Source organism: Burkholderia sp. Ax-1720, from assembly GCF_011753035.1.
GTDB lineage: Bacteria > Pseudomonadota > Gammaproteobacteria > Burkholderiales > Burkholderiaceae > Burkholderia > Burkholderia gladioli.
Genome location: NZ_VWWK01000016.1, coordinates 1 through 57,232, shown reverse-complemented (window position 1 = coordinate 57,232; position 57,232 = coordinate 1). Strand labels below are relative to the sequence as shown.

At 67.1% G+C, this 57,232-nt stretch carries 52 protein-coding genes (1 of these 52 cut by a window edge); 25 read left to right on the top strand and 27 right to left on the bottom strand.

The window, feature by feature from the left end; translation table 11 throughout:
- Positions 1-76, top strand: partial view of a hypothetical protein gene (locus F3J18_RS07930; protein WP_166912400.1) — the 3' portion only. 128 nt of this gene lie to the left of the window's left edge; 76 of the gene's 204 nt are visible here — the last part of the coding sequence; the start codon falls outside the window, past its left edge; the stop codon is at positions 74-76.
- A 43-nt stretch (positions 77-119) separates the two neighbouring features.
- Positions 120-695 (top strand): XRE family transcriptional regulator, encoded by a 576-nt coding sequence (locus F3J18_RS07925; RefSeq protein WP_166912398.1) that lies wholly within the window; start codon positions 120-122, stop codon positions 693-695.
- A gap of 348 nt (positions 696-1,043) precedes the next feature.
- Here F3J18_RS07925 and ribA read toward each other — a convergent pair whose 3' ends face one another.
- A complete protein-coding gene (ribA, locus tag F3J18_RS07920) occupies positions 1,044-1,703 on the bottom strand; it encodes a GTP cyclohydrolase II (protein WP_029949767.1) in 660 nt (219 codons plus the stop codon).
- On the opposite strand from ribA, the gene F3J18_RS07915 reads away from it, so the two are divergent.
- On the top strand, positions 1,693-1,857 hold the full coding sequence (locus F3J18_RS07915; RefSeq protein WP_161500264.1) for a hypothetical protein: 165 nt from the start codon (positions 1,693-1,695) through the stop codon (positions 1,855-1,857). The two genes, ribA and F3J18_RS07915, sit on opposite strands and share 11 nt — an antisense overlap.
- On the top strand, positions 1,854-2,315 hold the full coding sequence (locus F3J18_RS07910; RefSeq protein WP_013689875.1) for a CBS domain-containing protein: 462 nt from the start codon (positions 1,854-1,856) through the stop codon (positions 2,313-2,315). Before F3J18_RS07915 ends, F3J18_RS07910 begins: the two co-directional genes overlap by 4 nt.
- Before the next feature lie 213 nt (positions 2,316-2,528).
- Here F3J18_RS07910 and F3J18_RS07905 read toward each other — a convergent pair whose 3' ends face one another.
- Complete coding sequence (locus F3J18_RS07905) at positions 2,529-2,855, bottom strand: DUF4148 domain-containing protein (protein ID WP_013689874.1); 327 nt, start codon at positions 2,853-2,855, stop codon at positions 2,529-2,531.
- Between the two features lie 515 nt (positions 2,856-3,370).
- On the opposite strand from F3J18_RS07905, the gene F3J18_RS07900 reads away from it, so the two are divergent.
- Entirely contained in the window at positions 3,371-3,769 is a 399-nt protein-coding gene (locus F3J18_RS07900; RefSeq protein WP_013689873.1) for a GreA/GreB family elongation factor, read from the top strand.
- A 135-nt stretch (positions 3,770-3,904) separates the two neighbouring features.
- Here the strand turns inward: F3J18_RS07900 and F3J18_RS07895 are convergent, their stop codons facing one another.
- Positions 3,905-4,990 (bottom strand): porin, encoded by a 1,086-nt coding sequence (locus F3J18_RS07895; RefSeq protein WP_013689872.1) that lies wholly within the window; start codon positions 4,988-4,990, stop codon positions 3,905-3,907.
- 586 nt (positions 4,991-5,576) lie between these two features.
- On the opposite strand from F3J18_RS07895, the gene F3J18_RS07890 reads away from it, so the two are divergent.
- The 4 genes from F3J18_RS07890 to F3J18_RS07875 all read left to right on the top strand — a co-directional run bounded on the left by F3J18_RS07890 (position 5,577) and on the right by F3J18_RS07875 (position 11,770).
- On the top strand, positions 5,577-5,954 hold the full coding sequence (locus F3J18_RS07890; protein WP_166912396.1) for a YXWGXW repeat-containing protein: 378 nt from the start codon (positions 5,577-5,579) through the stop codon (positions 5,952-5,954).
- Positions 5,955-6,437: 483 nt separating this feature from the next.
- A complete protein-coding gene (locus F3J18_RS07885; protein ID WP_166912394.1) occupies positions 6,438-7,871 on the top strand; it encodes an MFS transporter in 1,434 nt (477 codons plus the stop codon).
- A gap of 512 nt (positions 7,872-8,383) precedes the next feature.
- Positions 8,384-10,777, top strand: a complete 2,394-nt coding sequence (locus F3J18_RS07880) for a tetratricopeptide repeat protein (RefSeq protein WP_166912392.1) — start codon at positions 8,384-8,386, stop codon at positions 10,775-10,777.
- A gap of 111 nt (positions 10,778-10,888) precedes the next feature.
- Positions 10,889-11,770 (top strand): LysR substrate-binding domain-containing protein, encoded by an 882-nt coding sequence (locus F3J18_RS07875; RefSeq protein WP_166912390.1) that lies wholly within the window; start codon positions 10,889-10,891, stop codon positions 11,768-11,770.
- 55 nt (positions 11,771-11,825) lie between these two features.
- Here F3J18_RS07875 and F3J18_RS07870 read toward each other — a convergent pair whose 3' ends face one another.
- The 5 genes from F3J18_RS07870 to F3J18_RS07850 form a co-directional block, all read right to left on the bottom strand.
- Entirely contained in the window at positions 11,826-12,107 is a 282-nt protein-coding gene (locus F3J18_RS07870) for an H-NS histone family protein (RefSeq protein ID WP_060005156.1), read from the bottom strand.
- A 21-nt stretch (positions 12,108-12,128) separates the two neighbouring features.
- A complete protein-coding gene (locus tag F3J18_RS07865; RefSeq protein WP_166912388.1) occupies positions 12,129-13,286 on the bottom strand; it encodes a DUF2827 domain-containing protein in 1,158 nt (385 codons plus the stop codon).
- Between the two features lie 2 nt (positions 13,287-13,288).
- Complete coding sequence (locus F3J18_RS07860; protein WP_166912386.1) at positions 13,289-14,446, bottom strand: DUF2827 domain-containing protein; 1,158 nt, start codon at positions 14,444-14,446, stop codon at positions 13,289-13,291.
- 318 nt (positions 14,447-14,764) lie between these two features.
- Positions 14,765-15,673 carry a LysR family transcriptional regulator gene (locus tag F3J18_RS07855; RefSeq protein WP_166912384.1) on the bottom strand — a complete coding sequence of 303 codons (909 nt, stop codon included), beginning with the start codon at positions 15,671-15,673 and terminating at the stop codon, positions 14,765-14,767.
- A 269-nt stretch (positions 15,674-15,942) separates the two neighbouring features.
- Complete coding sequence (locus F3J18_RS07850; RefSeq protein WP_166912382.1) at positions 15,943-17,079, bottom strand: DUF2827 domain-containing protein; 1,137 nt, start codon at positions 17,077-17,079, stop codon at positions 15,943-15,945.
- A gap of 466 nt (positions 17,080-17,545) precedes the next feature.
- Here F3J18_RS07850 and F3J18_RS07845 point away from each other — a divergent pair, with 466 nt between their 5' ends.
- The 4 genes from F3J18_RS07845 (at position 17,546) to F3J18_RS07830 (ending at position 25,752) form a co-directional block, all read left to right on the top strand.
- A complete protein-coding gene (locus tag F3J18_RS07845) occupies positions 17,546-23,596 on the top strand; it encodes a YadA-like family protein (protein WP_166912380.1) in 6,051 nt (2,016 codons plus the stop codon).
- A 105-nt stretch (positions 23,597-23,701) separates the two neighbouring features.
- Complete coding sequence (locus F3J18_RS07840; protein WP_166912378.1) at positions 23,702-24,397, top strand: OmpA family protein; 696 nt, start codon at positions 23,702-23,704, stop codon at positions 24,395-24,397.
- The gene (locus tag F3J18_RS07835; protein ID WP_166912376.1) at positions 24,397-25,539 is read left to right on the top strand and encodes a LysR family transcriptional regulator; all 1,143 of its coding nucleotides are present in this window, start codon (positions 24,397-24,399) and stop codon (positions 25,537-25,539) included. The genes F3J18_RS07840 and F3J18_RS07835 overlap by 1 nt, the downstream gene beginning before the upstream one ends.
- A 33-nt stretch (positions 25,540-25,572) precedes the next feature.
- Positions 25,573-25,752: a hypothetical protein gene (locus tag F3J18_RS07830; RefSeq protein WP_166912374.1), complete on the top strand. Its 180-nt coding sequence runs from the start codon at positions 25,573-25,575 to the stop codon at positions 25,750-25,752.
- Positions 25,753-25,985: 233 nt separating this feature from the next.
- Here the strand turns inward: F3J18_RS07830 and F3J18_RS07825 are convergent, their stop codons facing one another.
- Both F3J18_RS07825 and F3J18_RS07820 read right to left on the bottom strand, forming a co-directional pair.
- Positions 25,986-26,627 carry a FlhC family transcriptional regulator gene (locus F3J18_RS07825; RefSeq protein WP_060001978.1) on the bottom strand — a complete coding sequence of 214 codons (642 nt, stop codon included), beginning with the start codon at positions 26,625-26,627 and terminating at the stop codon, positions 25,986-25,988.
- Positions 26,624-27,004, bottom strand: a complete 381-nt coding sequence (locus tag F3J18_RS07820) for a flagellar transcriptional regulator FlhD (RefSeq protein WP_240154592.1) — start codon at positions 27,002-27,004, stop codon at positions 26,624-26,626. Before F3J18_RS07820 ends, F3J18_RS07825 begins: the two co-directional genes overlap by 4 nt.
- A 249-nt stretch (positions 27,005-27,253) precedes the next feature.
- Between F3J18_RS07820 and F3J18_RS07815 the strand changes: the two genes are divergently transcribed.
- Positions 27,254-27,895, top strand: a complete 642-nt coding sequence (locus F3J18_RS07815; protein WP_166912373.1) for a response regulator transcription factor — start codon at positions 27,254-27,256, stop codon at positions 27,893-27,895.
- A 50-nt stretch (positions 27,896-27,945) separates the two neighbouring features.
- Here F3J18_RS07815 and F3J18_RS07810 read toward each other — a convergent pair whose 3' ends face one another.
- Complete coding sequence (locus tag F3J18_RS07810) at positions 27,946-28,875, bottom strand: LysR family transcriptional regulator (protein ID WP_166912371.1); 930 nt, start codon at positions 28,873-28,875, stop codon at positions 27,946-27,948.
- 70 nt (positions 28,876-28,945) lie between these two features.
- Positions 28,946-29,956, bottom strand: a complete 1,011-nt coding sequence (locus F3J18_RS07805; protein ID WP_166912369.1) for an SDR family oxidoreductase — start codon at positions 29,954-29,956, stop codon at positions 28,946-28,948.
- A 354-nt stretch (positions 29,957-30,310) separates the two neighbouring features.
- Here F3J18_RS07805 and F3J18_RS07800 point away from each other — a divergent pair, with 354 nt between their 5' ends.
- A complete protein-coding gene (locus F3J18_RS07800) occupies positions 30,311-30,922 on the top strand; it encodes a hypothetical protein (protein WP_233632015.1) in 612 nt (203 codons plus the stop codon).
- A 51-nt stretch (positions 30,923-30,973) separates the two neighbouring features.
- Here the strand turns inward: F3J18_RS07800 and F3J18_RS07795 are convergent, their stop codons facing one another.
- From F3J18_RS07795 to gspG, 14 genes are all read right to left on the bottom strand, one after another.
- Positions 30,974-33,301, bottom strand: coding sequence for an ATP-binding protein (locus F3J18_RS07795; protein ID WP_166912367.1), 2,328 nt, complete (start codon positions 33,299-33,301; stop codon positions 30,974-30,976).
- Between the two features lie 143 nt (positions 33,302-33,444).
- Positions 33,445-34,128 (bottom strand): response regulator transcription factor, encoded by a 684-nt coding sequence (locus F3J18_RS07790; protein ID WP_046517889.1) that lies wholly within the window; start codon positions 34,126-34,128, stop codon positions 33,445-33,447.
- Entirely contained in the window at positions 34,125-34,646 is a 522-nt protein-coding gene (locus F3J18_RS07785) for a type II secretion system protein (RefSeq protein ID WP_166912365.1), read from the bottom strand. The genes F3J18_RS07790 and F3J18_RS07785 overlap by 4 nt, the downstream gene beginning before the upstream one ends.
- Positions 34,633-35,028: a prepilin-type N-terminal cleavage/methylation domain-containing protein gene (locus tag F3J18_RS07780; protein ID WP_025100103.1), complete on the bottom strand. Its 396-nt coding sequence runs from the start codon at positions 35,026-35,028 to the stop codon at positions 34,633-34,635. The genes F3J18_RS07785 and F3J18_RS07780 overlap by 14 nt, the downstream gene beginning before the upstream one ends.
- Positions 35,003-35,503, bottom strand: a complete 501-nt coding sequence (locus tag F3J18_RS07775) for a type II secretion system protein (protein ID WP_244121452.1) — start codon at positions 35,501-35,503, stop codon at positions 35,003-35,005. Before F3J18_RS07775 ends, F3J18_RS07780 begins: the two co-directional genes overlap by 26 nt.
- A complete protein-coding gene (locus tag F3J18_RS07770; protein WP_166912363.1) occupies positions 35,500-37,602 on the bottom strand; it encodes a secretin N-terminal domain-containing protein in 2,103 nt (700 codons plus the stop codon). The genes F3J18_RS07775 and F3J18_RS07770 overlap by 4 nt, the downstream gene beginning before the upstream one ends.
- An 18-nt stretch (positions 37,603-37,620) precedes the next feature.
- Positions 37,621-38,103, bottom strand: coding sequence for a hypothetical protein (locus F3J18_RS07765; protein ID WP_166912335.1), 483 nt, complete (start codon positions 38,101-38,103; stop codon positions 37,621-37,623).
- On the bottom strand, positions 38,100-38,648 hold the full coding sequence (locus F3J18_RS07760; protein WP_166912361.1) for a hypothetical protein: 549 nt from the start codon (positions 38,646-38,648) through the stop codon (positions 38,100-38,102). Before F3J18_RS07760 ends, F3J18_RS07765 begins: the two co-directional genes overlap by 4 nt.
- Positions 38,645-39,175, bottom strand: a complete 531-nt coding sequence (locus F3J18_RS07755; RefSeq protein WP_166912359.1) for a hypothetical protein — start codon at positions 39,173-39,175, stop codon at positions 38,645-38,647. The genes F3J18_RS07760 and F3J18_RS07755 overlap by 4 nt, the downstream gene beginning before the upstream one ends.
- The gene (locus F3J18_RS07750) at positions 39,172-39,924 is read right to left on the bottom strand and encodes a hypothetical protein (protein ID WP_166912357.1); all 753 of its coding nucleotides are present in this window, start codon (positions 39,922-39,924) and stop codon (positions 39,172-39,174) included. Before F3J18_RS07750 ends, F3J18_RS07755 begins: the two co-directional genes overlap by 4 nt.
- The gene (locus F3J18_RS07745; RefSeq protein WP_166912355.1) at positions 39,905-41,551 is read right to left on the bottom strand and encodes a GspE/PulE family protein; all 1,647 of its coding nucleotides are present in this window, start codon (positions 41,549-41,551) and stop codon (positions 39,905-39,907) included. Before F3J18_RS07745 ends, F3J18_RS07750 begins: the two co-directional genes overlap by 20 nt.
- A 34-nt stretch (positions 41,552-41,585) precedes the next feature.
- Complete coding sequence (locus F3J18_RS07740; RefSeq protein ID WP_166912353.1) at positions 41,586-42,776, bottom strand: type II secretion system F family protein; 1,191 nt, start codon at positions 42,774-42,776, stop codon at positions 41,586-41,588.
- A 2-nt stretch (positions 42,777-42,778) separates the two neighbouring features.
- Positions 42,779-43,318 carry a lytic transglycosylase domain-containing protein gene (locus F3J18_RS07735; RefSeq protein WP_240154660.1) on the bottom strand — a complete coding sequence of 180 codons (540 nt, stop codon included), beginning with the start codon at positions 43,316-43,318 and terminating at the stop codon, positions 42,779-42,781.
- Complete coding sequence (gene gspG, locus F3J18_RS07730) at positions 43,293-43,724, bottom strand: type II secretion system major pseudopilin GspG (RefSeq protein WP_166912424.1); 432 nt, start codon at positions 43,722-43,724, stop codon at positions 43,293-43,295. Before gspG ends, F3J18_RS07735 begins: the two co-directional genes overlap by 26 nt.
- A 233-nt stretch (positions 43,725-43,957) precedes the next feature.
- Between gspG and F3J18_RS38530 the strand changes: the two genes are divergently transcribed.
- From F3J18_RS38530 to F3J18_RS07685, 9 genes are all read left to right on the top strand, one after another.
- The gene (locus tag F3J18_RS38530; protein WP_166912351.1) at positions 43,958-47,116 is read left to right on the top strand and encodes a glycosyl hydrolase family 18 protein; all 3,159 of its coding nucleotides are present in this window, start codon (positions 43,958-43,960) and stop codon (positions 47,114-47,116) included.
- A 244-nt stretch (positions 47,117-47,360) separates the two neighbouring features.
- Positions 47,361-48,104 carry a response regulator transcription factor gene (locus F3J18_RS07720; RefSeq protein ID WP_275691138.1) on the top strand — a complete coding sequence of 248 codons (744 nt, stop codon included), beginning with the start codon at positions 47,361-47,363 and terminating at the stop codon, positions 48,102-48,104.
- On the top strand, positions 48,086-48,862 hold the full coding sequence (locus F3J18_RS07715; protein ID WP_166912347.1) for a DUF1120 domain-containing protein: 777 nt from the start codon (positions 48,086-48,088) through the stop codon (positions 48,860-48,862). The genes F3J18_RS07720 and F3J18_RS07715 overlap by 19 nt, the downstream gene beginning before the upstream one ends.
- An 11-nt stretch (positions 48,863-48,873) precedes the next feature.
- Positions 48,874-49,641, top strand: coding sequence for a DUF1120 domain-containing protein (locus F3J18_RS07710; protein ID WP_166912345.1), 768 nt, complete (start codon positions 48,874-48,876; stop codon positions 49,639-49,641).
- A gap of 155 nt (positions 49,642-49,796) precedes the next feature.
- Positions 49,797-50,510 carry a fimbria/pilus chaperone family protein gene (locus F3J18_RS07705; protein ID WP_345891828.1) on the top strand — a complete coding sequence of 238 codons (714 nt, stop codon included), beginning with the start codon at positions 49,797-49,799 and terminating at the stop codon, positions 50,508-50,510.
- Between the two features lie 171 nt (positions 50,511-50,681).
- Positions 50,682-53,132, top strand: a complete 2,451-nt coding sequence (locus F3J18_RS07700; protein ID WP_166912343.1) for a fimbria/pilus outer membrane usher protein — start codon at positions 50,682-50,684, stop codon at positions 53,130-53,132.
- Between the two features lie 4 nt (positions 53,133-53,136).
- On the top strand, positions 53,137-53,733 hold the full coding sequence (locus tag F3J18_RS07695; protein WP_036056730.1) for a hypothetical protein: 597 nt from the start codon (positions 53,137-53,139) through the stop codon (positions 53,731-53,733).
- Positions 53,734-53,787: 54 nt separating this feature from the next.
- Positions 53,788-54,441 (top strand): response regulator transcription factor, encoded by a 654-nt coding sequence (locus F3J18_RS07690; RefSeq protein ID WP_166912341.1) that lies wholly within the window; start codon positions 53,788-53,790, stop codon positions 54,439-54,441.
- A gap of 115 nt (positions 54,442-54,556) precedes the next feature.
- Positions 54,557-55,078, top strand: a complete 522-nt coding sequence (locus F3J18_RS07685; protein WP_036056732.1) for a nuclear transport factor 2 family protein — start codon at positions 54,557-54,559, stop codon at positions 55,076-55,078.
- A gap of 124 nt (positions 55,079-55,202) precedes the next feature.
- Here F3J18_RS07685 and F3J18_RS07680 read toward each other — a convergent pair whose 3' ends face one another.
- Positions 55,203-55,781 carry a DUF308 domain-containing protein gene (locus tag F3J18_RS07680; RefSeq protein ID WP_166912339.1) on the bottom strand — a complete coding sequence of 193 codons (579 nt, stop codon included), beginning with the start codon at positions 55,779-55,781 and terminating at the stop codon, positions 55,203-55,205.
- Positions 55,782-56,002: 221 nt separating this feature from the next.
- Between F3J18_RS07680 and F3J18_RS07675 the strand changes: the two genes are divergently transcribed.
- A partial coding sequence (locus tag F3J18_RS07675; RefSeq protein WP_166912337.1) for an HD domain-containing phosphohydrolase occupies positions 56,003-57,232 on the top strand: 1,230 nt, incomplete at its 3' end.

Sequence of the window (57,232 nt, the reverse complement as noted above, 5' to 3'; positions counted from 1 at the left end):
CGTCCCGGCCGCCGGCGAGCAATTCGAACCCGACGATCGCATCTGGCGCCAGGTCCGACATCTTTGGCATGCCTGAGGATTTGCGCTTGCGGGCCGGCACGGCCTTGGCGCCCCCGATCATGAACGTCTCATCCGACCCGCTCACGCCGGCCATCCGGCTCGGCACGAAAATCCGCGCCTTGCGGCAACGGCTCAACTACACGCTGGACCGACTGGCGGCCTGCGCCCATCTGTCCAAGCCGTTTCTCTCGCAGGTCGAGCGCGGCCTGGCGGGCGTCTCGGCGGCCTCGCTGAACAGCATCGCCGGCGCGCTAGGCGTGGAGGTCAGCTATCTGCTGGACGCGCCCGAGGAACAGCACCAGATCCATCGTCGCGAGCAGCTGAGCTTCCAGCCCGTGCCCGATTCGGCGACCCGCTTCGCGGCCCTCACACGCGGCTCGCCCCACCAGGAGCTCGAGGCACGGCTGCTCAGGCTGCCGCCCGGCCAGCCGGGGCCGGGCGACACGCCCGGTCGCGCCGGGGAGGAGTTCCTGCACGTCCTGTCCGGCGAATTGAGTCTCGCGCTGGCTTCCGGCACCGTGCTGCTGCAAGCCGGTGACAGCGCCCACTACAAATCCGCCTGGTCGCGCGGCTGGACCAATCCGCATCGGCAGGAAGCCGTGGTGCTGTGGGTCGGCACGCCCCGGCTGCCTTGAGCGCAAGGGGCAAACGACACGCGGGACGCGCCACCCTGTTCGAGGCTGGCGGAGAAAGAACGCTAACGCCCTTGTCTATCTCGCGTACCTGATCGCGACGCGCGCGGACGCAGCAGCAAGGCATGACGCGCAGCGGTTCGCCGGCATTCCCTGCCTTGATCGATACAGATTCCTGCACATTCAATCGATCGTCCACCGACGCGACAGCGCGCCCATCGTGTTCATGACGACTCGGATCAGGCATCGCCACCGCGCGACATATATGCTGCAGCGCACATCGAACCCGGGCGGTAAACGAAAAAACGGCCGGGCTGCTTCAGCACCGGCCGTTCTTGCGGGTTCGGCGATTTACTCGTTCTCGTCGAAAACATAATGACCGAACTTGACCTGCTTGGTCCGGATGTAGCGTTCGTTCTCGTCGCGCACGGGCACCGCCAGCGCGACGCGTTCGCACACGGGAATGCCGTGCGCGACGAGCGTGTCGAACTTCTTCGGATTGTTGCTCATCAGCCGCACCGAGTTGACCTGCAGGATGCGCAGGATCGCGGCCGCCGAATCGTACTCGCGTGCGTCGTCGGGCAGGCCGAGGTCACGATTCGCCTCGACCGTGTCGCGCCCCTGTTCCTGCAGCGCGTAGGCGCGGATCTTGTTGCTCAGGCCGATGCCGCGCCCCTCGTGACCACGCAGATACAGCAGGACGCCGCGACCCTCTGCAGCGATATACCGCAGAGCGAGGTCCAGTTGCTCGCCGCAGTCGCAGCGGTAGGATCCGAACACATCGCCCGTCAGACACTCCGAATGCAGGCGCGTGAGCACCGATTGCTGCCCTGCGACATCGCCGACCACGAGCGCCAGGTGTTCGGCCTCGCTGCCGGCCACGCGAAACGCATGGGACATGAAGGTGCCGTAGCGGGTCGGGAGCGAGGCCGACGCGACGAGGGTCACGCATTCGTCGGCTTGAGGCTCGTCCGCGGACGGCGAGGAAGGTTGCGAAGACATGGAAAGCATCGAAAAATCGGAGTTAAGGAATGTTCTGAGTGGCGCGCAGCCGGAGTTTACCGCTAATCTACGCAATGCGTTCTTCACCGTGTCCGCCCGCGCGGGCACTTTCACGCCGCTTCCCCCGGGCATGGCTTGCGCCCGGTTTCCGGAGATCGTATGAGCACAACCGTCGCGAATATTCTCAAATCAAAGCCCGATGCCGGCCAAACGGTGCACACGATCGGCAAGAATGATTCCGTCTACGACGCCTTGAAGCTGATGGCCATCAAGGGCATCGGCGCCCTGGTGGTGAAGGAAGGCGAGGACATCGTCGGCATCGTCACCGAGCGCGACTACGCGCGCAAGGTCGTGCTGCTCGAGCGCTCGTCCAAGGACACGCGCATCGAGGAAATCATGACCGTCAAGGTGCGTTACGTCGAACCGTCGGAAACCAGCGACCAGTGCATGGCGCTGATGACCGAGCATCGCATGCGCCACCTGCCGGTACTCGACAAGAACCGCAAGCTGATCGGCGTGATCTCGATCGGCGATTTGGTCAAGAGCGTGATCGCCGAGCAGCAGGACACCATCAAGCAGCTCGAGCACTACATCCACGGCACCCCGATCGACTCGGAATAAGCCCCGGCCCGACAGGCGCAAAAAATGCCCAAACGCTCCAGCGTCTGGGCAAAGCCGCCGGGTTGCGGCGACGGAGGTCCTGTTCGGTCGAACCCTGCCCCGCGGATCTCGCGCGGGCATCAGACCTGATCTGTTCAATGCGTGACGAGGCGCCGCCTCGTCACGTCTCAATCGCGCGGCCGCGCCTGGCGCGGCCCGCCGTCACCCTGCCGCTCAATGACCGAAGTAGACGCTGTCGACCGGGTTCGGCGCGGTGTCGTTACGACGGCCCGATTGCGCGCCGGCCACCGGCTGCACGCCGTAGCCGCTGGTGTCGGCATGCGTCAGCGTCTGCTGCGATTGCTGGACACGCGCTTCGGCGGCCTGGATGTCACGCGGATATTGGGCGTCGCTGGCGACCGGGTTGTAGCCGGCCTGTTCGAGCTGGACCAGTTGCGCACGGACTTCGGCGCGCGTCACGGGCTGGTTCGACTGGGCGAACGATGCGACCGGAGCGGCAAGGACCGAAGCGACGACTGCTGCATAGACGAGCGATTTCATGATGTTACCTCCGAGATGTTTGTGGTTTTGCGTCGCTCCCGGCGTTGATTCCTGTCTGAAGCGAACGATTCAAGTCTAGGCTTCGGATCACCCAGGGAAAACCCCTAGTTTAGACATAGACCGTTGCACGGATAGCAAATATCAAGGCCCGAACCGACCCCGGAAATCGGCCAGTTTGCACATTCTCACAACAATTACTGACAATTGGCTAACCACCGCCACCGTGCCTCCCTGTCGCCGCGCTTATAATGGCAAGCGTTTCGTCATACTTTCCCGCCCATCCGTGATGCGCCGCCCTCCCGCTCGCCCCCATGCCCTTCGACGCCGCCAGATCGGCGTCGGCGCGCGCCTGGCCGGCTCGCGAGGCGCTCACGTCACCGTTCCGCAGGCTGCCGCCCGGCGCCCACGCTGACCCGCTCCACCGGAGCGCCAGCCGGGCTCCGGGCGATTCCCCGATTCAGGCTCATCGCGCCGCCGGCCGCGGCGCCTCACGCCCATACACAAGGACAACACCGATGAAGAATCGACTGCTGCAACTCACCGAACTCGATGTCGCGCGCCTCGAGAAACATGCCGAACGCGACACGCGCCTGCAGGCCATGCTCGACACCCTGCTCGAACGCGCCGATATCGTGAATGCCGATGCCATGAAGGCTAACGTGGTGACCATGAATTCGCAGTTCACGCTGACCGACGAGGCGACGCACGAAGCCATCACCTGGACCCTCGTCTATCCCGACCAGGCACGCTCCGATGCCGGCCGGCTCAACGTGTTCTCGCCGGTCGGCATGGCCCTGCTCGGTGCCCGCCAGGGCGAGCATGTGAACATCACCCTGCCCAACGGCGTGGCGGGCCGCATGACGGTCTCGGCGATCGTCTACCAGCCCGAGGCCAGCGGCGACTACACGCGCTGAGCCTTGCCGAATGGGGACCCGACCCGGCAGCGGGCCGGCTCCCCGATTCGCGCAGTACGATATTGCGTGCCGTAAACGAAAAAAAGGCGCCCGAAGGCGCCTTTTTGCCGTAGACCGCCGAAGCGGTCGTCGAGCTTAGAAGCGGTGACGCAGGCCAACCGTAGCGGCGGTCTGGTTGATGCCCGACGAGGTGTTCGTCGCAGCGATGTCGCCGTTGTAGATCGAAGCAGCCACGCCGTTGCTTGCGCGCTGGTACACGGCTTGAGCGTACACGTCGGTGCGCTTCGACAGCGAGTAGTCGGCTTGCAGGCCAACTTGGTTCCAGTGGGCGTTGTTCGTGCCCAGGCGGCCGTTCGAGTACGTGTAGGCGATGCCCAGACCCAGTGCCGGCGTCAGGTTGTACTTGCCGTTGACTTCGTAGTTGTCGATGCGAACGTTCGCGCCTGCAACCGTGTTGTCCAGACGAGCTTGCGTCCATGCGGCGCCGACTTGTGCCGGGCCGAATGCGTAGCCAGCTGCTGCGCCGTACGTACGGACGCGGCCTTGTGCGCCGAATGCGTTCTGGTCAACCGCGCCGCTCGTGCCAGCTGCGTTCGGGTTGTTCAGTTGCGAGTACGCGCCAGCCAGCTTCAGGCCTTGGAACTGGTACGACACGCCGCCGCTGTATGCACGGTTGTTGCCGAAGTTCGTGTTGTTCGAGAAAGCGTACGTGCCGCCGAATTGCAGGCCGGCGTAGTTCGCGCTCGTGAACTTGATCGAGTTGTTGGTTGCGTAGCCGCCGTTCGTGCTCAGGTTGTCGAAGTTGCCGACGTGAGCGAAGTACGTGCCGCCCCACGAGCCGGTCGCCGTCAGCGGAGCCAGGTAGTCCTGGACTGCGTCGTACTGGCGGCCCAGCGTGACCGTGCCGTACTGGCTCGACAGGCCGACGAAGGCTTGACGGTTGAACATGCCGCCGTCGTTCGAGAAGCGGCCGTTACCGAGGTTGAAACCGCTTTCCAACGTGAAGATTGCCTTCAGGCCGCCACCCAGGTCTTCCGAACCACGGAGACCGAACAGGCTTTGGTCGATGCCCGTGCCTTCCGACCAGCGCGACTTGCCGGCGACATTGCTTTGGTACGTGATGCCCGCGTCGAGCACGCCGTACAGCGTGACGCTGCTTTGCGCGTGGGCGACGGTTGCGAACGATGCTGCAGCGGCTGCAACGATCAGAGTCTTCTTCATTCGTGGAGCTCCCTTCATCTAAAAAAGGCAGGTCTGTCGACCTTGTTTCATAACGGTCTGCAACCGCCCGGAAGCGCCACGTCGACTTCACATGGCCGCGCCCGGATGGTTGGCCGCTCTGGGAACCGTGAGTTTAGGGGTGGACCCTAGGGCCGCCACGCGCGAATAAAGAAATAACTTTTTCCGAAACCAGAAATAATAGAAATGGTAGTCTTTGATAACTCGTTGTTTTGACTTGTTTTTTTGACCACTTGACGGCCTGTTTTTGGCGTATACGCAACAGGCATTTGATTGTGTCACCGGCTTGACGGTTGCAAAGAAACAACAACCATCTCCCGGCCCACCTCGCCAATTCGGCAAAAATTACTCAAAACATCCTCAATCTGGTGCATTTTCCGATGCGCCGCCGGTGTAAAACCCGCGTAAAACGTTTCCCTGCGGTTTCCCCGAGGTGACAGCGCGACGAAAGGCATGGCCCGTAACAGCCGTTACAACGCCTGTAATGTTGGTCGGCTAGCCCGGCGCTACCTTGATGCCGTGCCGCCGCCCATCCCGGGCGGCCCGTTCTCCATCCGGGAGCCTTTCGATGCAACGTCGCGACTTCCTTCGAACCCTGGCCCTCGGCGGCGCGGCCATCCTGGCCGGCGGCTCGGCCCTCGGCGCGAACGCGCAACCTGCCCCGCCCGGCGGTTATCCGGCGCCTGGCGGCCGGCCGCCGCCGCCCCCGCCGCCGGTCGGCGAGCGCCCCGAGCGCGCGCCGCCGCCACTGCGGCGCGATCGCCGCCCGCCGCCGCCGCGCGCTCGCGGCTATGTCTGGGCCGATGGTTACTGGGATTGGCGCGGTGGCCGCTATGTGTGGGTGCCGGGGCGCTGGATCGCGGCGCGGCGCGGGCGCCGCTGGAGCTCGGGACAATGGCGCCGGCAGGGCCCGAACTGGGTGTTCGTACCGGGCGGCTGGCACTGAGTCGCCGGGGCACCGCCCCCTGCGCGATGCGCAACACACTATATATATAGTGTGTGTGGAACTGACGCCCCCGTCGGCTGTCGAAGCGGCCTTCCCGCAAGTTGCCGCGCCTCCCGTTTCGGCACGCCGGCCAGGTTGTCATCGGCCGGCGTCCAGTTCCTCGCTTCGATCGATTTCGCCCAAGCATATGCCGTGGCACGCGTTGCTCCGCCGCCACGACATGAACGAGCCGGCCCGCGCGAGCGCCGCCTCCGCCGCCGCATCGTTTTGCCTGCCCCTGCCTGCCCCTGCCTGCCACGCCCCTCCCGATCGCTCGCGCGTGATTTGCTAATCGCAAATAGGCCGTTCGTGAGCGCGCCGCCCTTGCCTAGCATCGCCCTTCGCGACCGCCGCCGTGCCGCCAGCACCGCGCCGCCGCCGCGATCGCGCCCGCACGCCCCTGCTTCCCGCCCACCGCGCCGATCGCCAACCGTGGAGAACCCCTTGAGCACCCTCGACCTCGATGCGGCGAGTTCCTCGCCGATCCGTTCCGCGAGCGACGTCTCGCGCCTGATCAACACCAGCACCAGCCGCGACAGCCATGCGCGCGTGATCGTGCTGCTGGCGCTGGGCGGCGTGTTCCTCGACGCCTACGACCTGACCACGCTGTCCTACGGCATCCAGGACGTGGTTCGCGAATTCGGCCTCACGCCCGCGCTGACCGGCCTGGTCACCTCCTCGATCGTGATCGGCACGATCCTCGGCAGCCTGCTCGGCGGCTGGTTCACCGATCGCATCGGCCGCTACCAGGTGTTCATGGCCGACATGCTGTTCTTCGTGGTCGCGGCGATCGTGGCCGGGCTCGCGCCGAACGTCTGGGTGCTGATCGCCGCGCGCTTCGTGATGGGGCTCGGGGTGGGCATCGACCTGCCGGTCGCGATGGCCTTCCTGTCCGAGTTCTCGAAATTCCAGGGCCGCGGCAACAAGGCCTCGCGGCTCGCCGCCTGGTGCCCGATGTGGTACGCCGCGTCCTCGGTCTGCTTCCTGATCGTGTTCGGTCTCTACTTCGCGTTGCCGGCCGAGCATGCGGGCTGGCTCTGGCGCGCCTCGCTGATCTTCGGCGCGGTGCCGGCGCTGGTGATCATCGCGGTGCGCAGCCGCTTCATGAACGAGTCGCCGCTGTGGGCCGCCAACCAGGGCAAGCTGGAGGACGCCGCGCGCATCCTGCGCGAGTCCTACGGGATCCGCGCGCACCGCGCCGAGGATGCCGGCGCGCCGCCTGCCCAGGCGCCGGTCGGCTTCCGGGTGCTGTTCCGGCGCCCCTACCTGGCGCGCACGCTGGTGGCCAGCGCGATGAATCTCTGCATCCCCTTCGAATACACGGCGATCGCCTTTTTCCTGCCCTCGATCCTGTCGCAGTTCCTCGGCGCCGGCGTGTTCGAGACGATCTCGGCCTCGCTCGCGCTGAACCTGCTGTTCGCGCTGACGGGCGGCCTGCTAGGCATGCGCCTCGCCTATCGGCGGCCGTCGCGGCAGGTCGCGATCGCGGGTTTCGCGCTGCAATTCGTGTCGCTGGTCGCGCTGGCCCTGCTCGGTCATCCGCAAGGCGCGCTCGGCATCGGCCTCGCGCTGGCGATGCTGGGCGCCTGGCTGTTCGCGGAAGGCTTCGGCCCCGGCGCGCAGATGATGGTCTACCCGGCGCTGTCGTATCCGACCGCGATCCGCGGCACCGGCGTCGGCTTCGGCCGCGCGCTGGCCGGCCTGGGCAGCGCGCTCGCGCTGTTCATGCTGCCGATCCTGAAGGCGCGCTACGGCACCGACATGTTCTGGATCGTGTCGATCGCCGCGCTGATCCCGATCGGCTTCCTGGCGGCGGTGCGCTTCGAGCCGACCCGGCAGGACGTCGACGACGAGGCCGCGCAGGAGGCGGCCCGCTGATTCCCCCGCGTCGTCCGTCCAGCCGCTCCGGCTGGACGGGCCGCCAGCCACACGTCGAATCCTGCCCGGCGAACCACTTGCCCGGCCCAGCCTGCTCGAATCGCCCAGCGCGAGACCGACATCGCGCAGCCGGGAAGATTGCCGACCGACCGGGCATGCCTCCCGCCCGATGCGCTTTGCATTCCTGAGCAAAACCGGCATCACGGGCCGCATGCCATCGTCGACCTTCCGAAAGCCTTGTCAGTCTTTCGCAGCGCATTTGCATCGCTTTGCGAAACGAATGGTCACCTTGTTGAAAGACCCGTCGCCGATGCGCCGCCGCGGCAAGCCCCGCGCGTAAACGCCTGTAAACACCGGCGCCGCCGGCCTTGCTATCGTTCCCGCGGAGGCTTCCCGTCGGTCACGCAAACCGTCGCTCGCCGCTCGCCAGCTGCATCGCGAGCACGCGATGCGAGCCCTGGCCAGCGTCGCGACGGAGCCGATCCGGCGACTTCATCCAGGGCGGGCCCAGCATGGAAAACAGGCAGATACTCGAACTCGCGACCACGCATCATCTCGCGGGCCGGCTGGCCGAGGCGCGCGACCTGTACCAGCGCGCGCTCACGCTCGAGCCCGGCGAGGCGAACCTGATGTTCCGCCTCGGCATGCTGGACCTGCAGAGCGGCGCCTACGACGCCGCGCTCGACTGGCTCGACGCCGCGCTGGCACGCGCCCCCGGCAATGCCCGCTACCACCTCGCGCGCGGCCACGTGTTCGCGGCCGCGCAATGCTTCGCGGAGGCGATCGGCGCCTACCGGCAGGCCCTCGCCCTCGACGCCGATTCCATCGACGCGCATTTCGCGCTGGCCTCGGCGCTGCAATCGGCCGGCCAGGCCGCGCCTGCCATCGAGGCCTATACCGCGCTGCTGGAGCGCGACCCCGCCCGCGTCGACGCGCTCAACAACCTCGGCAACTGCCACCGCCAGCTCGGCGAGCATCAGGCCGCGCAAGCCGCCTACCTGCGCGCGCTCGAACTGCAGCCCGGCGACGCCGATGCGCTGACCAACCTCGGCACGCTGGCGCTGGCGACCGGCCAGCTCGACGAATCGGTGGCCCTGCTCGAGATGGCCCGGCAGGTCGCGCCCGACTCGCCGGTGGTGCTGGCCAACCTCGGCGTCGCCCTGCATCGGCACGGCGAATTCGCCCGCAGCGCCGCCCTGCTGACGCGCGCCCTGGAGCTGGATCCGGTCTTTCCGGAAGCCGCCTACAACCTCGCCAACGCGCTGCACGCGCTCGGCCAGCGTCGCGAGGCGCTGGATCACTACCAGCGCGCGATCGAGCAGGCACCCGCGCATGCCGATGCGTACAACAACCTGGGCGTGGTCTACCAGGAAGCCGGCTCGCTGCACGATGCGGCCGACGCCTTCGATACCGCGATCCGCCTGCGCCCCGCCTTCCTGGCCGCGCTCAACAACCTGGCCGTGACGATGCGCATGCTCGGCGCGATGGACGAGGCCGAGGCGCGCCTGCGCGACGCGCTCGCCGCCGATCCGCGCCACTCGGCCAGCCACAACAATCTCGGCAACGTGCTGAAGGACCAGGGCCGCCTCGACGAGGGCATCGACTGCTATCGCCATGCGCTCGCATGCGACCCGGCCAACGTGGTGGCGCATGGCAACCTGCTCTATGCACTGAGCTTCCAGGCCACGCATCCCGAGGCGATCCTCGACGAGGCGCGCCGCTGGTCGGCGCGGCACGAGGCGCCCCTGCGCGCGCATCGCGAGCCGCATGCGCGGCCGGCCGAGCCGTCGCGCCGCCTGCGCATCGGCTATGTGTCGCCCGACTTCCGCAACCATTGCCAGGCGCTGTTCACGATCCCGCTGCTCTCGCATCACGATCACGCGCGCTTCGAGATCGTCTGCTATTCGAGCGTGACGCGCCCGGACGCGCTGACCCGGCGCATCGCCGGCCACGCCGATCTCTGGCGTGAGGTCAGGCAGCTCGACGACGAGCGGCTGGCGCGGCTGATCCGTGAGGACGGCATCGATATCCTGGTCGACCTCTCGATGCACATGGCCGACAGCCGGCCGCTGCTGTTCGCGCGCAAGCCCGCGCCGGTGCAGATCGCCTGGCTGGCCTACCCGGGCACCACCGGCATCGAGGCGATCGACTACCGCCTGACCGATCCCTGGCTCGATCCCGCCGGCGCCGACGGCTGGTACAGCGAGCGCTCGCTGCGCCTGCCCGAGACCTTCTGGTGCTACGACCCGCTGACCGACACGCCCGAGGTCAATGCCCTGCCGGCGCTCGCGAACGGTTATCCCACCTTCGGATGCCTGAACAATCCCTGCAAGCTCGGCGATGCCTCGTTCCGTCTGTGGGCCGAGGTGATACGCGGGTTCGACGAGGCACGGCTGGTCCTGATGGCGCCGGAAGGCTCGGCGCGCAGGCTTCTGCTCGATCGCTTGCGAGATCACGGCATCGACGACGAGCGCGTCGCCTTCACCGCCTTCCGTCCGCGCGCGGAGTACCTGCGGACCTACCACGAGATCGACATCGGGCTCGATACCTTGCCCTACAACGGCCATACCACCAGCCTCGATTCCTACTGGATGGGCGTGCCGGTGGTGACACGCATCACCGACACGGTGGTGGGCCGCGCCGGCCTGAGCCAGGCCGCCAACCTGGGCTTGAGCGAGATCGTCGCCGACAGCGACGCGCGCTTCGTCGAGATCGCCACCGGGCTGGCACGCGACCTGCCGCGCCTGGCCGCGATGCGCGCCGGCCTGCGCGCACGGCTCGCCGCCTCGCCGTTGATGGACGGGGCGCGTTTCGCTCGGCATGTCGAGGCGGCGTATCGCGGGGCGTGGCGGGGTTGGTGCGAGAGGGCGAGCGGCGGCGCGCCGGAGACACGCGGCACGGCCTGAAAATGGTCGGGACCGCGTATACGCTAGTGGTGGAAGATCCGCACGCCGACGAAAGTAGAGCGTGATACGGGCAAGCGTTGCGCCCGGACAATCCATCGTGGATCGACATCGATGAAGTATCCGCACGTACTCGCCTTCGTCTGCGTCGCGCGCCTCGGCAGCATCCGGGCCGCCGCGCGGTCGATGGGCGTGACCCAGGCAGCCGTCACCAAGACGATGCGCCTGCTCGAGGAGGAGTTGGGCACGAAATTGATCCTGCGAGGCGTCGAAGGCACCACCCTGACCCCGGCGGGCCGGTCGCTGCTGCCGCGTGCGACGCTGATCGTCGAGCAGATGAGCCTGCTCGACGGCGACGTATCGCCCGACGATCGCGGCCGGGTGGCGATGGGCATGTCCCTGATGGCCTCCGCCCGCCTGCTGCCCCTCGTGTTGCCCGAATTCCTCGTGCAACGGCCACGCGCGCCCTTGCGCATCGTCGACGGCACGCTCTCCTCGGTGCTGCCCGGCCTGCGCGACGGCACGCTCGATTTCGGCGTCTGTGCCGCGCGGCCGGGATCGATTCCCCTGCCGTTCCGCTTCGACCCCTGGTTCAGCCGTCCGACCGTGGTACTCGCCTTTCGTACCCACCCGCTGGCCGGCAGGCGCTGCACGCGCGAGGAACTCACCCCCTTTCGCTGGGTGAGCGGCGGCATCCGCCTGGCGCCGCACCCGGAAGAATTCAGCGCGGCAAAAGCGAACGAGGCACCGCAGAACATCGAGAGCCAGAACGTGATCGCCACGCGGGCCGTGCTCAAGTGCAGCACCGCGATTGCCGTCGTCAACGAGGATATCGCGGCGGAAATCCAGGATCCCGACCTGGTCACGCTCGATCTCGTCGAGCCGCTGCCTGACCTGACCGAGGGCCTGGTGACGCGCTCGGACCTGATGCTGTCGACGAATGCGCGCCTGATGATGGAAATGCTGAAGAAGGCGGCGTTGCGCAACTTCGCGTGAACTCCGCCCAATGGCCTGTCAATGGAAACGGCGATGGCACGTGCCGACGATGACCTCAGAGTTCGAACGTGCTGCGATCCTTGCCGGCGATCCACGCCGGCACCCTGCCTCGCCCGGTCCAGGTCCGGCCCGATTCCGGATCCCAGTATTTCGGCGCGCGGGAGCCCGGCCTTTTCACGCCAGGCGTTCCCGTCAGTTCATCCGCATCGATCCCGAAATCGATCATCAGCTTCCTGATCGTGCACAAGGCCTCGTCCCGCACGCTGGCGCGAGCGCGCGCGAGCTTGGCCTCCAGTTCGGTACATTCGGCGAGCAGCTCCGGATAGGTCTTGTTCATGTTTCGAGCCAATGCGGCGGTTCAGGGGGCGGCGGCATAAAGCGCCGACAAGGCGTCGGTATAGGCAGCCAGGTTGTCGGGATGGTAGATGCTCACCGAATCGAGTACCTGCCTCGACTGCTCGCGGTAGGCCTCGAGGTTCGCATCGTGTTCGGCGAACGCCCGCAGCAGGGCATGGCCACCGGCCAGGCAATCGAACCCCGGGTAGTAATATCCGGCCTTGTCGAGGAATGGCGAATTGTGAATCAGCGGGTAATCGCCATACAGCAATTCGTAGTACAGATAGTTCTGGGCGTTTTCCCAGGTATGCGACACGACGGCATCGCCATGCGCCGCCATGAACTCGTACACCGCGTAACGGCTTTCGAAGGTGGTGAGCCCATGATCGACGATATCGAGCGCCTTGGCGAAATGAACGAAGGTCGTGTGATCCTTCAGATGCATCGCATTGCAGACGCGCACCACCTCCAGGAAATCGGCCTTCGCGCGATAGGCCTCCTCGGCCACCAGCATCGGGACGATGCTGGTCTTGACCATGCAGATGTTCGGTTCGAACATCGCCACGCGCCAGCGCCGCCTGCCGGGCCGGTAGCCGAAACTCAGGCCGGCGCCGAGCGTGGTACGTGCCTTGTCGAACAGCACCGGATGCCAGATGTGCGGCACGATCGTGACCGGCGCGCGCAAGCCGGTCCGGTAATAGTGCAGGCAGGAGCGCTCGAATTCCGGGATCGTCCAGACCGCGTCGTAGGGCGCGCCCGAGAACAGGAAACCCGGAGGCTTGTCGAACATCGCGCGTTCGATGTCGATCACGTAGTCGTTGCCGACCCGCATCGTGACGGCCTTGCCGCCCCGCTCCCGAAACGCACGCAGGTAATCCGGGCTGAACTGCGCGCTCATCTCGATCAGCACGTCGCAGCGCTGCAGCGCTTCGTCCATGGCGAGCAAGGGCACATCCCACTCGTCGAGCATCAACTGCGGATCAGCGGCCTGCTCGCCGCCGTTCACCATCACGGCCTCGGCGACAAGCGGCGACTGACGCAACAGCAGGATCAGCAACAGGCAGTTCTGGAAAATGCCGTTTTCCCACAGCGACTGGCCGGCGCCCCGCACATGCAGCGACACGCCGACGACCAGGCGCCTGCCCTCGCCAGGCGCACCGCGGACCTTGGTATCCGGCATGCTCATTCTCCGATTCGAGCGACCAGGCGCGTGACGAACGCGTCGAGATTCGCGGGGTTGTCGATCGAGACCGACCTCAGCAGGCGGTCAGCCTTGTCACGGTAATCGTCGAGTCGTTCGTCGTGATGCAGCCACGCGTCGAGCAGCACGCGGCCGCCTTCGGCCGCGTCGAAATCCGGGTAGTAGTAACCGGCCCCACCGAGCAGCGTGGAATTGTGGATCAGGGGATAAGCGCCGTAGAGCACGTCGTAATACAGGTAGTTCTGCGGATTTTCCCAGTGATGCGACACGATTGCATCCGCATGGCGCGCCATGAAGCCGGGCAGGTCCATGCGTGGCTCGAAGCTGGCCTTGTGCTGACGCACCAGGTCGAGGTTGTTGGCGAAGTGCAGGAAGGTGGGATGCGCCTTCATGTGCATGGCATTGACCACGAACAGATGCTGGATCGCATCGGGCCTCGCCCGGTAGCACGCCTCGCTCACCAGCATCGGATAGTGGCAAGTCTTGACGACCGAGATGTTGGGCTCGAGCGTGCCGATCCGCCAGGGCCGAGCGCCGCGCCGATATCCGAATGCCAGGCCTTCGCTTGCCAGTTCGGCGATGCGCCGGTCAATGAAGTACGGCGACCACAGATGCGGGATTGTGTGAACCGGCGCACGCATCAGCGTGCGCAGCAGCGGGACGTCGACCTTCTCCGATTTCTCCAGCACCCATACTTCGTCGAACAGGCGATGGTTGAAGATGTGTCCCGACGGCTTGCCAAAGATCGGCGTTTCGGCCAGGCCACCATAGGTGTGGCCGACAAAGCACGCGACCAGTTTCTTGCCGAGCGCCTTCACGTGCTTGAGCCATTCGAGCGGCAACTGCGCGCCCATTTCGATGACGACGTCGAGCTGATGCGTGACGTCGGCCGGTCTGACGAGCGGTATGTCGAGGCCGTCCAGGTCCAGGCCCGACGGCAGCATGCCGGCATCGCCGCCGTTCAGGAAATAGACAGGGCCGACGTGCTTGGAACGCTTGAGCATCATCGCGAGGTAGGCGATGTTCTGGTGAATGCCGTTTTCCCAGATCGCCTGGCCCTCGCGTGCGAACAATGAGATACCGACGCACGGCCGTCGCTCGCGGTGACCGCCTGCGACGCATTCAGTGGTGTATGTCACCGTCAGTACTCCCTTGAGGTGTCCTGTTCTTCGTCATCGCATCGAGCGCACGACGATGCACTCTGCCTTGAACGAATTATCATGGCTGATTCGCGACAGCGAGATTCGAATCCATCGTCCCGATCTGCGCGAATGATAAACGCCTTTTAATGGCATTGACATCCGCAATACCGCGCCGATAAGTAAAATATTTATAAATCGGCTTTGAAATTTGAAAATCGGATAATCAAATTTCGCATATTGCATCGCCATTATCTGGCGCAATCACGGCACGCATGGCCTCATGCGCCGGACATTGCCTGCCCGGCCGGCGAGGCATCACTCGAATATCTCCTGGATCGCGGATTCGGCGACCTCCAGGAAGCGCGCAAGCTTCGGCGTGCTCTCCCCGTCCTTCGGATAAATGATATTGATCGGCATGGGCGCGCCGGCCCATGCCGGAAATATCCTGACGAGACTTCCGCTCTTGATATCGTCCGTCACGGCCCATTCGGCAACCAGTAGCGCGCCGATCCCCTGTCGGGCCGCCTCCCGTGTTGCAAGGATCTGGTCCGCCACGAATACCGGATCGATCTGGAATTCATGCCCGCGTTGGTGATCGTCAAACAATTGCAAACGAGTACGGTAATCCGCCGACAGCGAAATCCACGGCAGCTTCCCGGACGACGCGATCGGCGATTCGTCGATTCCGCAGCGTTCCAGCAGGTCCGGGCTGGCCACCACGATCCGCTCGAGCATTCCCACCGAGCGCACCTCCGAGGCCTGATCGAACGGCAGCCCGAAGCGGATCACGCAATCGACGGCCTCCTCATGGAAGCGTACCGGCTTATCGTGCGCCATCCACTCCAGCTTGACCTGCGGGCATTCCTTGAAATACCGCGATGCCACGACGGTCAACCACTCCGGCACCAGCAGTTGCGGAACGATGATCCTCAAGCTGCCGCGTGGCTCGACATGCTCGCCTCGCATGATGTTCTCGAACTGCACCATGTCGCTGATCAGCGCACGGGAATACTCGTAATAGCGCTTCCCGGCATCCGTGACGCGCATCCCATGGGTAGTTCTGCGAACCAATTCCATGCCCAGAAGATCCTCGAGCGATCGCAGCTGACGGCTCACGGTCGGCTGGCTGGTATTGAGCGACTTGGCGGCTTCCGTGAAACTGCCCACCTCGACGATCTTCACGAAGGTGTCCATCAGGGCCAGCCGATTGATCTTGACATCCATAATTAGCACCACAGACTCGATGAGATTTTCTACCGCCACGCGGCGCTCGCAACACGCCGACCAGCTCCGGGTCGGGTCCCGCCTGCGATCACAGGCTTGCGGCACAGCCGGTGCCGTCCAGCCGGCGCCCGACTTCGCCGATCAGATGGCCGAATCATAGGCGCGTCATTCACGCTTCGAAAGACGAAACTTTGTCATGTGAATAACCCCCGGTTGTCGTGTCCCCACTAGACAATCATCACGAGAATCGAACGGCCGGGCACGCCTGCTCAGGCCACCGCCCCGAGCAGGTTCGCGAGCAGCAGGTCGTATTCGGCAACGAGCGACGGATTCGACGAGGTATAGCGCAGCAGGATCTGGCGCTGGCGTCGCGTATACGCCTCCCATTCGCCGTCGTGCGCGCGCAGCGCATGCAGCAGCGCCTGCGCGCCCTTCTCCACCTCGTTGTCCGGATAGTAGTAGCCGAGATCGGGCGCGAGACCGGCGTTATGCACGAGCGGATAGCCCTGCCAGCACACATCGAAATAGAAGTAGTTGAGCGGGTTCGACCATTGATGCGAGACGACCACGTCGGTCAGGCTGGCGAGAAAGACCGGCGTGTCGAATCGTCCGACGAAGCTCGCCCTGCCCGCGCGCACGACCTCCAACTGGTTCATCAGCATCACGAACTCTGGACTGTCGTGTGCCAGGCGATCGGCATTCGTCACATGAACGAACTCGATCCTGTCGAATGCCTGACGATAGACCTCGTCGATGATCAGCATCGGATACAGGCAGCACTTCACGACATCGTGATTCGGCTCCATCACGGCAAGCCGCTTGCCGAGCCGGCCGCTCGGGCGGTATTCGCCGTTGCCGGGGAGCACCGCGCCTCGCGCGGACAGGAACATCGGATCCCAGACGAAGGGCACGACGCGGCCCGGGCAACGGCGCAGGGACTGCAGGAACGGCAGCGACGAGGGTGCGATCTGCGGAATCGCCCATACCTCGTCGAACCCGCGGTTCACGAAGAGCGAATCCCAAAGACGCCTGCCGAACAGGATCGACTCCATCACGTTGATGTACTCGACGCCGCAGCAATAGCTGACGAGCCTGGTGCCGCGCGTCTTGAGGTAGGCGGTCTGGTCGGCATCGACCTGCCCCCCGAGCTCGATCAGCACATCCAGCGCGTCCTTCACGTCGGCGAACCCGCGCGTGTCGTACAGGGCGCGATCCCAGGGCAGCGCGTCGGTCAACGGCACGTCGGTGGTATTGACCAGGGTTACGCGATGCCCCCGCGGCGACGCCATCAACAGCTTCGCGAGAAACAAGGCGTTCTGCTTGATGCCGTTGATCCACATGCTTTCGTCGGGGCTGCGCAATCCGATCGTGATGCCGATGCGCAAGCCGTTCAGGGCAGCAGCCATCGCGACCCTCCCGAGGTACGGCAATCCCGCGGTTCTCCAGATCCCGATTTCATTTCCACCCCACGATACAAATAATCGTTATTCGTCAAGAGTAATTCACAATAATTGAAACTTCAATTGTCGTTTTATGACAATTGATTATTGAGATATCAAATAATTTCCCATATCTTCCCATCCGAAAAGAAAAGAGTCACGTAGCAAATGACTGTCGAATAACGGATATCCAGACTGCAAATAATCACTCGGCAGACATGGATATTCGACTTTCAAATCCATGAAATTCAGTCCATAAATGACAATAAATTTAAAGATTCTTCTCTGTGGCAATAAAGTTTTTGTTGCTAGCTTAGAAAACACAAATACACGGGCATTGCCCTCGAAGGCAGCCTGGAACGCATTCTCCGAGTGACGAACACCTGAGAGATTACAAAAACATTTTCCTAGCAATTTCATTTAGGTGTCCGTTATGAACAAGTCATACAAAACAGTCTGGAACGAATCGCTCGGTGCATGGGTGGCGGTCAGCGAGATCGATCGATGCAAGCGAGCCGGCGGAACGTCGAAGGATGGCGCCACCATGCAGCCCGGCCTCGCCCTGGGTCGCACGCTGTTGCGCCTGAAATCCGTGGCGTTCGGCGCATTGGCGGCTTTTGCGGTGGTCTCGTCGCCGCTGCACGCGCAGTCCCTGGTTGCCCCGGGCAACGTCAACGACGGAACGCTGTTCAACGGTACCGCTCCGGGCGGTACATCCGGCGGCACCGTCAGCAATGTTTATCCTTCTGGGCTGCAGGACAACAACACCGCCCTCTCCGGATTGTTCGGCGCGGATGTTCTGACTTATGCCACGAACGCATCTCTGATCGGCACCTCGCTCGGCTCTCCTACCAGCGTATGCGGGAATCTGAGTTCCACCTATTCGTGTGCCGCACTTTTTGGGACAACGACGGGTTTGTCGCAAACCGGCAATGTCATCACGCCAACGCTGAACATCGCCACCACGCTGTACAACTACACAACCGGCCTATACAGCGCCACCAATACGATTCTCACCGGCGTGGCACCGGGCCAGATCTCCGCCAACTCCAATGACGCTGTCAACGGCAGCCAGCTCTACAGCCTGTCCACCTCGCTGTCGAGCGCCCTGTCGACCGGCAACACGCATTACGTCAGCGTGAACGACAACGGCGTGCAGCAGGCCAACTACAACAACGACGGAGCCACGGGCGTCAATTCGATGGCCATCGGCACCAACGCGCAGGCGGCCTCGACCAACACCATCGCCATCGGCAATGCGGCGAACACCGGCCCGGCCGGCTCCGGCACGACGGCCAATATCGCGATCGGCAGCAATGCGCGCAACGGCAACGTGGTCGGCACCGATGGCAATACCGGCGGCCAGGTGGCGCTCGGCAGCGGCGCGACCACGAGCGTGGACGGCTCGATCGCGATCGGCCAGAACGCCCAGGCGACCACCAACAACTACAACATGGCGATCGGCTACAACGCCTCCTCGTCGGGTAATAGTGCGATCGCAGTCGGTCGACAAAGCGCGGCGTCCGCCGACTACGCGGTCGCGGTCGGACAGTTTTCCACCGCCAGCAGTGCCGGCTCGGTAGCAATCGGCGAGACCGCCGCGGCAACCGGCGGCCAGGCCGTATCGATCGGCTATGGCACCTCGACCAACGGCAACGGAGCCGTGGCGATCGGTGGCGGTCCGAACCTCGCGTCGGGTAGCGGCGTGGTGGCAATGGGCTTGAACAACCTGGCAACGGGTACGGGCGCCCTGGCGATGGGCTCGGGCAACCTGGCCAATGGCACGGGTTCAGTCGCGCTGGGCAGTGCCAGCGTGGCAAGCGGCAGCGGCTCGGTGGCCATCGGCTCGACGGCACGCGCAACGGGCGCGAACGGCGCGACCGCGATCGGCAGCGCGGCCTCCGCAAGCGGCATCGGTGCGATAGCACTGGGCAATTTCGGCACCTTCGCGGCCTCCACCGTCGCATCGGGCGGCGATGCCCTGGCGCTCGGCAACGGCTCGACCGCCAGCGGCACCGCCGGCTCAGTCGCGCTCGGCGCATCGAGCACGGCGACCAACGTGAACGCCACGGCGCTCGGCGCCGGATCGGCAGCGACCGGAGCCTCCGCCACGGCACTCGGAACCGGGGCCTCCGCGGCAGGGGCATCCTCGCTTGCCGTCGGTAATCTGGCCTCGGTGGGCAATGTCACCCAGGCGATCGCGATCGGCCCGAACGCCTCGACCTCGGCCAACAGCGGCATCGCGATCGGCTCCGGTGCCAGCGCCTCGGTGGCCGGCTCCGTCGCGCTCGGCAGCGGCTCGGTCACCGCCGCGGCGAATCCGACGCCCACCGGCACGGTCGGCGGCACGACCCATGCCTTCGCAGGCGGTGCGCCAAGCAGCGTGGTCAGCGTAGGCTCACCCGGCCTGGAGCGCCAGGTCACCAACGTGGCAGCCGGCCAGATCACGGCGACCAGCACCGATGCCATCAATGGCTCGCAATTGTTCGCCACCAATTCGGCCGTGAATTCGCTGTCGACGACGGTATCCTCGTCGAGCAGCGCGCTCTCGTCCCTGTCGACCGGCATCGGTTCGCTGTCCACCGGCCTGAGTTCGACCAATAGCAGTGTCGCTTCGCTGTCGACCTCGGCCTCGACAGGGATCGGTTCCTTGTCTACCGGCCTCAGTTCGGCCAACAGCAATGTCGCTTCGCTGTCGACCTCGGCGTCAACAGGCATCGGCTCCTTGTCCACGGGCCTCAGCTCGACCAACAGCAATGTCGCTTCGCTGTCCAGCTCGACCTCGACCGGCATCGGCTCCTTGTCCACCGGCCTCAGCTCGACCAACAGCAACGTCGCCTCGCTGTCCAGCTCGACCTCGACCGGCATCGGCTCCTTGTCCACCGGCCTCAGCTCGACCAACAGCAACGTCGCTTCTCTGTCCAGCTCGACCTCGACCGGCATCGGCTCCTTGTCCACCGGCCTCAGCTCGACCAACAGCAACGTCGCTTCTCTGTCCAGCTCGACCTCGACCGGCATCGGCTCCTTGTCCACCGGACTCAGCTCGACCAATAGCAACGTCGCTTCTCTGTCCAGCTCGACCTCGACCGGCCTCGGCTCCTTGTCCACCGGACTCAGCTCGACCAATAGCTCGGTCGCGTCGCTCTCGACCTCGACCTCGACGGGTTTGTCGTCGGCCAACAGCGCGATCACCTCGCTGTCCACCTCGACCTCCACCGGCATCGGTTCGCTGTCCACTGGCCTGAGCTCGACCAACAGCACCGTCACGTCGCTCTCGACCTCGGCCTCGACGGGTTTGTCGTCGGCCAACAGCGCGATCACCTCGCTGTCCACCTCGACCTCCACGGGTTTGTCGTCGGCCAACAGCGCGATCACCTCGCTGTCCACCTCGACCTCCACAAGCATCAGTTCGCTGTCCACCGGCCTGAGCTCGACCGACAGCACCGTCACGTCGCTCTCGACCTCGGCCTCCACGGGCCTGTCCTCGGCAAACAGCGCGATCACCTCCTTGTCCACCTCGACTTCGACCGGCATCGGTTCGCTGTCTACTGGCCTGAGTTCGACCAACAGCACGGTCAGCTCGCTGTCCACCTCAAGTTCCACCGGCATCGGCTCCTTGTCCACCGGCCTGAGCTCGACCGACAGCTCGCTCGCCTCGCTGTCCACCACAACCTCCACCGGCATCGGTTCGCTGTCTACTGGCCTGAGTTCGACCAACAGCACGGTCACGTCCTTGTCCACCTCAACGTCGAGCGGCCTGTCGTCGGCCAACAGCGCGATTACCTCGCTGTCCACTTCGGCATCGACCGGCATCGGCTCGCTGTCCACCGGCCTGAGCTCGACCGATAGCGCGGTCACCTCGCTCTCGACCTCGGCCTCCACTGGCTTGTCCTCGGCAAACAGCGCGATCACCTCCTTGTCCACGTCGACTTCGACCGGCATCGGCTCGCTGTCCACCGGACTGAGCTCGACCAACAGCACCGTCACGTCGCTCTCGACCTCGACCTCGACCGGCCTGTCCACGACAAACAGCGCGATCACCTCGCTGTCCACCTCGACCTCCACCGGCATCGGCTCGCTGTCCACCGGCCTGAGCTCGACCAACAGCTCGGTCGCGTCGCTCTCGACCTCGACCTCGACGGGTTTGTCGTCGGCAAACAGCTCGCTCACCTCGCTGTCCACCTCGACCTCCACCGGCATCGGTTCGCTGTCCACCGGCCTGAGCTCGACCGACAGCACCGTCACGTCGCTCTCGACCTCGGCCTCCACGGGCTTGTCCTCGACAAACAGCTCGCTCACCTCGCTGTCCACCTCGACCTCCACCGGCATCGGCTCGCTGTCCACCGGCCTGAGCTCGACCGACAGCACCGTCACGTCGCTCTCGACCTCGGCCTCGACAGGCCTGTCCACGGCAAACAGCGCGATCACCTCGCTGTCGAGCTCGGCCTCGACCGGTATCGGCTCGCTGTCCACCGGACTGAGCTCGACCAACAGCACGGTCTCGTCCCTGTCGAGCTCGACCTCGACCGGCCTCTCGTCGGCCAACAGCTCGATCGTGTCGCTGTCCACCTCGGCCTCGACCGGTATCGGCTCGCTGTCCACCGGCCTGAGTTCGACCAACAGCACGGTCAGCTCATTGTCGAGCTCGACCTCGACCGGTCTCAGCTCCTTGTCCACCGGCCTGAGCACCACCAACAGCACGATCAGCTCGCTGTCGAGCTCGGCCTCGACCGGCATCGGCTCGCTGTCCACCGGCCTGAGCACCACCAACAGCACGATCGGCTCGCTGTCCACCTCGACCTCGACCGGTCTCACCTCCTTGTCGACCGGCCTCAGCTCGGCCACCAGCTCGATCAGTTCGCTGTCCACCTCGACCTCGAGCGCGATCAACGCGGCCAAAACGCACTACTACAGCGTCAACGACAACGGCACGCAGCAAGGCAACTACAACAACGACGGCGCGAGCGGCCTCAACGCGATCGCCGCCGGCACCAACGCCAGTGCCTCGGGCGCCAGCAGCGTCGCGGTCGGCAACGGCTCGAACGCCGCCTCCGACGGCGCGGTGGCGATTGGCCAGAGCGCGACGGCCACCGGCGGCAAGGCGGTCTCGATCGGCTCCGGCAACACCGCCACCGGCGACGGCGCGGTGGCGATCGGCGATCCGAGCATCGCGACAGGTACCGGCGCGGTGGCGATGGGCGCGAACGACACGGCGATCGGCGACGGCGCGGTGGCGCTCGGCAACGCGAACACGGCGACCGGCGCCGGCGCGCTGGCGCTGGGCAACGCGAGCCAGGCAAGCGCCGACAACACCGTCGCGCTCGGCAACGCCGCGACGGCCAGCGCCAATGGCGCCCTCGCCTTCGGCTCCGGCGCGGTCGCGAACATCGCCAATTCGGTGGCCCTGGGCACCGGCTCGATGACGGCTGCCGCCAATCCGGCGTCCAGCACCACGATCGGCGGCGTCACGTACTTCTTCGCCGGCAGCACGCCCACCAGCGTGGTGAGCGTCGGCGCACCGGGCGCGGAACGCCAGGTCACGAACGTCGCGGCGGGCCAGGTCTCGGCCGCCAGCACCGACGCGGTCAACGGCAGCCAGCTCAATGCGACCAACCAGGCCGTCAACAGCCTGTCGACCTCGACCGCCGCCAATGTCGCGTCGCTGTCGACCGGCATCAGTTCGCTGTCGACCGGCCTGAGTTCGACCAACAGCACCGTGTCGTCGCTGTCCACCTCGACCTCGACCGCAATCGGCTCCTTGTCCACCGGCCTGAGTTCGACCAACAGCAATGTCTCGTCGCTGTCCACCTCGACCTCGACCAGCATCAGCTCCTTGTCCACCGGCCTGAGCACCACCAACAGCAACGTCGCTTCGCTGTCGAGCGGCGTGTCGAACATCAGCAATACGCTGAACCAGCTGTCAACCACCCTCAACAACAACACCACGCGGGCCGCCAACAACAATGGCATCGCCGCCGACATGAACGGCCAGGGCACCGATCTGCCGACCGTCACGGCCGGTTCGAACTCGGTGGCGATCGGCGCGAATTCGACGGATGGCGGCCGCTCGAACGTGGTGTCGGTCGGCAGCGGCACGCAGCAGCGCCAGATCACCAACGTGGCACCAGGCACGGAAGGTACCGATGCGGTCAACCTGAATCAGCTCAATGCCGTGCAGTCGACCCTGTCGACCTCGTTGTCGGGCCAGCAATCGCAGATCAACAGCCTCGGCTCGCAACTGCAGCAGACCGATCAGATGGCCAGGCAGGGTATCGCGGCGGTTGGCGCGATGGCCTCGATCCCGCAGCTCGATCGCGACGCCAACTTCGGGATGGGTGTCGGTACCGCCACCTTCCTGGGCCAGAAGGCAATCGCGGTCAACATGCAGGCACGCATCAGCGAAAACCTGAAGGCCTCGATCAACGGCGGCTTCAGCGGCAACCAGCGCGTGATCGGCGCGGGCATGCTGTATCAGTGGAAGTAAGCAGTCCGGGCGGGCGGATGAGATCGACCCACCCACCGCGCCGCGCCGACCGGACGATGGTCGGCGCGGCAACCTTCCCAAGACGAATGCATTGAGGATGCAACCATGAACAAACTCAGCTATCTCTGCGCGCTGTCCGTGGCCTCGCTTGCCGCGTGCTCGAGCGCGTCCGGCCCGACCTATAGCGTCTCCGAACTACAGGCGCGCGACGGCATGCGCACCTTCCAGGTGGATTGCCACGGCCTGCTGTCGGGCTCGCAAACCTGCATGAAGGCCGCGCGAAGGATCTGCGCCGATCAACCGGTACGCGTGATCGACTCGGCCCGCGCGCCGCGCAACAACGCGGTTCCCGCCGCGCTGGTATTCCAGTGCGGCGAGACACCGGCACCCATTGCCGTGGTCCCGCGCGTCGAGCCGGCCGTCGCGCCGGCCGCCCCTCCCGTGCCGCCCGCACCGATCGAGCACCTGAATCTGTCCGGCGACGCGTTGTTCGCGACCGGCCAGGCCACGCTCACGCCAAAGGCCCGTGCCTCGCTCGACACGCTCCTGAGCGGACATGCCGGGCGTCGCTATGCCGAGGTCACGGTCACCGGCTATACCGACTCGGTCGGACGGGACGCCTACAACCTCGCCCTCTCCAGGCGCCGTGCCGACACCGTCGCCGCCTACCTGCAGGCACACGGCCTGCAGGCCGACAAGCTGTCGGTGGCCGGCCGCGGCAAGGCCGATCCGATCGCATCCAACGCGACGGCCGAGGGTCGCGCCGGCAATCGTCGCGTCGAGATCTCGCTGCGCGGCTGATGGATCCATCGCTCGGGATCGGGCACCGCGCCCGATCCCGGCGGCGGCGGCTGATCGCGCGGTCGCGCCGCCCCCCCGGTATACCCTCGGCACGTCCCGCGCCAATCCGTACTCGTCCCCGCGGCATTCCTCGAACGACCTTCCGGGTCGACAAACGTGTTCCGTCGTCGACCCGGCACATCCGGCATCGCATTGCCTCATTTGAATACATGAAAATTTCGGCGCACGCCAAGATCAACCAGCTAGCCCTGATGGACACCTTTGTCCGCATCGTGGAGACAGGGAGTTTCACCGAAGCCGCCAGACAATTGAATTCGAGCCAGCCGACCGTGAGCCGCCAGCTTCAGATACTCGAGGCCCACCTGGGGGTACCGCTCATCAACCGGACCACCCATGGCATGGATGTCACCCAGACCGGACGTCGCTACTACGACTACGTCCGCGATCTGATCAACGACCTGACGGATTTCGAGGAGCTGGTCAGAAGCGAAAAGAACATCGCGCGCGGCGTGCTGCGCGTCACGGCGCCGAGCGGGTTCGAGAAGCAGGTCATCGCCCGGATTTCCTCGGCATATCTGCGGGCCTGTCCGAAGGTCAGACTCGAATGGCAGATCAACGAGAGCCCGGTCCGCTTCTACGAGAACGCCATCGACTGCGCACTCGCGACGACGCAATCGAACAACATCAACACGAGCTTCGAGACGATCGGTCATATCAAGCAGTACATCGTCGCCGCGCCCGGGTTCATCGAGGAGACCCACGAGGACGGCCTGTCGCCGGCCGATGCCGTCGCGCGACATCCCTGGATTGCCTGCTCGCCCCACTATCGCGACGAAATCGAGTTGTTCGGCGCCGATGGCAAACCGGTCGGCATTAAGATCAACCCGGCATGCGTGGTGGATCATCCCGCCGCCGCCGCCGAGATCGTGAAATCGAGCGTCGGCATCGCCCTGATGCCGGAATGGATGATTCGCGACGATCTCGCCAGCGGCAGGCTGGTCAGGATCTTCCGGGACTTCGAAGGATGTCCGAGCCCGATGAATCTGATCTACAAGGCAGGCAGCCAGAACCTGGCGAAGCTCAAGGAGTTCATCGCGGTCGCCAGGCCGATGCTCCGGACGATGGTCCTGCCGCAACATTGAGCCGCTTCTCGCGACGCAGGCCGGGCAGGTCAGATGAGCTACATGCTTGCGCACAATCCGGGCCGGAACCGGCGCAGACGCGCCGAGGCGCTCTTCCTCGAAGCCACCGTGGACGACCGGTTCCTGCGCGAGTCGCTGCGTATCGTCGCCGAGGCACGAGAGAGAATCCGTGTCTCGCGCCAACCCACGAAGGAAAGCGGGCAGGAAGAATGACGCTCATGTCCCCCCATCCCATCGCCGCCGATCAGCGACGACGCCATCGTCGACCGGCTCGCCGAGGCACGCGCGGGCGCCTGCGCACCACGGCACTCGCCGGCCGCGGGCGGCACGCGGCGCGCGGCGCGCGACGACCGGCAAGCTTGCCGAGGCAAACGCACCGGCACGCTCCGCGCCGGCCGAATACCGAGGAACAGGTGCAGCCTGCGATACCACATCACCCACTCCCTTCACGTGTTCCGCCACGTGGCCTGCCACGCCGCGTTACGCGAGGCTTCGCGGGGCCATGCGGCGTGTTCGTCCGCCTGCGCGAGTGCCGGCCCTTGCAGCGCATCGGCGCACGCGGCACCGGCACGCTTGCCCGCGCGCGCCGGCAAGTGGCACGCGACGCAGCACCGATGCACCCGTGAATCGTGGCGATGCCTGATGAAGCGAGCGCCGCATTCCACGCATTGCATCGTATCCAGGATGCCGCCGTCGACGAAGCGCACCAGTGTCCAGGCGCGCGTCAGGTCCAGCGCAGGCGAGCAGGCTGCCGACTCGCAGCAGGCCAGGTATTGCCCATAGGCCTTGACGAGCGCATCGAGCCGACGACAGCCCGCCTCGTTCAACAGGAAGCGGTAGATACCATGGAACAACGAGGCATGCAGGTTCGCCATCCAGGTCATGTACCAATCGGCCGAGAACGGCAGCAAGCCCTTGGTCGGCGGCACCCCTCGCACTTCACGATAAAGGCGCACGAGGCGATCGTGCGGCAAGGCCACTTCGCTTTGCAGCAACTGGAGCCGCGCGCCGAGCCGGATCAAGGCGATCGCGTCCATCACCAGCATCGCGTCGCGGGCCAAGCCATGTCGTTCTGGCTCGCGGCTCATGCGACCTCCTCCGCGCCGGGTACGCCGCTCGCCAGCGCCATCGCCACATGCAGGCGCACGATGTCGACCGGCGGCGTCGGCCGCGTCAGCGCCGAGACCGCGCCGCGCTGGCTCGGCCGCAGCACGCAGATCAACTGCCCCGCCGAGGCCAGTCCGATCATGTGCTTCATCGACAGCGCGGCCAGCGCATCGGCCAGCTCCGCGTTCAGGCCCAGGCGAAACATGCCCGTCGCGCGGTCCTCGCGCAGCATTCGCTGCGCGAGCCACAGATAGGACATGTTCAATTCCCAGACCGCATCATCCCGATTGGCAACGTCCATATTCGACCTCGACTGTTTCCCAAGATTAATCAATAAAACGCCGCTCGAATCCACCATCCTTGAAACGGATATACCGGATTACTACCGTGACGCAGATTGACAAATACCGGACCAGCCCGACCGCGGGGCCTCAGGCACCGCACATCGACGCTTCAGTGTTGGCGAAGGTTCGTCCGATGTAAATACGACCTTGGGCGCAGGCAGGGGGAAATATAATCGGGACTTAAGTATTAAGACCCCGGCCTTCACGAGCGAATCATCGTCAGTCGCGCATTTTCTCTATCCGTTATTCATTTCTTCGATTTCATGAAAATTCTCATCGTGGATGACCATCCGGTCATGCGGGACGGTGTGGAGGCCTTGCTTCGCCGGCATGACGCCGCGCTGGCGGTGATCCAGGCAGGCAGCGCGGAAGAGGCGATGCACCTGCTCGATCAACATGCCGATCTCGACGCGGTGGTGCTCGATCTGAAGATTCACGGCACGGACGGCCTGGCGGCGATCTCGGCGATCGCCGGCAAGCGTCCGAAACTGCTGATCATCGTGCTGTCCTCGTCGGAGAATCCAAGCGACGTGCGGGCCGCCTTCGCGCAAGGCGCGCTTGGCTACGTGCCGAAGTCCGCCAGTGCGCACACGCTGCTGTCGGCGATCACGATGGTGCTGGACGGCGAACGCTACGTGCCACCCTTGATGCTGAACGAAACCGCCGCGCTCGATGCCGGCCACGCCGCCATGCCCGCGCCTCGCATCGCCGATGCGGCGCTGACGCAACGCCAGGTCGAAGTGCTGCGCTATATAGCCGAGGGTGCGCCGAACAAGCTGATCGCCGATCGGCTCGGTCTTTCCGAAAAGACCGTGAAGGCCCATATCACGGCCATCTTCAAGGCACTGAACGTCTTCAACCGAACCCAGGCTGCCGCGGCGGGAAGGAAGACCGGCCTGATCTGATGCGAGACAGGCCGGCGCGCAAGCGCTCGATGCGGTCGCCAGCGCCGGATTCAGGACACGGCCCGGCCCTCGAGGCCGGCCTCGCTGGCCGCCCCCGCCAGCAGCATCGCCAGGAACGCGGCCGGCGCCGGATCCAGCGTGTCGTCCGGATAACCCGCCGCGGCCAGGTGCGTGACCACCAGCTCCCAACACAGATTCTCGGCCTCGATCCCCACGCAGGCGAACCGCCCGGCGCGGCTCGCGACGATATCCTCAGGCAGCACCGCGACACCCAGGCCCTGCGAGACCAGGTCCAGCAAGGTATCGAGATCGCCGACCTCGAACGCCACGCGGCGCTGCAGACCGGCCGCCGCGAAACCGCGATCGACGCTGCCGCGCGTGCCCTGGCCGGGCACGAAATCGACGAAGGCCTCGCCCGTGAGCTGATCCAGCGTCACCGAGGCGGCGCGGGCCAGCGGATTGCCGCGATCGCAGGCGAGCACCATCCGATCGCAGGCGACGATGCGCGAAACCAGCCGCTCGTTGCGCTCGTCGATCGGCAGGATCGCGAGATCGAGCTGCCGATCCTCCACCCTGGCGTTGAGCACGTCCGCGGTGTCCTGCACCAGCCGCACCTCGACCTGCGGATGCGCGCGATCGAAACGCGACAGCAAGGCCGGCAAGGCCAGGAACGGCGGCAGGCTCTGCACGATGCCGATCGACAGCGTGCGGCGCCGCGCCGAGCGCATCCTCTCGACCCCGACCACGGCGCGATCGAGAATCCCGAGCGCGCTCCTCGCGCTCTCGAGAAAGGCCGCGCCCGCCTCGGACAGGCTGACATGGCGCGTGGTGCGCACCAGCAGCCGGGTGCCCAGTTCCTCCTCGAGCAGCCGGATCGAGGTCGACAGGGCCGACTGGACGATATGGCAACGCTCGGCCGCGCGCGTGAAGTTCGCCTCCTCGGCGACGGCAACAAAATGTCGTAACTGTCTCAGTTCCACTGCGCCCTGCGATGATCGTGGCGGGCGAATTCGCCCGCCGTTGACGGATGGCGTCGCGCGACGGCGCCGATCAGGCAGCGCCCGTCGCGCCGTTCGCGCCGAACACCTGGCCGCTGGAGAAGCTCGATTCCGCGGATGCGAGCGTCACGTAGAGCGGCGCCAGTTCGACCGGTTGAGCCGGCCGCCCGGTGGGATTGTCCTGGCCGAAGCGGTCGATCACCTCGGGCGGCTGGCCGCCGCTCGTCTGCAGCGGCGTCCAGGTCGCGCCCGGCGCCACCGCATTGACGCGAATGCCCCTGGGCGCCTGCTGCTTGGCCAGCGCCTTCACGAAGGCGATGTTCGCCGCCTTGGTGGGCGCGTAGTCGAGCAGGTTGGCCGACGGCAGGAAGGCCTGCTCCGAAGTCGTCAGGATCACCGACGATCCGGCCGGCATATGGGGCAGCGCGGCCTTGGCGATCCAGAACGGCGCATAGACATTGGTCTTCATGGTCTGCTCGAACTGCTCCGAGCTGATGTCCTGGATATCGTCCCTGGCCTGCTGGTGGCCGGCGTTGCTGACCAGCACGTCGAGGCCGCCGAGCTCAGTGACGGCCCGCTCCACCAACTGCCGGCAGAACGCCTCGGTGCGGATGTCGCCGGGGATCGCCACGCACTTGCGCCCTTCCTTGCGGATCAGGGCGACCACTTCGCGCGCGTCGCTTTCCTCGACCGGCAGGTAGTTGATCGCCACGTCGGCGCCCTCGCGCGCGAAGGCGATCGCCGCGGCGCGGCCGATGCCGCTGTCGCCGCCGGTGACGAGGGCCTTGCGCCCGGCCAGCCGGTTCGAGCCGCGATAGCTGGTTTCCCCGTGATCGGGGCGCGGCACCATCTTCGAGGCCAGGCCGGGCACCGGCTGGACCTGGCGCGCGAACGGCGCGCGCGGATACAGGTCGTGGGGATTGCGCATGCGGGCCAGGGGAGGCATCGCATCCGGCGCGCCATCGGCGGCCGCGGCGATACCGGGTACGGCGGCCACCGCCATGCCGGCCGTGCCGGCTGCCGCGTGACGAAGGAAATCACGTCGCGAATTGGTTTCGGACATTGTCGCTCTCCAGCAATAAAGGAACAGACGGAAAATCAATCATGGTTTATCCGTCTGGCCAAAAATTTAACACGGCACCGAAACCCATTAGATTTAAATAATCGATGACTCCATCTACCGGGCAGATAAGTCTCCATCGAGGCGGGAAGCCTCATCCACAGGCGGTTTGGCGCGCATCGGCCGATGGCGATCTCATATCGAAACGATAGATAAAGCCATCGATACAATGAATTTCATCGGCGCGTTTTCGCGTGAAAACATCGAGATCCGTTTATTCATATTTTCTCGATCATGGCGAATTCTCGATTCAGGATTTCATTCCCCCTGTTATTCACCCTGCTGCTCGGCGGCGGCATGACGGCCGCCATGGCCGAGCCCGCGAGCCCCGCCGCGCATCGCGTCTACACGAACGCCGATTTCTACGTGGACGGCGTGTTCCAGAAGGAAGTCGCCAAGGATGCGATCGCGCAACTGGCCGAATCGCATGGCCAGCGCATCACGCCCGAGATGCGCGCGCAGCTCTGGATCAGCGACTTCGGGCTGCATGATTTCGAGCACGTCGGGCTGACCGAGATGATCTGGGTGAACCAGCAGCAATACGGTTATTACGCGATGACGATGTACCTGCTGCCGAACCAGATGCTGCCCGAGCATCGCCACATGCCGATCGCCTCGCCGCCCGCGCGGCCCGCGAAGCACGAGTCATGGCGCGTGCTGCATGGCTGGGTCTACGATTTCTCGGAGATCGGGCCGAAGTCCGCGGAGATTCCCGCCATCCCGAAGAGTTTCGGGCCGGTCCGCAGCCAGAATGTCGTGGTCCAGCACGAAGGCGAGGTCCGGCAGCTCAAGCAGCTCGAAAGCTGGCATTTCATGATGGCCTCGCCGCAAGGGGCGATCGTCGACGAATACGGCAACTGGCAGGATCATCGCGGCTGGTTCAGCTCGAATCCGAAAGTCGCGCCCTGAACGCAGGAACAACGGCAAAGGCTCGCGCGGAAAGCGGGCCTTGCGCGGCCATCACGCGTCGAGCAGCACCGTCTCCGTGCGCGGCAGCGCGATCGTGAAGCGGCTGCCCACGCCCGGCGTCGAGCTCGCCTCGACCGTCCCGCCATGGCGCGCCACCACGGCCCGCACGAACGGCAGGCCGAGCCCCACCCCGAGCGCGGGATCGCCGCGCGTGCCGCCGACCTGGAAGAACGGCTCGAACAGATGCGGCATCGCCTCGGCGGCGACGCCGCATCCCTGGTCCTCGATGCCGATCGCCACGTCGTCGGCGCGCGGCGCGAGCCTCACCTCGATGCGCGTATCCGGCGCCGAATACTTGATGGCATTGTCGAGCAGGTTTACCAGCGCTCGCAGCAGCATGTCGGGGCTGCCGAGCACCCAGGCATCGCCGTCGTCGATCCGGGGCCCGTCGATGGCGATCCGCTTCGCGGCGGCGCCGTGCCAGACCTGGTCGATCGCCTCGGCCGCGAGATCCGCCGCCGACAAGGGCTGGTAGCTGCGCGCGTCGAGATGCTCGGCGCGCGAGAGCTGCGTGAAGTCCTGCGCGACGCGCAAGCTGTAGTCGACCAACTGGTGCAGGTCCGCTATCAGATCGGGCGCCTCGCCCTTGCCGTCACCGTCGCCCATGCCGCGCGCCTCCAGCAGGCTCAGCATGGTCGAAAGCGGATTGCGCAGGTCGTGCGCCATATGGCGCAAGGTCATGCGATCGTGCTCGGCGGCCGCCTTGATGTCGTGCACGTCGACCAGGCAGATCATGCTGCCCATATCGCTCGCGTCGGCGGCCTCGCTCATTTCACCGCCTTCACCGCCCTCGCCGAACGGCGTCACCATCATCATCTGCGCGCGGCCGCCGAGGTTCAGCTCCAGCGTGCGGATCTCGCCCGCCGCTTTCGCGAGGCGGATCTGCTCGCGCGCCAGCATCATGATGGCCGGCTCCCGCGCCGCTGCCAGGCGCTCGACAAGCTCGCGCCCGCGCTCGTTGCTCAGCACCAGCTTCGCGCCCCGCTCGACGAACACCGGATAAGGCAGCGACCGGATCAGGTCGACATAAGCCGTGCGCGAGGCGCGCATGCCTTGCACCAGCGCGTCGAGCTCGTCGTCGGGCGACGCTTCGCGCACGTGCCCCTCGGCAGCCAGCGGCAAGCCCGCCGCGTGCAATCCATCCAGTTCGTGCCGCAGCATCCGCCGCACGCCGGCGGCCCGCCGCCAGCCATAAACGGCGTAGATCGCCACGCAGCTCGCGAGCGCCGGCCCCAGCGGTATCCAGTAGCGGCTCAGCATCGGCAGCGCCGTCAACGCGGCCGCGATCGCCAGCATCCAGGCCAGCGCCATCGCATTCGAGCGCCGCCCCGACGCGCGTGCGCAGATCAGGATCATGCCGGACGCGGCGGCAAGACCGAACAGGATCTGCAGCACGAACGGCACGCGCAGCACCACCTTGCCGTCGAGCAGTTCGTCGGCGGCCTGGGCGTCGATCTGCACCCGGGTCAAGGGCGCGCCGCGCGCCGACAGGTGATAGGGGCCGCCCGACAGGCCCGTCGCGGTGTCGCCCACGAACACCACGCGCCCGGCGAACGCGGCTTCCGGCACGCGGCCTTCGAGCACGTCGAGATAGGAATACTGGCGCAGGTCGAAATCGTTCGGGAACGACAAGGCGAGCGCCCCCGGCACCACCCGCCCCATCGACGAGACATGGGCCTGGACCAGGCCACGCAGGTTGCGCAGCGCCGGCACCGCCTCGGCAACCTGCAAGGCCAGGCGCGAGACATGCGCCTCCTCGAACCCCGCGGGCCCCACCGCCAGGAACGGCACGATGCCCTGCACGGTATGGCCGCTGCCGAACACCAGCTTGCGCTGCCCGACCGCCGCGGCGGCATTCGCCAGCGCGGGCGGCGGCGCGACCAGCAGGTCGACGCGCCCCGCCAGGCCGTTCGACTGCGCGGTCAGCACCACGCGCCCGTGGCGCGCGATGGCACGCGCGAGCATGGCGTCGCCGGGCTGGCGGTTCACCATCGGGAAGTCGAGACTGACGCTGGCCGCCATGCGCAAGCGATCTAGCAGGCGCGCATGGGTTTCCCTGGCATAGACGGTGGCAGGCCCGAGCGCCTCGAGCGTGCGCGCATCGATGACCACCGTCACCACGCGTCCGGCGTCGCCATGCGCGCCATGCTCGTGATGCGCCACGAGCTGCCAATGCAGCAGGTCGAAGGGCGCGAACAGCGATTCGCCGTCGGGCGTGTAACTCAGGGCGGAGCACGCGAGCAGCGCCACGGCGACGGTCCAGCTCGACGTCCATGCGCGCTTCGCTTCGCGTTTTCCGCGAATGAACCGGTCAAGCACGAACGTCGTTCCTTGTCATGCGGGGCGCCATCGGGAAGGGTCAAAACGGGAAGGGAAAAGCCGTGCCCATTTTCAAGATAGCGAACCCCGCAGTCGACCAGACTAGTCAGTTTTTCATGGACGACTCGCCCCCCGCCGGCGGCTCAAACCCGTTCGAGCCGATAACCGTGGTTGTAGATGGTGGAGATGACCAGGCCGTTGTGCGAACGCAGTTCCAGAGCCGAGCGCAGCTTGCTCACATAGGTGGCGAGCGTGGCGTCGTACCTGCGATCGACGCCGCCCCAGATCCGCTTGATCAGCGCATCCTTCGACACGATCCGGCCGACGTTCTCGAACAGCATCAGCGCCAGTTCGAACTCGCGTTGCGAGAGCTCCACGGCGCGCTCGTCGATGCGCGCGACATGCTCGGCCGCGTCGATCACGAAGCGGCCGATCTCGATGCGCCGGCCCTGCCCCGCCTGCGGATAATACTTGCGCATCTGCGCGTTGACGCGCGCGACCAGCTCGCGCTCGCGCAGCGGCTTGACCAGGTAGTCGTCGGCGCCGTTGTCCAGGCCGTGCACGATGTCGTCCTCGCCATCGTGCTGCGTCATCATCACGATCGGCAGTTGCGCGCCGAATCGCTCGCGCACCCAGCGCATCACCTCGATGCCCGACTTGCCCGGCACGTCCCAGTCGAGCAGCAGCAGGTCCACGCGCTCGCGGCTCACCAGCTCGACGAAGCTGTCGCCGTCATGCCGCACCAGGGGCTGGTGGCCGGCCTTCTCCAGCCAGGCGGCCACGAAGTTCGCCTGCGCCACGACATCTTCCAGAATCGCGACGATCATCCCTCACCTCCCGTTCGGCCCGGCTCGAAGCCGCTCATCGGCGGCACGGTTTCGCCATGCGCCGGCGCGTGGACGAAGCGCCAGTCGGCGTAGCCCGGCTTGTCCTCGAAGTCCGCGCAGGCTTCCGGGAAACCGCGCCGCTTGACGGGCCGGCCCGCTGCCCGGCTGAACACGCCCATCACGCCGCCGTCCGGCGCCTCGACGATACCCCATTCGCGAGTGCCCGTCAGCGGATCGCGATACACGCGCCGCAGGTGCCGGAGCGTGCGCGGGCCGCGCCGGTCCTCGACCAGCACCTCCAGCGAGCGCGGATAACGGCTGCCGGGGCCCGAGCGATAGTAGCTGTCGATCGCCTGCCGGATCTGGTCGCCGACGAACAGCAACTGGGCCTCGCGCTCGCGCAACTGGAGCGTCTGCCAGACCCGCGCCGCCTGCGCCGCGCCCAGGGCGATCGCGCCGACCAGCATCAGCACGCCGAGATAGGCGATCCCGCGCTCGGCCGCCCTACCAGGTTTCATAGGCGCTCCCATCCAGGCCCTGCCCCCTGGCGCCGCTGCGCACGTCGTGCACGCCGCCGAGTTCGCCCTGCATCGGCACCCAGCTGCCGCGCCTGCCGGTCAGCGGATCGAGCGGCAACTCGCGCAGGTAGCGTCCGTCGACGAGCGACTGCAGCGAATCGGGATCGCGGCCGTGATCGGCGCGGTAGTCGTCGATCGACTCGCGCAGCGCATGCAGGTTGTGGCGCAGCACGGTTTCCTTGGCACGGTCGCCCTGCTTCAGGTAGTTGGGCGCGACGAAGGCCGTCAAGGCGGCGATGATCGCCATCACCACCAGCAGTTCGACGAGCGTGAAGCCGCGCGCGCGACCCCGGCCGCTACCATTGGTGATACGGGATGCCATCGAGGCCCTCCTGTCGGTTGCGCGAGCGCACGTCGAATACGTCGGCGCCGGCCGAAAAGCGCTCCGCGTCGCTGTCGTAGCTGCGGGTTTCCCACATCTGCTCGGGCGCCGTGCCCTCGCATTCGCACATCGGGTCGAGCGGAATCCGCCGCAGGAAATAGAGCCGGTTGCCGGTCGGGCTCTTGCGGTCGCGCACGCCGTCGACCAGCGTGCGCAGGTCCGGCGGATAACCGCTGTCGTCGATGCTCCGCTCGATGCGCCCTTCGTCGGAGGCGCGCTTGTAGGCATCGAGCGCGCTGCGGATGCTGACCAGGGCGCGACGCAGCTCGGTCTCGCCGGCGCGGCGCTTGACGACGTCGGCCAGCGGCATCGCCACGCTGAGCAGCAGGGCCAGCAACGTCAGCGAGGCGAGCAATTCGATCAGCGTGAAGCCGCGTTGCGCGGCGCGATGGGGATGGCGACGGCGGCCGATCACGATTGCCTCCCGTCTCGGAACGGTGCCGCCGATCGGGCGCTGTCGCGCCGCGTGTCGTTCGTGTCGTTCGTGTCGCGCGTGCGCATCATGCCGCCCACGCCGTGATGCTCGACGGCTTCGCCGGCGGCAGGCCCCGGCCCTGTCGTCGGCGACGGATCGCTGCCCGCGGCCGGCTTCCGGTCCTTCGCTTCGCGCTTTCCCTCGTCGCCCGCCTCGCGTGCCTCCACCTGTTCGACAAGGCTCGGCTCGCTGTCCTCACCCACCTCGCGCGCTTCGGCATCCACCACATCGGTGGCGACGATCGGCTCGTGCAGCTTCGGCGGAGCAGGCTCCCGCCCGGCGCCGGCCGGCGCCAGGCTCAGTGCCTCGGTGGTCACGCGCGTCTCGGTACCCGAGAGAAACGTCGTCACCGCCGCCTCGGGCAGGTCGAGCCGGCGCTCGATATGCGGCGTGATCAGCAGCACGATCTCGGTTTCCTCGTTGCGGGTCCGATCCGAACCGAACAGCCTGCCGAGCACCGGCAAGGACGACAGCCACGGCAAGCCGGCGCGGCTCTCGATCTCGCTGCGCTTGATCAGGCCCGCCAGCACCTGCGTCTGGCCGTTGCGCGCCGTCATCAGCGTGTCGGCATTGCGCGTGCCGAGCGAATAGGCGACCAGGCCGCTGCGGGTCCGCTGCTCGGACAGGATATTGCTGACCTCCAGGCTCACCTTGACGCTGACCTCGTCGTCCAGGCTGACGCGCGGCTCGACCTTCAGCATCAGGCCCACGTCCTGGTAGCTGACCGATTCCGTCACCACGCCGTTGCCGTTGGTGGTGGTCACGATCGGCACGCGCTCGCCGATCCGGATATTGGCCTTCTCCAGGTTGCGCACGCGGATCTTGGGATTGGCCAGCGTGCGCGTCTTGCCCTGCTTCTGCAGCATGTCGATCGCCATCGAGAGCGCGCCCGATTCGCTCGCGACGCCGATCCGGTCGCGATTCAGGCGCAGCAGGTCGCCGAGCGTCAGGCCCACCTCCTCGCCGGCGCCAAGCGCGCTGAGCTGGATCTTCCCCGGGTATTGCAGGCCCAGGTCGACGCTGTCGTTCACATTGACCTCGAGCACCTGCACGTCCAGCGTCACCTCGGATTGCGGGATGTCGAGCCCGATCACCACGCGCTCCGCCACCTGGATCGTCTCGGGCGTATCGCGCAGCACGATGGCATTGACGCGCTCGTCCACGTAGATGTCCTTGGGCTTGACCATCTGGCGCAAGGCGGCCATCACCGATTTCGCCTCGGCATGCGAGAGGAAGAAGGTGCGAATCGCGAACTCCCGGTAGTCGCGCGCCTTTTCCGGGCGCGCCGGATAGACCAGCAAGGTATGGCGGTCGAGCACGCGCTTTTCGAGCTGGCTGGTCCTGAGCAGCAGCTCGATGGCGTTCTCGGCCGTGGTCCGCCTCGCGAACAGCGAGGCCGGCATGTCGGCCTGCACCTCGCTGTCGAACACGAAGTTCACGCCCGATACGCGCGAGATCGCCTCGAAGATACGGCCGATCGGCTGCGAGCGGAAATTGAGCGACACCGGCTTGCGCAAGGCATCGGCCAGTTGCGGGCGCGCGGCGCGGCTCGCCTTCGTGTCGCGCAGCAGCGCATCGCGCAGGCGCCGGGCCTCGCGATGCGCGGGCTGCTCGCCGAGCACGCCGCGCACCAGGTCCAGCGCTTGCCGCGGCCGGCTCCGGCTCAGTTGCCGGGCACGCGCGAGATCGGCGTCAGCCTGCTGGCGGCGCACCAGTTGCCCGCGCAACTGTTCCGCCTGCAGGTTGCCCGGATCATGCGCCAGCGCGTTCGACAGGTGCTCGGCGGCGGCCGGGTAGTCGCCGAGCGCGGCTCGCGCCTCGGCCTGCCTCGTTTCGCCGCGGACATAGTCCTGCAAACCGGTCGCCGCCGCTTGCGCGGCCTCGATGTCGCGAGGCGATTCGGCTTGCCGGCGCTGCAGCGCCTCGATCCCCTGCGCGGAGCGCGTGTTCGCGGCATCGTCGGCACGGTGATAGGTGCCCGCGCAACCACCGCCGGCCATCGCGGCGATCAATGGAAAAATAAGCGTGATGGGTTTCATGATGAATTCCGCGGCTCCTCACTCGGAGCCAGATACCTCCATGCCGGGCGCCGTCAGCTCGAACACGGTGTCGTCATCGGCGTGGATCACCACCTTGCCTCGATGCACCGCCCCGAACCGGTAAGCGCCGGTGATCGTCTCGCCCGGCAGGATCGCGCCGGGCACCTCGCAGCGTGTCGCGCACAGCACGAAGCTCTGCCCCATGCCGTCCAGCACGAGGATGCGCCGGCCGTTCTCGCGCCATTCGCCGGCAAGTTCGAACGGGGCATCCATCGATTCCGGCGGCGAAGCCGCGGCCGCTGCCGAGGCGACATCGGCGCTCGCCGCCTCGCGCGTTTCGGCCGTCGGCGACACGGTTTCCGCTGCCCGGCCGAGCGTCGCCCAGTGCTGCTCGGGAAACAGATCGACGGCTTCCTCGCCGGATTCCGCCGCCAGGATGCCGCTCGCCGACAACGCCAGCCCGAGCGCCGCCAGCCGCCGTGACAAGACCCCGTATCTCATGTGTCGGGCCCCAGCAGGCTGATGCCCAGGCCGATCTCGAGGCGGGTGTCGTCGATATCCTTGCGCTCGATCGTCAACTGCTCGATGCGCAGCAGCGGCTGCTCGGCGATCACGCGCAAGGCGCCGCGCAGGCCCTCGTAGCTGCCCGTCAGGGCGATGCCGATGCTCAGGCGCTCCAGGGCCCCCTTCACCTCGCTGTCGCGCCGGTAGGTGGCGGACTTGCGGTGCAGGCCGTGCCTGGCCAGGGTGTCGAACACGAAATAGGCCTGCTCGTCGGTATTCGTCTTGCGCAGGTCCTCGAGGCTGATCCTGTCGCCGGATCGCAGCGCCGGCGCGTCGGCGGCCAGCGCCTGCTTCAGCTCGGCGCCGCGTTGCGCGAGCCGCTCGCGCTCCGGGACGGCCAGTGCGAAGTGATGAACCGGCAAGGCGAGCACGACCAGGCAGGCCAGCGTCTCGATCCATCCGAGCTGCCGTGCCAGACGGTAGGCGCGCCATCTCAGGCGCGCCAGCGGCGCCTTCCAGTCGATCGATGCGGAACATTTCATGGGTGGGTGACGTTCAGGCTGAATGTGTAGGTTCGACTGCCGGCGATGTCCCGCACCTGATGCCGCAACAGGCCGATCCGGCGTTCCGGGTGCGCGTCCCGCAGGCGATTCGAGAAGCGGTAGATATGTTCGAGGTCGGCCGCGCCGCCTTCGATCCGGGCTTCCTTGCCGGCCTTGTCGATCGACAGCGAGCGCAGCGCGATGCGCGGCGTCCAGGCCCGCTCGATCCAGTCGAGCACCGGCAGCCCGGTGTTCCCGTCGCTGCTCGACTGCTCGTCGAGCAGCCGTTCGATGCGATGCGCCTCGGCGGAGACGCGCTGCCGTTCGCGGGCCGCGCGCTCGGCGGCCTGCCGGCGCTGGTCGACACGCGCCTCGATCCGCTCGACTTCGTCGCGCAGCGTGTCGAGCCGCGCCTGCTCGCCCAGCAGCAGCCCCGCTGCCGCCACCGCGACGGCGAGCGCCAATGCGGTGCGGCGCCTGGCCAGGCCGCGCGTCGCGACGAAGGCCATGTCGCTCGACCCGCTCATGCCGGCGCCCCGTCGAGGCAGGCCAGCGGCGCCGCGAGCCGGATCGTTCCATCGCCGCCTCGCCCGTCGTCATCCAGGAGGCTCGCGGCAACCGGCTCGACCGCGCAAAGAAAGGTACGGAGCGATGCCGGCTGCCGCGCCATCAAGGCGGCGGCATCGAGCACGTCGCGCAGCCTCCCGCCTCGCCATGCCAGCGTGATCACGTCGCGCCACTGCCCGTCGCGACGAAACACGCAGGTGAGCGCACCGGCCTGCAACAACGCGAGACGGGCATCGTCGACCGAAGCGAGCGCACCGGCATGCCGATGCAGCGCCGCCGAAAGCAGGTCCCGGCAGCCGGCCAGCGTCCAGCCGGCGGCACGGCACGCGCCGGCCGCCGCCTCGATCAGCGCCTCGGGCGCGGCCACGGCAAGCCGCGACCGGCCATGCGGGCTCGCCTCGATCCGCACTCGCCGGGCATCGTGTATCGCGCGCTCGGCCAGCAGCGCCCGGGCATAGGCCTGCCATGCCGATTCGGCCAGCACGCCGTCCTGCCAGGGCAGCACCACGGCACGCGCCCATGGATGCGCGAGCACCAGATGCAGGCGGTTCAGCACGGCCAGCCGTCGCTTCGGCAAGCGATCGAGACAAGCGGCCAGCGCCGCGGCCGGGTCGCCCTCGTGATCGATCGTGATCGGCGCCGCGCCGGACAGCACGCGCAGCGCCGCCCCGTCGACCATCACATGCACCTCATGCCAGGGCGATCGCACGCTGCACCTCCTGGAACGTCGTCAGCCCCTGGCGGATCGCCGCCAGCCCCGCCTCGCGCATCGACAGGTAATGCGGATTGGCCGCCAGCGCGCGTACCCGCTTGTCGATCGAGCGCGCCAGCAAGGCTGCCTTGATCGGCTCGTCCAGCGGCAGGACCTCGGCCAGAGCGAGCCGCCCGTGATAGCCGGTGCCGCGACAGCTCTCGCAGCCGGGGCCGGCCTCGACCGCATGCGCCAGCGCCTCCACCGACAAGCGGGCGAAGGCGCCGCGCCTGGCTGCCGTATCGGCGCCGTGGCCGCAGGCGGGACAGATGCGCCGCACCAGGCGTTGCGACACCACGCCGTTGAGCGCCTCGAGGAAGGTGGACGGCTCCACGCCCATGTAGATGAAGCGATCGATCACGCTGAACCCGTCGTTCGCGTGCACGGTGGAGAACACGCGATGGCCGGTCAGCGCCGACTGGACCGCGATCGCGGCGGTTTCCGCGTCGCGGATCTCGCCCACCATCACCGTGTCGGGATCGTGGCGCAGGATCGAGCGCAGGCCGCGCGCGAAACCCAGCCCCTTGCGCTCGTTGACAGGAATCTGCAGCACGCCCTCCAGCTCGTATTCGACCGGATCCTCGATGGTGATGATCTTCTCCTCGCCGGTCCCGACCTCCGAGAGCACCGCGTAGAGCGTGGTCGACTTGCCGCTGCCGGTCGGGCCCGTCACCAGCAGCAAGCCGTAAGGCCGTTGCGCGAGCGCGCGGATGCGCTGCGCCGTGCCGGCATCGAAGCCGAGCCCGTCGAGGCGGATCTCGCCGCCCCGCTGCGACCGGTCGAGAATCCGCAGCACGGCGTTCTCGCCATGCGTGCCCGGCATGATCGACACCCGGAAATCGATTTCGCGTCCTTGCAGGACCGCCTTGAAGCGCCCATCCTGCGGCACGCGTTTTTCGGCGATATCGAGGGTGGCCAGCACCTTCAGCCGCGACATCGCCTGTACCGCGACCTCGATGCCGGGCACCCGGCGGATCGACTGCAGGACCCCGTCGATGCGATAGCGGATATGCAGGCCGTCCTGCGAAGCCTCCAGGTGGATATCGCTGGCGCGGCCCTGCAGCGCGTCGTAGAGCGTCATGTTGACGAGACGGATGATGGGGCTCTGGTCGTTCGCGATGCTCGCCAGCGTGATCGATTCCACCGCCTGCGCCAGCGAATCGCCCTGCGTGTCGACGGCCGCGTCGTCCATCACCCGCTCGCTCGACTCGAACTCGCCCAGCAGGCGGTCCACCTCGCCCGGCATGCTCATCGCCAGGTCGATCGGGCCGGCCGGGAATCGCGCCTGCAAGGCCTCGCGCGTCGCGCGCGCCAGCGGATCGGCGAGCACCAGGCTGGCCGCCCCGCCGATCTCGACCGGCAGGACCCGCAGCGCCAGCGCGTCGTGCAGCGCCAGCAGGTCGAAACGGGGCTTCGCGTCGCGCAGCGCTTGCGGATCGAGCGCCGCCAGCGCCAATCGCGCGGCCACGCGATCCAGCGCCCGCGGCTCGGCGAGCAGCAAGCGCTCGACATAGTCGGCCAGCTCGATACCGGCCGCGCCGGCCTGCGATTGCCAGCAGTCCTGATCAGCCATGTCTTGCTTCATCGGCATGTTTCCTTGTTCGAGGTGATCCCGAGCCTCAGCCGAGGCTGGAGGCGAGTTCGAAGATCGGCAGGTAGAGCAGGATCACGACGGTGCCTACCGTCGCCCCGACGGCCAGCATCAGCACCGGCTCGAATACCTTGCTCAGCAACTCCACCGAGCGGTCCAGCGCGGCGTCGTGGAAATGCGCGATCTGCTCGCACATGCCGCCCAGGTCGCCGCTCTGCTCGCCCACGCGCAGCAGGCGCTCGGCCACCGAGGTCGTCAACTGCCGGCTGGCCAGCACGGCGGAGACGGGCAGCCCCGCGCGCAGGTCCACCAGGGCCGCCGCCAGGCCGGCCCGATAGGGCTCGGGCAGCAGCCTGCCGGCCATCTCCAGCGCCGCGATGGCCGGCGTGCCGCCGTGGATCAGCAGGCCGACCGTGCGATAGAAACGCGTCAGCGCGAACAGCCGGCCGGCTTCGCGCAGCTTCGGCAGGCGCCAGATGAGCTGCCGCGCGGCGCGCTGCGCCGCCTGCGTGCGCAGCGCCAGCCCGATCGCCGCGATCGAGCCCGCCAGCGCCGCCCACACCAGCGCGCCGTGCCGCGCCAGCAGGCCCGACCAGGCCAGCATCAGCCGGGCGGTCGGCGGCAGCGTGCTCAAGGCCTCGAACACGGCGGAAAAGCGCGGGATCACGAAGAAGGCCATGAACAGCAGGATGCAGAATCCAACGCCGATCACCACGCCCGGATACACCATCGCCCCCGTGACACGCTTCCTGATCTGCTCGATGCGATGCTCGTACTGCTGGTAGCGCCGCAATACCTCGGGCAACTGGCCATTGCCTTCCGCCGATTCGATCGTGGCCACCAGCAGGGCCGGAAAGATCCCGGGCTGCCTGGCCAGCGCCGCCGAGAACGGCTGGCCCTCGACCATCACCGCCAGCACGCGCCCGATCACCTGCTGCGCCTGCCGGCCGCCATCGCGCTTGCCGTGCAGGGCCTCGAGCGCCTCGATCAGCACTAGGCCGGCATCGAGCAGGCTCGAGAGTTCCTGCAGGAACAGCGCGAGCGCGAATCTCGGCTGCCGCCGCGCGCCGCCGAGCCGGCGCTGCCTGCGCACGTCGAGCACCACCGCCGGCGCCGCCGAGGCGCGCAGCCGCGCCCGCAGCTCGGCCTCGTCCGCGGCCTCCATCGCCTGCGTCGCGAGCTGGCCGTCGCGCAGCAGGCGCACCCTGAACATCGGCATGCTCATCGCCTCCAGTCGACCAGCCCGGCCAGGCTGGCCGCGCGGTCGTGCGTCAGTTGCCGGTAGGCCCGCCAGACCTTGTCGACATAGGCTTGCCGGGCACGCGCCCTGGCCGGCGAGGCGCCGGCGTTGTAGGCGCCCACCGCGTTCCAGGTGGGCCCGAGCCGCTCGATGAAGCCGGCCAGGATCGCCGCACCGGTATCGATCGAGGTGCAGGGCTCGGCCAGCAGCCGCTTGCGCGTGATGCCGGCCTTGTGCAGCCGCGGCAGGTGCGTGCTGTTGATCTGCATGAGCCCGATGTCGGTCGTGCCATTGCGATTGCGGTTGACGGCGGCCGGATTCATCGACGACTCCACCCGGGCGATCGCCGCCAGCAGCAGCGGATCGATGCCGTACTTGTCGCCGGCGCGGGTCCAGCAATCCTGCGCGAGCGCGCCGCCCGGCTGCGCCAGGCACAGCGCGCCGGCCGCCAGGGCCGCCCGCCACGGGCCGAGAAGTCGATAGGGCCGGCAAGGCTCAAAGGCCATGGACCAGGTCGCCATCCACGCCCTCCCCGCCTTCGCGTGCGTCGCGCCCGAGCGAGACGATTTCGGCCTCGCCGTCGCGGCCCGGCACGTTCCATCGATAGGGGCGCCCCCAGCCGTCGTTCGGCACCGCCTTCGCCAGGTAGGGGCCGCTCCAGCCCTCCAGGTTCCGCGCCGGCGCCACCAGCACGCCGAGCCCTTCCTCCTGCGTCGGATAACGGCCGGTGTCGAGCCGGAACTGCGTCAGGGCATCGGCCAGCGTCGTCATCTGCGCCTGCGTTGCCTTGACCTTGGCCTTGTCGACCTGGGAGAACAGCTTCGGGCCGACATAGGCGGCCAGCAAGGCGATGATCAGCAGCACCACCAGCAGCTCGAGCAGGGTGAAGCCCTGCTGCCGTCGCGGCGTCAATTCATGAGGTTTCATCTTCACGGCGGGAATTCGCATCGAAAATCGGAGCGCCGAGTATTGGTTCGATGCAACAGGCCATCAAGATTCCTCAACGATTCATCAAGGATCCCGCCGCCGCGCCTTCGTGCTTTGAGAATGCCTTGAGAATCGTTGCAGCCGCATCCGGTTCCAAAGAAGAATCCGCTCCGTCCCTGCGACCCGGTGTCGACAAGGACCCTCGAACTCTTCCTCAGGAACGACTTGGCAACATGAAGAACACTCAGCCTGGACGCTCAGGCATCCATAACAAGCTCTCCCCGGCGAACCGCAACGCGCGCCTGGCCATCGCCATGGCCAGCGCGCTCTGCTTCGCGAACGCCGCGTTCGCCGCGCCCGGCGCCCCCGCGCTGAAGGCCTGGGAGATCACCTCCAAGCCGCACGGCTTCGTGCAGATCGAGCTCGACAAGGCCGGCGCCGTGCCCTACAAGGAGCTGGTCAGGATCAACAAGGCCGTCGACGTGCCGCTGCCGTTCGACATCTACTACAACGGCACCGCCGTGAAGGCGCTGGCGGTGGTCGACGGCGTCGCCGACGAGGCTTCGGCGATCAGCATGACGGGCACCGGCGGCACGCAGAAGGGCAGCGTGGTCGCCCACGTCACGCGCGCCGGGAAAAAGCAGATGCAGGTGCGCGTGTTCGACGACAAGGGCGCCTTCACCGACAGCGCGCCGCTCGAGGTGATGGTGTTCGACACCACGCCGGATCTGGCCGACGACCTGCCGGACAACGCCGACAAGGCCAATCGCGCCTTCCGCAACACCTCGGGCTCGGTGGTGGGCAGCTACTTCGCGACCTGGTCGATCTACGGCCGCAAGTTCAGCGTCGACCAGGTGCCGGTGGAGAACCTGACCCACATGCTGTACGGCTTCGTGCCGATCTGCGGCGGCGCCGGCATCAACGATTCGCTCGCGGCGATGGGCGGCACCTCCTACAACGCGCTGCAGTTGTCGTGCCGCGGCCTGCCCGACTTCAGCGTCGCGATCCACGACGGCTGGGGCGAGATCGGCGCGACCCTGCCGGGCCAGTCGGCCAGCTCGAAGCTCAAGGGCGTGCTCGGCCAGATGATGGCCGCCAAGAAGCGCAACCCCGAGCTGAAGATCCTGCCCTCGATCGGCGGCTGGACCCTGTCCGACCCGTTCCATCACCTGCACGACGCGAGCAAGCGCCGGGTGTTCGTCGACTCGGTCGAACAGTTCCTGCGCACCTGGAAGTTCTTCGACGGCGTCGACATCGACTGGGAATTCCCCGGCGGCAAGGGCGCGAATGCCTCGCTCGGCGATCCGCTCAAGGACGGCCCGCTCTACGTGACGCTGATGAAGGAGCTGCGCCAGATGCTCGACCGGCTGTCCCGCGACACCGGCAAGACCTACCAGCTGACCTCCGCGATCGGCTCCGGCGACGACAAGATCGCCGTGGTCGACTATCGGGAGGCGTCGAAGTACATGGACTACATCTTCGACATGAGCTACGACTTCTACGGCGCCTGGAGCATGAGCGACCTCGGCCACCAGACGGCGCTCAACGCCCCGGCCTGGCGCCCGGACACGGCCTACACCACGGCCAATTCGGTGCAGGCGCTGCTCGCCCAGGGCGTGAAGCCGGGCAAGATCGTGGTGGGCGCGGCCATGTACGGGCGCGGCTGGACCGGCGTGTCCGGCTACCAGGGCGACAACCCTTTCACCGGCACCGCGCGCGGCCCGGTCAAGGGCGATTGGGAGAACGGCATCCTCGACTACAAGAGCATCGCCGCGAAGATGGTCGGGCCCGGCGGCCACGGCATCAACGGCTACGAATACCATTACGACCAGAGCGCCGAGGCGCCCTATGTCTTCAACAAGGCGAACGGCGACCTGGTCAGCTTCGACGACACCCGCTCGGTGGCCGCCAAGGGCGAGTACGTGCGCAAGCTCGGGCTCGGCGGCCTGTTCTCCTGGGAGATCGATGCCGACAACGGCGACATCCTGAATGCGATGCACAGCGGCCTTGGCCACGAGGCCAGGGACGGTTCGGCCCCCAACCGGGCGCCGCTCGCGCGCACCGGCGGCGACCTCACGGTCGATCAGGCGCGACGCGTCACGCTCGACGCCTCGAAGTCGAGCGACCCGGAAGGCGGCAAGCTGCGCTTCGCCTGGAAGCAGGCGAGCGGCCCTGCCCTGTCGATCGCGAACGCGGGCAGCGCGAAGGCGAGCGTCGAGATCCCGGCCGTCAAGACCGATACGCGCTTCGTGTTCGAGGTCACCGTCACCGACGCGGGCGGCCTCGATGCCAAGGCGCGCACCAGCGTGCTCGCCAAGGCGAGCGCCTCGGGCGGCCACGGCGAGCCGCAAGAACCGTCCCAGCCCGGCAAGAACCACCCGCCCGTCGCGCATCTGAGCGGCCCGGACACGGTGCAGGCCGGCGAGTCGATCAAGCTGTCGGCGGCCCGATCGAGCGATGCCGACGGCGACAAGCTCGGCTACCGCTGGCTCATGCCGGCCGGCTTCCCCGCCGCGAAGAATCAATCGACGCTGACCGTCGAGGCGCCCGAACTGGCGAGCGACACGCGCCTGAGCTTCACGGTGGAAGTCAGCGACGGCAAGCTGTCCTCGCGCGCGACTCATACGGTGCTGGTCAAGGCGCGGCAGCAGAAACCCGGCGGGGGCAATGGCGGCAGCAGCGGCAATGGCAATGGCGGCAACGCCGGCCAATATCCCGCCTACCAGCAAGGCACGCCCTACAAGGCCGGCGACATCGTGTCGAACGGCGGCAAGCTCTACCGATGCAAGCCGCATCCGGCCACGGGCTGGTGCGCCGGCGCGGCCTGGGCCTATGCGCCCGGCACCGGCAGCGCCTGGCAACAGGCCTGGGACCTGCACGGCGACGCCGAACCGGGCAAGCCGGCGCAGCCCGGCGAAAACCACGCGCCGGTCGCGAAACTGAGTGGGCCGGACAGCACCCGGGCCGGACAGGCCGTCACCTTGTCGGCCGCCGGATCGAGCGATGCGGACGGCGACCCGCTGAGCTTCAAGTGGAACGTGCCGGCCGGCATCCGGGCCAGCCAGGACGGCGCGACGCTGCGCTTCGATGCCCCCGAACTGCCGCGCGACACCAAGTTCGACTTCTCGGTCAGCGCCAGCGACGGCAAGCTCTCGTCGAGCGCCCGTCACACCGTGCTGGTCAAGGCGAAGCAGGCAGGCGGCAGCGAGGGCGGCCAGTGCGCCGCGGCCTGGCAGGGCGGCAAGCCCTACACGGGCGGCAGCCGGGTCCAGCACCAGGGGCGTCTCTACGAGGCGCGCTGGTGGACCAGCAACGAACCGGGCAGCCCCGACACCACCGGCCCCGACTTCAGCGGCAAGGTATGGAAGGACCTGGGCGAATGCGGCAAGTAAGGCTTGAATCGCGCTGATCCGGACCGAGTCATCCGGTCGCTGCAACACCACCGCTGCCACCCGGGCGATCCGGATGGCAGCGGTTTTTCCATCCGCGCCGAGATGAACCTCGGCCGCGCCAGCGGGGCGCCATGGCTCGGACACGTCCTAGACGATTCCGGGAGATTTAGGACAGGTCCAATGCTTTCGGTCTTGCCGTCTTCGTACATTGACGAAACCTCGCCCTGTCCATTCCCCCACATCCATGGCCCCGTCCTCTCTCGACGTCGTCCTCGCGGACCACCAGCCCACCATGCTCGCCGGCCTCGCCACCGTGCTGCGCGAGATCGACGGATTGCGCATCGCGGGGAGCGCGCAAAGCCCGCCCGACCTGATGGACGTGCTGTCGCGCGTTCCCTGCCGGCTGCTCGTCACCGACTACTCGCTGCCGGATGCGCACTCGAGCGACGGCTTGTCGATGCTCGCGCGCATTCGCAACCGCCACGCCGGGCTGCGCATCGTCGTCTTCACCTCGCAGATCAACGCCCGCTTCGTCGATCAGATGCGCAGGATCGGCATACGGGCGATCGTCAGCAAGTCGGATAGCCTGGATCACCTGGTGGCGGCGATCCAGGCCGTGCTCGCCGGCGGCCACTACCATTCGCCCGGCATTCCGCTCGCGCAGGCCGAAGACATGAGGCGCGGCCGCGGCGTGACGAGGTCCGAGCTGGAGGTGCTGCATCTCTACCTGTCCGGCCTGTCGATCACCGAGATCGCGAGCCGCCGCAACCGGAGCAAGCAGACCGTCAGCGCACAAAGGCTGCGCGGCATGCGCAAGCTCGGCATCGAGCGGAACGCCGATCTGTTCCGGATGCTTCACGAGAACTGCGACAGCCTGTTCGACTCGCTACACGGCTCAATGCCGCCAAAAAAACAATATTCGACAGGCACTACCGCATCGACCCCAATTCAAGTATCTGACTCGTCTTCTTGCAAGGGAGGTGTCTAGAAAAAATAATCGCTTTCGGCTCGCGCACGCCCTTACACCCAAACCCGCAAACTCAACCGATCTCCATATTCGACATCGTGATAAGAATCAAAAAAATCTCATCAGCAATCCTCTGCTACAGCCTCATGCAATCGGCGGCGATGGCCGGCACCTCGGCCACACTCACGGTAACGGGACGGATCTCACCGCCCTCGTGCAGCATTTCCCTCGAGAACAACGGCCGCCTCGATTTCGGATCGACATCCTTCAACAGCCTGAATATCGATGGCACGCAACTCGCGCCGAAGACGGTGGCCTTGAATATCGTCTGCGAGGCCCCGACGCGCGTCGGCCTGGCGGTGGTCGATTCCCGCTCCGCCTCGAAGATCGCCCAGGCCGATGTCGCCAGTTCACGTTGGGCCAGCGCGCTCGGCGACGACTGGATCTTCGGCCTCGGCACCACCGGACCGAATGACCAGGTACGAATCGGCGGCATGATGATCGGCTTCCAGGACGGTACCGTCCGACTCGACGAAGCCAATGCCAAGGTCATGGCCAGCACCAATCGCTCGTCCTGGTCGAGCGACGCGAAAAGCCAGTATCTCTCGCCCAAATCGACCACCTCCTGGTCCAGCAGCGGCGCCGACACGCCCCTGGCGGCCAAGCTCGTCAACGGCACGCTAGTCGTCACGCCGACCATCGCGCGCACCGTGTCCTTGCCGAGCGCCGACACCATCGAACTCGACGGCAGCGTCACGCTCGACCTCGTCTATCTCTGAAGAGGCACTTCATGCATTGGAACTGGAATCCGCGGCAAGCGGCCCGCACCATCGTGCTGGGCGCGTCCTTGTCGATCTGCCCGATCGCCGGTTGGGCCGCTGGCGATCCGCCGGGCACCGGCAGCGCGATCCTGACGATGACGGGCCGGATAACGCCACCGGCCTGCAGCCTCGATTTCTCGAATCATGGCAACGTCAACTTCGATCGAGCCTATAGTTCGCTCGACGCGGATGGCACGAAACTCGAGGCGAAGTCGATCGACCTGGCGATCCAGTGCGCGATGCCAACCCGGCTCGGCATCACGCTGAAGGACATGCGAGCGGCGTCGAGGATCGCGACCGGCGACGTCAGCCACCTCGCATGGGGCAGCAGTCCGGTCGCCGCCCAGAACAACGGGGCATATGCGGTATTCGGCCTCGGCACGGTATCCGGTACCGACGGACAAGCCGTCAAGATCGGTGCCTTCATGATCGACATCGGCAAGGTCACGGTCGACGGCGGTAGCGGAGTGGCGGCCATGACGGATCAAAACTCCCGGCTCACCACCGGCAATCCCAATCCTTACTTCGGCACCTGGCTCGTCCATGACGGCCACAGCTACGGCATGTATACGTTCTGGAAAGGCTCGTACCCGCTCGGCGGCCAGACCCCGGGAGGTATTACCACCGCCAGCATGACGCTCGACATCGTGCCGACCATCGCAAGGAAGGCCTCGCTGCCGATCCGGGATGAAATCCTGCTCGACGGCATGGTGAATTTCGAATTGCGGTACCTCTAGCCGCATCGGGCGCGCGACAACTGTCGCGTGCCCATCCGCCGGGTCTTCCCCTCGCCGGGGTCCACCCCGGGCAAGCTCCCGGCTCCCGCCCCCATCCCGCTGACATCCCGCCGCGCGCACTCCCTGTCGCGCGACGATTCCGGCCGACTCGCCGCATGAAGACTATGCCCCCCACGATACGATCTCGCGCCGCTCGCGGCCTCCTCGCCCTGCTTTGCCTGGCTTGCGCCGACGCCCGGGCCGGCGGCCCGCTGCCGGAAACCTCGGTGGTCCTGCTCAGCGAGGCCGAGGAAGGCGGCAGCATCAAGGTCACCAACACCGATCCCACGCCCATGCTGCTGACGACCACCATCCAGAACCTGGCCGAGGACGATGACAACTTCGTGGTCGCCACGCCGCCGATCGCACGCGTCGAACCCGGCAAGACGCAACTGATCCGGTTCATGCTGACCAACACGCGCTCGCTCGGCAACGAACGCATGAAACGCGTGATTTTCGAGGGCATTCCGGAAACGGCGCGCGAGGCGCAGACCGTGCGCATGACGGTGCGCCAGAATCTGCCCCTGCTGGTGCTGCCGAAGGACCTGCAGAGAACGCGCACGCCCTGGACCAGGCTGACCCTGCAACTCGATCGCGACACGGTTCGGCTGAGCAATCCGAGCCGCTACGTGGTCCGTCTCGACCAGCAGGTCCGGATTCTGCCGAGCGCCGCCGCCGCGGTCCTGGCGAAGCCGTACATCCTGCCCGGCGAGACCGTGTCGATCCCCCTGCCGGCTCACGTGGCGGCGGACTCGGTCGACGGCATCCGGCTCTTTCCGGCCACCGTCTATGGGTACATGAGCGATAGCTACGTCCTCGAGCGACGCTGATTCACCGCCGTGGTTTCGCCAAGCATCCAGCCTCATGCCGGCCCGTGCCTCGCCGGTGTCTGCAGCACACGCACGTGCCCATCCTCGCCATCCCCCGCTGCACGGAAAACCGCGGCAGGTCGCAAGTGCCTGCTGCGCCATTCGTCATCGGCTGCGTTCGCGCTCGCCGGCATGACGGCATGGCTTCCCGCCGACGCGGAACCCACGCGTTTCGATCCCGAGGTATTGCGCTCGCGCGGCATCGATCCATCGATCGCCGCGCATTTCAGCACCGCCTCCCGGTTCCTTCCGGGCCGCAACCTGGTCGAACTCAGCGTCAACGGCAGCACCGTCGGCCGCCACCCGGCGCATTTCGACGCCGAGGGGCGGATCTGCCTGAGCGACGCGCTGCTGCGCCTTGCCGGATTGAGGCCGGTGCCGTCCTCCGGCAAGACCGCGAACCCTGCCGCGCCGTCTCGCGCCGATCGTCTCGCGCAGCCGGTTGCCTTGGATTGCCGCGCATTTCTCGACGCCTTTCCGACCACCGCCGTCCATCTGCTGCCCGAGCAACAGGCGGTCGAACTGGTGACGCCGCCCGAGGCCGTCGCGGCACGCGCGGCGCCGTCCCCCGTCTACACCACCGGCGGCGCGGCCGCGATACTCAACTACAACGTGCTGGCCGGCTACAGCCGATCGATGGGCGGCACCAACCGGTTCCTGCAGGGTTCGGTCGAGTCGGGTTTCAATTACCAGGGATGGGTCGTGCGCAGCCAGGACGCCTTCTCGATGCGCGACGGCAGCCGGCAATGGAGCCACGTGCAGGCCTACGGCCAGCGCAGTTTCACCGGATATCGCACGGCACTCCAGATTGGCCAGCTCATGGCGCAGGGCGACATCACGGGTGGCGCGCCGATCACGGGCGTCCAGATCGCGCCCGAGCAAGCGCTGCTGCCTCGCGGCAGCGGCAGCCCGATGATCCAGGGCATCGCCCATTCGCAGGCCCGCGTGGAAGTGCGCCAGGGCGGCATCCTGATCCATTCCACCGTGGTACCGCCGGGCCCTTTCTCCTTTTCCGAGCTGCCCTTGCTGTCGACCCGCCGCGACGTGACGGTCGAGGTCATCGAGGCAGACGGTCGGCGGCACGGTTTCTCGATTCCGGCCGCCGCCGTGCAGCCGTTGAATATCGGGCCGCCGGCCGGCTTCAGCATGTCGTTCGGCAAGCTCCGGGATCTCGGCGGCGCAGGCCCCGCGCCATGGCTTGCCAGCGTGGCCCACGGCTTCGCCCTGGGCAGCCGGGTCAACCTGAGCCACGGCGTGACGCTCGCGAGCGGCTATCGCGCACTCGGCATTCGCCTCGACGCGCAACCCGCCGGCTGGCTCGGCACCAGCGCGCAGCTGGTCGGCGCAGATAATCCGCGCATGCATGCCCGCGGCGTGAAGGCCACCTTGCTGGGATCGGCCCGGCTGGCCGCCGGCTTCTCGATGGACGTCTCCGAGACGCGTCAGTCGCGCGGATATTCGGACCTGCTCGACATGCCGCGACCTGCCTTGCCAAGCTCGCCCGGTCACGCGATCGCGCAGGGGCTCGACCGCGACCGGCCCGAAGTCCGGCGCACCATCGGCTTGTCGTGGTCCGGCGCCGCGCTGGGCAACTTCAACCTCAGCTATGACGGCACACGCTTCTTCCACGGCCTCGCCTCGCGGCGCTTGTTCGTCTCCTGGGGCAAGCGCCTGGGCCTCGTCAATCTGTCCATATCGGCCGAGCGTGCACTGGGTGCGCGTCGAGACGGGCACGATGGCGACAATCTGTACGTCAGCGCCTCCTTCGCGCTCGGCCGCCATGACACGGCGATCTACGGAACCCGCTCAGGCACGCGACGCGGCGTCGGGGTCCGCACCGGCGCGGCGCTCGGCGATCATGCGAGCTACTCGCTCTCGGCCGAGCGGGACAACCCGGGCACCGCGCCCTCGGCCAGCGCCAACCTGAATCTCACACCGCGTCATGTCCAGCTCGCGCTCGGGTCCGCCGTCGCCGCCGGGAGCAACTCGTGGTCGGTACAGGCGAGCGGCGCCGCGGTGTGGCACGCCGATGGCCTGAGCTTCTCGCCCTATCCGGTGCGCGACACCTTCGGCATCGCCACCGTCGGCCGGGTCGCGGGTATCGCGCTGAACACCCCGGCGGGCAAGGTCTGGACGGACGCCCGGGGACGCGCGGTGATTCCCTCCTTGCCTGCCTACGGCGGCGCGCAGGTGGAAGTCATGGTCGCGTCCCTGAAACGCAACATGGATCTCGCCAACGGCTATCGACGCATCCATGCCGCGCGCGGCGCGGTCGGCAAGCTGCAATTCGCGATTTCGACGGTACGGCGAGCGCTGCTGAACGTCACCGCGGAGGATGGCGGCGGCATCCCGCAAGGCTCGGCAATCGTCGACGCGCAAGGTCGGCTGGTCACCCTGGCCGGGGCCGGCAGCATGGTTTTCCTGCCCGATCTCACGGAGCAGGCCCTGTTCGCCCGCCATCCGGACGGCGCGAGCTGCCGACTGGAATTCGCGATTCCTCATCAAGCCCCGGCCGACAGCGTCTACGAGCGCATCGACGCCGTATGCCGAACCGTGTCGCCGGCCCGCTCCCACACTCCATGAATCCATGACATTCCTGCTGCCCAAGCCCGGTATCGCACTTGCCCTGATCGTATTCGAGGCCGCCTGCCTGGCCGCCGAGCCGGGCTTCGCCCGATCGTCCGAATCCCATGCCGCCGCGACGCACGCCCGCTGCGAGCTTCGTCTCTCCCGGCCGCACCTGGACTATCCACGCCGCGCCGCCGGGGAGCTCGTCCCGATCGCGCCCGGCATCGTCACCTTCGGCACCCAGGCAGGCTCGCTCTCGGCCGTCTGCGCGCAGCCCGCCAGGCTCGCGCTGCGCCTGCATGGCCAGGCCGGCCCGGCAGGACTGGCCGGTTTCGGCAAGGACGGCGCCCTGCGCGTGCGCCTCGGCGATCTCAGCCTGGACGGCAAACCCGCGTGGCTGGAGAGCGACGCGGCGCCGGGCACCATCGCGAACGAAGTCGCCTGGCTACCCGGCCAGACCTTGACGGTGAGGATGCCCGACGGCGTCATCCCCGGACGCAGCTTGTCCGGACGCCTGAGCATCGAGGCCGTGATGCCGCTCGCCGGCACCGTCGCGATCGACGAAATCCTCAGCCATGCGCAACTCGTCATCGAATTGCTCGGCGATTCGCCATGACATGCGCCCCCTGGCTTCCCGCGCATCGGACTCCGAGCCCCCGCGACAGTCACCATGAAGATCCGCCTGATCCTCGCCGACGACCATCCCACGGTCCTGTCCGGCATGCGGCATGAAATCGGCCGGGCCCCGACGCTCGAGATCGTCGGCCTCGCCGCCAGTGCCGGCAAGCTGATCGCCCTGCTGGACGCCACCGTCTGCGACGTGCTGATCACCGACTACATGATGCCGGGCGGCGGCTTCCCGGACGGTTTCCCCTTGCTGCTGCACCTGCGGCGCAACTGGCCGGACCTGAAGATCGTGGTGTTCACCACGGTCGACAATCCAGGCATGCTGCGCGAGATCGTCGGCATCGACGTGCAGTCGGTGCTGAGCAAGCTCGACGACGCCGACCACCTGATCTCGGCGGCGCATTCGGTCTATGCGGGTGCCAGGTATTACTCGCCCAGCGTGAGGGACGCGCTGCGCGGGCAGCGCATCGCCGACACGCTGAGTTCGCGCGAATTCGAGGTGATCCGGCTTTACGTGGCCGGGCACACGATCGGGGAAATCGCGCTGCGGTTGAACCGCGCGAAGCAGACCGTCAGCGCGCAGAAGGTCAGCGCGATGAAGAAGCTCGGCATCGAGCGCGACGCCGAGCTGTTCCATTACGCCTTCGAGATCGGCTTGTCGCCGCCCGGCACGAACCGCTGGAGCAGCCTCGATTGAGCGCACGGAAAATTCCTCGCTCATGCCTGCCGACGGCCGCCTCGGAAACGCGAAATCCCCCTAGAATGCAGCGAGGTTTTCTGCCCTCCCCTTCATCTCGACAGGAGTCCATATCTTGGAACCCACCTCCACCTCGGCGCTGGAACGGCGCCTGGCCATCATCGAAGACAAGCTCGCGATCTACGAGCTGATCGCCTCCCATCCGCTGAGCGCCGACACCGGCCACGGCCCGTTCTTCCCGCATGTCTACACGGAGGACGCCGTGTTCGATCGCGGCACGGCCGCACCGGGCGCGGTGGGCCGCGACGCGCTGGTCGCGCTGGTGGAGAGCGAGGCGCACAAGCAGGCGCTCGACGGCGGCCTGGCGCATTTCGGCAACCTGCCGCGCATCGAGCTGGACGGCGACACAGCCTTCGTGACCTCCTACCTGATGCTGGTGCGATTCGATCGCGACAGCCCGGAGACGGAGCTGCCCAATCACGGGCTCTCGCGCGGCCACCGGATCTTCCGCGTGCTGGCGAACCGCTGGACCGTGGTGCGCACCGCCGAGGGATGGCGCGTCAAGACGCGCAAGCTGTTCCCGATGGACGGCAGCGCGCCGGCGCGCGGGCTGCTGCACGAGGCGCTGCCGGAGTAAAGGACGACCGGCGCCGTCCCGCTTATGCACGGGACGGCGCCGGCGCGACGATCCCCCTGCAAGCTTGCGCGCGCAACGATCGCGCGCGGCCCGAGCCGGCTTCGCGACACGCTCGGCCCTGCCCTCAAGCCGCCCCGCGCCGCGCCTGCTTCACTTGCAGCCAGACCGCGGAAATCAGGAAGTACACCGCGCCCACCGCCGCATAACCCGCGATCTTGACGATCGGCGGCGGCACCGTGATCTCGCTCTGCACGATGAAGAAGGTACCGGCCAGGGCCGACTGGGCGCCGCTCAGGACCATCGCCCATTGCGCGCCGAAGCGCCGCCAGCGGCGGATCGCGGTGCCGAGCTGCAGCAGGCCGGAAAGAATCGCCCACACGCCGAACACCGTCAGCACCGCCGACAGGCCCGAGCCCAGCGCCAGCAGCACCGCGACGGTGGTCAGCGCGCTGATCGCCACGTTGCTGGCCTGGGTGGGATTGCCGCTCATGCCGCCGCCGCTGCGCGAGAGGTCGACGAAGTTGGCCAGCGCATCCCAGGCCGGGTAGATGACCAGCAACACCGCCGCCGCGGCCGGGCTCTGGCGGCCGACCGCGAAGGCCAGCGCCACCCAGATCACCGAGAACAGCGCGCGGGAAAAGTAGTAGCGTTTGAGCCAGTGCTCCTGCTGGGTGCTGCTGGCATCGAGACGAGGTTGGGACATGCATGCTCCTTGGCAAAGCCGGTTCGCGAGCCGGACGGCCCGCATGCTTGCCAGTATCGCCAGCGCCCGGCGGCCAAAACATCGGTCGATTGACCGATGTTTTGGCGCCGCGCGCGCAGCGCGGCGCCGTGGCGGAACCCGAATGTCCGATATCATCGGCAATCCGGCCGCACCCGCTCGCGGGCAGCATGCCGGATCCTTTGCCATCCCGATCACTTTTCATGTCCGACCCGATATTCGACCTCGACGCCGGCCACGCCGCGTTGCGCATCTTCGATTCCGTGCGGGCGCTGGCCTTCATCGGCGACCTGAGCATGGGGCAGCCGACCGATCACTCGCTGCGCACCGCCTGGCTGGCGGCACGGCTCGCGCACGCGGCCGGCCTCACGGCCTCGGTCGGCGACACGGTTCGCGAGGTGTCGCTGCTGCGCTGGTCGGGCTGCACGGCGAACGCGGCGGGTTTCGCCGAAGTGTTCGGCGACGACATCGCGATCCGCAACGACATGCTCGAAGGCCGGCCGGAGGCGACCGAGGCGATCGTCCGCGCCGGTGCCGGCGCCGCCTTGATGCCGCTGGCGCAGATCCATTGCGAGGTGTCGGGCGAGGTCGCCCGCATCCTCGGCCTCTCCACGCAGACCGAGACGGCGCTGCGCGCCATCTTCGAAACCTGGGACGGTCGCGGCGTGCCCGCGCAACTGGCGCGCGAGGACGTGCCGGTCGCCGTGCTGGTGGTGGCGCTGGCCGGCGACCTGGAGGTGCTCAGCCGCGCGCACGGCATCGAGGCGGCGCTGGCGCTGATCGCGCAACGCGCCGGGCAACGCTATCCGGCCCATCTGGCGGCGACCGCCGCGCGGCACGCCGAGCGCTGGCTCGCCGAGCTGGCCAGCGCGGCGCCGGCCGATTTCGAGCTCGCGCTCGCCACCACCGACATGCAGCGAACCGGCTCGGCGGCGCTGGTCGCCGACGTGATCGACCTGAAACTGCCCTGGATGACGGGCTTCTCGCGCGCGGTCGCGGCCACCGCCACCGAATGCCACGCGCGCCTGGCCGGCGACACCGCGGCGCGCGCGCTGGTCTACCGGGCCGGCCTGATCCACGGCATCGGCCGCGCCGCCGTGCCCAACGAGATATGGAACCTGCCCCGCGCCCTGCCCGCCAGCGCCTGGGAAAAAGTGCGGCTGGTGCCTTACTGGACCGAACGCGCCGGCCGGCAGACAGGCAGCCTGGGCGAGGCCGCCGCGCTGGCCTCGCAGGCCTACGAACGGCAGGACGGCTCGGGTTACTTCCGCGGCCTGCGCGGCGCGGCGCTGAGCCTGGAAGCGCGCGTGCTGGCCGCCTCGCTGGCCTGGGTCGCCCTGCGTTCGCCGCGCCCCTGGCGCGCCGCGCTCGACGACGAGCAGGCCGCGCGCTGCCTGCGCGACGAAGTCGAGCAAGGCCGCCTATGCGGCGAG

Bases quoted from the DNA above. Each gene is read 5' to 3' on its own strand.
- F3J18_RS07765 (WP_166912335.1), bottom strand. From the start codon at position 38,103: ATGAGATACGGGGTCTTGTCACGGCGGCTGGCGGCGCTCGGGCTGGCG.
- F3J18_RS07770 (WP_166912363.1), bottom strand. From the start codon at position 37,602: ATGAAACCCATCACGCTTATTTTTCCATTGATCGCCGCGATGGCCGGC.
- F3J18_RS07925 (WP_166912398.1), top strand. From the start codon at position 120: ATGAACGTCTCATCCGACCCGCTCACGCCGGCCATCCGGCTCGGCACG.
- F3J18_RS07780 (WP_025100103.1), bottom strand. From the start codon at position 35,028: ATGGCATCCCGTATCACCAATGGTAGCGGCCGGGGTCGCGCGCGCGGC.
- F3J18_RS07825 (WP_060001978.1), bottom strand. From the start codon at position 26,627: ATGAGCCGCGAGCCAGAACGACATGGCTTGGCCCGCGACGCGATGCTG.
- F3J18_RS07915 (WP_161500264.1), top strand. From the start codon at position 1,693: ATGGAAAGCATCGAAAAATCGGAGTTAAGGAATGTTCTGAGTGGCGCG.
- F3J18_RS07710 (WP_166912345.1), top strand. From the start codon at position 48,874: ATGCATTGGAACTGGAATCCGCGGCAAGCGGCCCGCACCATCGTGCTG.
- F3J18_RS38530 (WP_166912351.1), top strand. From the start codon at position 43,958: ATGAAGAACACTCAGCCTGGACGCTCAGGCATCCATAACAAGCTCTCC.
- gspG (WP_166912424.1), bottom strand. From the start codon at position 43,724: ATGAAACCTCATGAATTGACGCCGCGACGGCAGCAGGGCTTCACCCTG.
- F3J18_RS07785 (WP_166912365.1), bottom strand. From the start codon at position 34,646: ATGAAACCTGGTAGGGCGGCCGAGCGCGGGATCGCCTATCTCGGCGTG.
- F3J18_RS07895 (WP_013689872.1), bottom strand. From the start codon at position 4,990: ATGAAGAAGACTCTGATCGTTGCAGCCGCTGCAGCATCGTTCGCAACC.
- F3J18_RS07755 (WP_166912359.1), bottom strand. From the start codon at position 39,175: ATGAGCGGGTCGAGCGACATGGCCTTCGTCGCGACGCGCGGCCTGGCC.
- F3J18_RS07845 (WP_166912380.1), top strand. From the start codon at position 17,546: ATGAACAAGTCATACAAAACAGTCTGGAACGAATCGCTCGGTGCATGG.
- F3J18_RS07790 (WP_046517889.1), bottom strand. From the start codon at position 34,128: ATGATCGTCGCGATTCTGGAAGATGTCGTGGCGCAGGCGAACTTCGTG.
- F3J18_RS07880 (WP_166912392.1), top strand. From the start codon at position 8,384: ATGGAAAACAGGCAGATACTCGAACTCGCGACCACGCATCATCTCGCG.
- F3J18_RS07850 (WP_166912382.1), bottom strand. From the start codon at position 17,079: ATGGCTGCTGCCCTGAACGGCTTGCGCATCGGCATCACGATCGGATTG.
- F3J18_RS07820 (WP_240154592.1), bottom strand. From the start codon at position 27,004: ATGGTGGATTCGAGCGGCGTTTTATTGATTAATCTTGGGAAACAGTCG.
- F3J18_RS07855 (WP_166912384.1), bottom strand. From the start codon at position 15,673: ATGGATGTCAAGATCAATCGGCTGGCCCTGATGGACACCTTCGTGAAG.
- F3J18_RS07815 (WP_166912373.1), top strand. From the start codon at position 27,254: ATGAAAATTCTCATCGTGGATGACCATCCGGTCATGCGGGACGGTGTG.
- F3J18_RS07875 (WP_166912390.1), top strand. From the start codon at position 10,889: ATGAAGTATCCGCACGTACTCGCCTTCGTCTGCGTCGCGCGCCTCGGC.
- F3J18_RS07760 (WP_166912361.1), bottom strand. From the start codon at position 38,648: ATGAAATGTTCCGCATCGATCGACTGGAAGGCGCCGCTGGCGCGCCTG.
- F3J18_RS07720 (WP_275691138.1), top strand. From the start codon at position 47,361: ATGGCCCCGTCCTCTCTCGACGTCGTCCTCGCGGACCACCAGCCCACC.
- F3J18_RS07745 (WP_166912355.1), bottom strand. From the start codon at position 41,551: ATGAAGCAAGACATGGCTGATCAGGACTGCTGGCAATCGCAGGCCGGC.
- F3J18_RS07805 (WP_166912369.1), bottom strand. From the start codon at position 29,956: ATGTCCGAAACCAATTCGCGACGTGATTTCCTTCGTCACGCGGCAGCC.
- F3J18_RS07835 (WP_166912376.1), top strand. From the start codon at position 24,397: ATGGATCCATCGCTCGGGATCGGGCACCGCGCCCGATCCCGGCGGCGG.
- F3J18_RS07700 (WP_166912343.1), top strand. From the start codon at position 50,682: ATGACGGCATGGCTTCCCGCCGACGCGGAACCCACGCGTTTCGATCCC.
- F3J18_RS07840 (WP_166912378.1), top strand. From the start codon at position 23,702: ATGAACAAACTCAGCTATCTCTGCGCGCTGTCCGTGGCCTCGCTTGCC.
- F3J18_RS07890 (WP_166912396.1), top strand. From the start codon at position 5,577: ATGCAACGTCGCGACTTCCTTCGAACCCTGGCCCTCGGCGGCGCGGCC.
- F3J18_RS07905 (WP_013689874.1), bottom strand. From the start codon at position 2,855: ATGAAATCGCTCGTCTATGCAGCAGTCGTCGCTTCGGTCCTTGCCGCT.
- ribA (WP_029949767.1), bottom strand. From the start codon at position 1,703: ATGCTTTCCATGTCTTCGCAACCTTCCTCGCCGTCCGCGGACGAGCCT.
- F3J18_RS07865 (WP_166912388.1), bottom strand. From the start codon at position 13,286: ATGCCGGATACCAAGGTCCGCGGTGCGCCTGGCGAGGGCAGGCGCCTG.
- F3J18_RS07680 (WP_166912339.1), bottom strand. From the start codon at position 55,781: ATGTCCCAACCTCGTCTCGATGCCAGCAGCACCCAGCAGGAGCACTGG.
- F3J18_RS07910 (WP_013689875.1), top strand. From the start codon at position 1,854: ATGAGCACAACCGTCGCGAATATTCTCAAATCAAAGCCCGATGCCGGC.
- F3J18_RS07735 (WP_240154660.1), bottom strand. From the start codon at position 43,318: ATGGCGACCTGGTCCATGGCCTTTGAGCCTTGCCGGCCCTATCGACTT.
- F3J18_RS07830 (WP_166912374.1), top strand. From the start codon at position 25,573: ATGAGCTACATGCTTGCGCACAATCCGGGCCGGAACCGGCGCAGACGC.
- F3J18_RS07800 (WP_233632015.1), top strand. From the start codon at position 30,311: ATGACGGCCGCCATGGCCGAGCCCGCGAGCCCCGCCGCGCATCGCGTC.
- F3J18_RS07900 (WP_013689873.1), top strand. From the start codon at position 3,371: ATGAAGAATCGACTGCTGCAACTCACCGAACTCGATGTCGCGCGCCTC.
- F3J18_RS07690 (WP_166912341.1), top strand. From the start codon at position 53,788: ATGAAGATCCGCCTGATCCTCGCCGACGACCATCCCACGGTCCTGTCC.
- F3J18_RS07740 (WP_166912353.1), bottom strand. From the start codon at position 42,776: ATGCCGATGTTCAGGGTGCGCCTGCTGCGCGACGGCCAGCTCGCGACG.
- F3J18_RS07870 (WP_060005156.1), bottom strand. From the start codon at position 12,107: ATGAACAAGACCTATCCGGAGCTGCTCGCCGAATGTACCGAACTGGAG.
- F3J18_RS07695 (WP_036056730.1), top strand. From the start codon at position 53,137: ATGACATTCCTGCTGCCCAAGCCCGGTATCGCACTTGCCCTGATCGTA.
- F3J18_RS07705 (WP_345891828.1), top strand. From the start codon at position 49,797: ATGAAGACTATGCCCCCCACGATACGATCTCGCGCCGCTCGCGGCCTC.